This is a genomic window from Allobosea sp. P2_B12 (genome assembly GCF_056404835.1).
In genome coordinates this window covers 1-57,671 of sequence record NZ_JBFUDG010000004.1, presented here as the reverse complement: position 1 = coordinate 57,671, position 57,671 = coordinate 1, and the positions used below count along the sequence as shown (strand labels likewise).

The window sequence follows — 57,671 nt, the reverse complement described above, 5'->3', positions numbered from 1 at the left end:
GACCGGCGTGGCATAGGCGTTCATCGCCAGGATGAAGGTCAGGATCGTGCCCGCCAGGATGCCGGGCAAAGCGAGCGGCCAGAGCACGCGCCGAAACATCGCGGCAGGCCCGGCGCCGAGGCTGAAGGCGGCCTCCTCGACATTACGCGGAATGCCCTCGATCACGCTCTGCAGCGTCAGGACCATGAAGGGCAGGTTGACCGCGATGATGCCGATCAGCACGGCGTTCTCGGTGTACATGATCTCCAGTGGCTGATCGATGACGCCGAGGCCCATCAGCGAGGCGTTGAGCGCGCCCCTGCTGCCGAAGGCGGTCATCCAGCCGGCCGCGCGCACGGCGTTGCCGACGAAGAGCGGCAGCACCACCGAAATGATCAACAGGTTCTTGAAACGGCTCTGGGTGCGGGCCAGCACATAGGCCAGCGGGAAGCCCATCACCAGGCAGACGACGGTGCAGAACACGGCGACGCGGACCGTGCGGGCGAGCACGTTCAGGTAGTAGCCGTCGGTGAAGAACTTGACGTAATTCTCGATCGTCAGCCCATCGACCATGAACTGGCCGGGAATGAACTGGTTCAGCGAATAGCGGAACAGGATCGCGATCGGGCCAAGCAGCCCGATTGCGACGAAGAGCGTCGCCGGCATGACGAGCAGGCCGGCAAGGCCGGTGCGCGCGCCGGCGACGGGCTCGGGCGCGGTGCTCATGGCAGGGCTCCGCCGTCATGGTCGGCCTTGTGCCGACCATCCACGTCTTGAACGCCTGCCGGGGCAGGCAGCGAGATTTGGATCGGCCGAGCCCGACCGCCGGAAATGGTGCGCTTTCCATCCGCGTCGCAAGACGTGGATGGTCGGGACAAGCCCGACCATGACGGGAGAGGGAAAACGCTCATGACGGCAGGGTTCGGTCGCGATTGCATCAGGACTTGAAGACCTTGTCCCACCACTCCTTCATCGCCGAGTCGTTCTTGGCGAGGAAGCCGTAGTCGAGGTCGCGGAGCTTCTTCTCTTCCTCCGGCGTGAAGCCGATGCGCTTCTGCAGGTCGGGAGCCACATTCAGGCCGGTGACGGTGCCGTTATAGCCCATGTCGACCGCGAAGGCCTCCTGCGGCGCCTTTTCCAGCATTGCGTTCATATAGGCGTAGGCGTTGTCCTTGTTGGGCGCGTTCTTCTGGATCGCGAAGCCCGAGACATAGGCCGGGATGCCCTCGACCGGCGAGATCGCCTCGCAGGGGATGCCGGCGTTCTGCCACTGGACGACGCGGGCCTTCCAGATCGCGCTGATGCCGATCTCCTCGTTTTTCATCGCGGCAGCGAAGGCCTCGTTGGTCGGGTAGACGCGGGCGCCGGCCTTCTTCACGGCCATCAGGATCTCCTTGGCCTTGTCGAGGTCGTTCATGTCCTTGCCGCCGGTCGCCGCCATCGAGGCCGCGATCATGATCGACTGGTACTGGATGTCGATAAAGCCGATCTTGTTGCCGTGCTTGGGGTCGAGCCAGTCCTTGAAGCCGGTCGGGGCTGGGCTGATGATCTTGGGATTGTAGATCACCACATTGCCCGAATAGATGTGCCCGACGCCGTATGGGTATTTCATCGCCGGCAGCAGGTTCTTGGCGTTCGGGATCTTCGAATAGTCGAGCGCCTCGATGACGCCGGCCTCGTTCATCTCGAACATGTTGGCGGCCGAGAGGCCCTGGATGTCGACCGTGCCACGCGGCAGGCGACGCTCGGCGACCATCTTGGCGCGGCGCGGCGCGTCGCCGGCCTGATCCTGCACCACTTCCATGCCCTTGGGCTTGAGGATCGGGTCCTCGATGTTCTTGGTCAGCAGGCGGGCATAGTCGCCGCCCCAGGTGCCGACCACGACCTTGCCAGCCGCCTGGGCAAGCGCCGGGGTGCCGAGCGTCGAGGCGAGCGCGGCGGCGCCGGCGCCCTTGAGCAGATCGCGTCTGTCGAATGTGGTCATGGTGAAACTCCCCTGTTGGACGCCTGTCGAAGCCTGGATCAGGCCTCGCGCGGATAAACGAGCCCGGCGTCTTCGGCCCAGCCTATGGTGATGGTCTCGCCCGGCTTCGGCTCGGCGATGCCAGCCTTGTTCGGGATTTGCAGCAGCATCCGGTCACTTCCGGAGAGGCTGACATCGATGTCGAGGATCGCGCCGAGATAGGAGGCGTGCTCGACACGAGCCTGGAAGTGGTTGTGCAGGCCTTGCGCCTCGCCGGCGACCGCGATCCGCTCCGGCCGCAAGGCCAGCGTCGCAGCCCCGGTGCCGGTTGCGGCCGCGCAGCCGATCTCGACCCCGCCCTTGGTGCGGAAGCGGCCGGGCGCCGTGATCTCGCCGTCGAGGAAGGCGCTGCGGCCGATGAAGCCGGCGACGAAGCGGTCGGCTGGTTTCTCGTAGAGCTCGCGCTGGGTGCCGATCTGGCGGACCTTGCCCTTCTCCATCACCACCAGCCGGTCGGCCATGGTGAGCGCCTCTTCCTGATCATGCGTCACCATGATCGTGGTCAGGCCGAGCTTGCGCTGCAGGTCGCGGATCTCGACGCGGACCTCCTGGCGCAGCTTGGCGTCGAGGTTGGAGAGCGGCTCGTCGAGCAGGAGCACGTCCGGCTCCATGGCGAGCGCACGCGCCAGCGCGACACGCTGCTGCTGGCCGCCTGAGAGCTGGCGCGGATAGCGCTCGTCGAAGCCCGTGAGCTGGACGAGACGCAGCGCCTCGGCGACGCGTGGTGCCCGTTCGGTCGGCGAGATTTTGCGCATCTCCAGGCCGAAGGCGACGTTTTCGGCCACGGTCATGTGGGGGAACAGCGCATAGCTCTGGAAGACCAAGCCGCAATTGCGCTTCCAGGGCGGGAGGGTGGTGACGCTGCGCTCGCCGATGGCAATAGTGCCGGCGCTGGGGGCGATGAAGCCCGCGACCATGCGCAAGGTCGTGGTCTTGCCGCAGCCGGATGGGCCGAGCAGCACCAGGAACTCACCATCGGCGATGTCGATGGTGACGTCGTCGACGACGGTCAGGTCGCCATAGGTCTTGCGCAGATGTTCGATCGAAAGCCGTGCCATTGCGTCAGACCACCCGGCTCAATTTGACGTAGCGATCGGTGACGATCATCGCCACGGCGATCAGGACGATCTGGATCAGGGATGCGGCTGCCACGGTCGGATCGATCTTCCATTCGAGATATTGCAGGATGGCGATCGGCAGGGTGGTGCGCCCCGGCCCGACCAGGAACAGGCTCATCTCCAGATTGCCGAAGGAGGTGACGAAGCCGAAGAGGCCGGCCGCGACGATGCCGGGCCTGATGCTCGGCAGGGTCACCCGCCGGAAGGTGGTGAAGGGGCCGGCGCCGAGATTCTGCGCGGCCTCCTCGATGGTGCGATCGAAGCCGACGAGGCTCGCCGTGACCAGGCGTACGACCCAGGGAATGACGACGAGCGTATGCGCGCCGATCAATCCGCCCTGCGAGCCCATCACCGGCAGGCCGGTCGCGATCTCCGTCTCGATCTGGAAGACGTAGATCGCGGTGCCCAGCACGATGCCCGGCATCACCAGCGGCAGCAGCAGGAGTGTGTTGAAGAGGGGGCCGAGCACGATGCGGTGGCGCACCAACGCCAGGCTTGCGGGAACACCGACAAGGAGGCCGAGCAGCGTCGCGGCCACGCCGACCTGGAGGCTGAGCAGGAAGCCGTTGATGAAGGGCTGGTTGTTGGCGGCTGCCGTGAACCACTTCACCGAATAGCCCTCCGGCGGGAAGGAGGGGATCTCCTGCCGGAAGAAGGCGAGCCAGGTGACGAAGATCAGCGGCAGCAGGATGTAGAGCAGCGCGAGACCGGCGGCGCCGTTGAGCGCGAGGCGGCCCAGGCTCAGGCGGGAAGAGGCGCTCATGCCCGTTCCTCGCCAACGCCCGGAAACACGCTGTCATCCCGGCCGGTGCGAAGCGGAGCACGGGGATCCATCACAGGCTGTTGTCGAGCCCTACGATGGATCCCGGAGCTGCGCCTCTGCGCGGCTTGTCCAGGATGACGGTGTGGCTTCATACGCATTCAATCTGCTCTCACTGCAGCGTGTTCTTGTGGAACACGCCGCCCTTCATGATCAATGGCAGACGCGCGCCCTGGTCCTGCAGCAGGGCCAAATCTTCGAGCGGATTGCCATCGACCAGGATCATATCCGCGAACGCCCCAGCACGCAGCGTGCCAAGTTTGCCTTCCATGCGCAGGAGCTGGGCTCCGACGGTGGTCGCCGAGCGGATGATCTCGATCGGCGAGAGCACCTCGCGGCGCAACAGGAACTCGCGCGACTGGTCGATTTGGAGCTGGCCGAGCAGGTCCGAGCCATAGGCGACGGGTACGCCGGCGCGCTTGCAGATTTCGAGCGAGCGCAGGCCGCCATCGATGACGAGGTCGTTCTTGGCGAGCATGTCGCCATCCATGCCGAATTCGGCGGCACGTTCCTTCATCGCGTAATAGGCGACGAGATTGGCGGTCAGGAACATGCCCTTCTCGGCCATCAGCTTGGCCGAGGCGTCGTCGATCAGGTTGCCGTGCTCGATGGCGCGCACGCCGCAATTGGCGGCACGGGTGATCGCTTCGGGCGTATAGGCGTGGGCGCAGACATAGCGGCCGAAGGCGGCTGCCTCCTCGACGGCGGTGCGGACCTCGTCGAGGCTGAACTGGAGCGAATCGAGCGGGTCGTAGGGTGAAGCGACGCCGCCCGACATCATGATCTTGATGTGGTCGGCGCCGAGCCGCATCTGCTCGCGCACGGATTTCCGCACCGAGGAGACTCCGTCCGACTGGTTCATGGTATACGCCATGGCATTGCAGCACTGGCAGCGCGTGCCAAAATCGGTGCGCCGGCGCGGATCGCTGTGGCCGCCGGTCGGGCCGATCGCCTGGCCGGCGATGAACAGGCGCGGCGCCGCGACATGGTGCTTGTCGACCGCCTCCTTGATGCCCCAGTCGGCGCCGCCGGTGTCGCGCACCGTGGTGAAGCCGCGGTCGATCATGCCCTTCATCAGCCCGATGGCCCGCGCCGTCATCAGGGTGAGCGGCATGCTCTCCATGTTGCGGATCACGACCTCGGAGAGGAAGACATGGACATGGCTGTCGATCAGGCCGGGCATCAGCGTTCGCCCGCCGCAATCGATCACGTCGGCGTCGGCCACCTTGATCGGCTTGTCGGAAAGTTCGCGAATCGTCTCGCCTTCGACCAGCAATTCATAGCCGGCGCGGACCTCGCCATGGTCGGGCTCGAGCAGGACAAAATTCTTGAAATGCAGCGCGGTCATGGCAGGCGTCTCCTTAGCAGGGCGCGCAACCGCGCATTCCGTCTCCCGGTCGCTGATATACTGGAAAGAATATCCCGGCTTGTCCATCGCTCAGTCCCGAATGGGACGATCAGGAGCGTGGCGCCTAGCTGGTCACGGCCGCATTCTGCGCCAGCAGGCGGCCGCGGATCGGCATGGAGAGATCGTCGGCAAGCGCGCGGCTGATCGCCGGCAGGCCGTCGAGCAGGCTCGGCACGAAGGCTTGCGAGGGTGGCATGCGCCGGGGCAGGGCGTGCAGGGCTGCCGCCATGACCAGCGGGTCGCGCTCGCCCTCGCCGTTCTCCGAAGGGTCGTGCAGGACGTCGATCAGCTTGAGTTCGTCCGCTCGCTCGGCCCGGATCGCCTGTTCGAGCCTGGGCTTGACGCGTGGCACGATCAGCGCCGGTTTGTCGAAGGAGAGCACCTCGCAGAAGGTGTTGTAGCCGCCCATCGCCACGACGCAGTGGGCCCGGTTCATCAGCAATTCGAGGCGCGGTTCGAAACCGAGGCTCTCCAGCTTGGGGATGCGGGCGATGCGCTCGGCGAAGTCCTTGCGGCGTTCGCGTGACATGAACGGCCCGAACACGATCAGTGCCGGCAAGGCGATGCTCGGATCGGCCTCATAGGCCGAGATCACCCAGTCGATCACGCCGGCGCCGTCGCCGCCGCCGCCAGGGGTCACCAGGATGAAGGGACCCTTGGTGATGCGCGGATAGCGATTGGGCGGCATCGGGCTCGGGACCGCGCGCTTGAGATAGCCGGTGTAGCGGATCTTGTGGGCGAAGAGATGCTGGTTGGGCAGGCCGGCGAGCGGCTGGTAGATGCTCTCCAGCCCATAGACGAAGATGTCGTCATAGATCTGCTCGAGCGCTTCCAGGGCACCGCTGTGGCGCCATTCCTCGTGCAGCTTGACCGGCTCGTCGAGCACGTCACGCAGGCCAAGCACGATGCGGGCGCCGCGCCGGCGCAGGATGTCGAGCGCCGGTACGAGTTCGCCGCGCAGGCCGACCGGCTCCTTGTCGACGATGACGACGTCGGGATCGAAGGAGAGCACCACCTGCTTGATGATGTCGGTGCGCAGGCGGATCGTGTCGTTCAGGTCGAGATTGAGGTGATGCGGGCCGTAGCGGCCGTCGCTCTGCTTCTCGATGCCGGGGATGCGGACATAGTCGACGCCGTCGCCGAACTGGAAGCTCGAGATCACCGACGAACCGGATACGATGATCACTGATATATGAGGAAAGCTCGCGACCAGCGAGTTCGCGATGGCGCGGCAGCGCCGGATATGGCCGAGGCCGAAGGTGTCGTGGCTGTAGATCAGGACGCGCGGCGCATGGGGGCTGCGCGGCGCGCGCTCGGCACCTGCGAGATCGACGACATTGAAAGGCATATCCGCGTCGCCCCCCGCAGATAGGTCAGACGACCTCATGCCGAGGACGAACGCACCTGAGAATACGCGACAGGCTTATAGCGCGAGGCGTAGTCCGAACCAAGCCCGCTCACGCCGTGGTGACATCACGGGCAGACGTAGCCGCCACCGTCCGGCAGGCAGCGATTGCCGTTGGGCAGCACGAGCGCGCCGCGCGCGTCTCGCGTGACCTGCTCGCCATTGGGAAGCAGGAATCCGCCAGCGGCGTTCCGGGTCGAGCGCGAACCGTCGGGCAGGGTCACCTCATTGCCGACGATTGTGATGCGCTTGGCCGGCGAGGCGCGGGGTGTTTCGGGCGCGCGGGGCGCTTCCTCGATCCGCGTCAACCGGGAGGAGGTGCAGCCCGCCAGCATTGCAGCGACGGCGATGGTGGGGATCAGCGTTTTCATAGGCGGACAACGTCGCGGCATGGGGCTGGTTCCTTCGATCGTAGACCGGGCGGGTCAGGCGGCAAGAGGGATGAAGCGGGCTTCCTGATCTTGAGCAAGCCTTCCTAAACGAAACCGGCGGCCCGGGGGAAGCCACCAGACCACGGGGAGCTATACGGTGATGGCGATCTCGAACAGTAAGCGAGGATCGGTCGGGAGCACCGCGGGATGCCGGGTCGCGAGCGACAAGAAGGCATCGACGAAGGTCCAGGCGGTCGCGTCATGGTCGCGGTGGTGCATCAAGATACCGAAGGATTCGTCGTCCTGAAGCGGTTCCGCACGCCTCGCCGCGAGCAGCCGACAGGTTTCCGCGATCAGCTCGTCCGGCTGCCGGCCGGTCCGGCTGTCCCAATCCATGATGTCGAGATCGGTGTTGCCGAGCAGAGGGCCGCCTCCGGGTCCCAATCTGAAGCCGCGAAAGCACGAGAGGCCCGAGAAGCCCAGCTCCGGCAGCAGGGCGGCATGGCCTTGGTCGATCCGGTTCCAGGGTGGAACGAAGACGGGCAAAGCGGCCGCGCCGAAGAGGTCGTCGAAGCGGTTGCGGGCCTGGGCGATCTCAGCGCGGATCGCATCGGCTGGGCGCAGGGTGCCGAATTCGGACTTCTTCGTGCCTTCCAGAGCGTGGTTGTGGTGCCGGCAGCCATGCTGGCAGGGCAGCAGCGCGGGCATTTCCCGCAGCGCGCTCGCAAGGGCCGGTTCCGCCAGCATCGGGATGACCGCGAGCAGGACGGGCAGACCGAAGCGCTCGCCGAGACCTGCGAGCCGGTCGAGCGCAGGACTGGGCGCAATCGCGTCGTCGTCGCGCAGCCAGAGCCGGATCTGCCGGCCGGCCTCGCCCCAGCGGTCGAGCTCGGCCTGGAGGGGTTGCCAGATGTCGCCGTCCGTTGCGCCGCTCATCGCGCTTCCACCCGCGGGGATCGGGAGCGTGCGGCACGATTGGCGACCGCGACAGCCAGACCGCGCTCAAGGATCGTCGCGGCCTGTGCCGGGTTGCGCTCGCCGAGCGCGAAGCTGCGTGCGGCCGTGCCCATCGTACTCCGCAAGGCTACATCGTCGAGCAGGCGCCGCAGTGCTGCGGCGAGCGCTGCCTCGTCGCCCTCCGGTGCGAGTAGGGCCGTCTCGCCGCTCCGGACGGTGGCGGAGACGCCGCCGCTGTCGAAGGCGACGATCGGCAGGCCGACGGCCTGGGCCTCCAGATAGACCAGGCCGTAGGCCTCGCGGACGCCGGGCCAGATGAAGACGTCATGCGCTGCCAGTTCGGCGATGACGCCGTCATGAGGGATTGCGCCGCGCCAGTGAACGCGGCCCGACGGGAGAGCGGCGAAGGCCTGCTCGATTTCGGCGCGCTTGCGGCCGTCGCCGATGATGGTGAGGGTCCAGGGCCGGTCGGCGACGCGGCCGAGGACGCGGGCGAGCGACAGATAGCTGTTCTGCTTGGTGCCCTCGCGCATCATTGCGACGGTGACGAGACGCGGCACGGCCGCGTCGCCGGCATGCATCACGGGCTCGTTCCCGAAGGCGATGAAGGGCGGCAGTTCGAGCAGCGCGGTGTGGGCTGACCGCCAGGGCTCGAGGCCCTGGCGGTCGCGATCGGTGAAATGCAGATGCAGGTCGGCTGCGCTCAGACCTGCGCGAACGATCTTGGTATGAGCTGCCCACTCGCCGCTGGCTCGGCGCTCTGCATCGCTCGCTTCGGCCACGACATAGGGGATGCGGAGTTGCGCGACGATCGCCGGCCCGAGCAGGTCGGGCGCCTTGTAGTAGTTGTGATAGGTGAACCAGAGCTCGGGCGGCGGAGCGCCGTCCCGCCAGTGCGCCAGCATCGCTTCCGCGCGGGCTGTGGCCGCATGTTGATGCCGGGTGAGCCTGTCGGATTCGGCGGTCGGCATGAAGTCGCGTGCAGCCAGCACAGGTTCGACGACGTGGCCGAGCCCCTCCAGCACGGCGACGAGCTGGCGCGCCATGCGGCGGTCGCCCGAGATGGCGCCGTCGTCATAGACGTTGAGCGGGGTGTGGAAGGCGATGCGCAAGAGAGGTCAGGCTCGGATTGTCGGCCGCGTCCTCAGCGATACGGATCGGCCGCGTCGCGCAGGCCGTCGCCGAGGAAATTGAAGGCCAGGATGATCAGGATCACCGGCACGACCGGATAAAGCAGCCAGGGATAGAGCGCCACCACATTGATGTTCTGCGCCTCGTTCAGCATCACGCCCCAGCTGGTGATCGGCGGCCTCAGCCCCAGCCCCAGGAAGCTCAGCGCGGTCTCGCCGAGGATGGTCTTGGGGATGGTGATCGTCGCCGAGGCGATGAGATGGCTCATGAAGCCCGGGATCAGGTGCAGGCCGATGATGCGGGCCGGCCTCGCGCCCATCAATTGGGCGGCGACGACATAATCCTCCTCGCGCAACGACAGCAGCTTCGAGCGCACGGCGCGCGCCAGGCCGGTCCAGTCCATCAGCCCGAGGATGACGGTGATGCCGAAATAGACCAGCAGCGGGCTCCAGGAGGGCGGCATGATCGAGGCCAGCGCCAGCCAGAGCGGGATGTGCGGCAGCGACTGCACGATTTCGATCAGCCGCTGCACGACGAGATCGACCTTGCCGCCGTAATAGCCGGCGATCCCACCGATGATAACGCCGAGCACGAAGGAGACACCGACGCCGAGCAGGCCGATCGAGAGCGAAATGCGCCCGCCATAGAGAATGCGCGAGAGCATATCGCGGCCGAGACGGTCCGTGCCGAGCAGGAAGAGCGTGCCGTCCTTGGGCGGGCAGACGAAATGCAGGTTGCCGGGGATCATGCTCCAGAACACGTAATCGTCGCCGCGGCAGAAAAACCGCAGCGGCTGCGGTCGCGCCCGGTCGATATCGTATTCGCGCTTCAGGTTCTCCATGTTGAGGCGCTGAACGTAAGGATAGACGAAGGGACCGATGAAGCTGCCGTCGTGGAAAAGACGGATCTCCTGCCGGGGCGCGCGGATGAAGTCGGTGTTGCGCGTCGTGTAGTGATAGGGCGCGAGGAACTCGGCGAAGGCGGCCATGGCATAGATCACCAGGATGACGACGCCCGAGATCACCGCCAGCCTGTGGCGGCGGAACTTCCACCACATCAATTGCCATTGCGAGGCGAGATAGACGCGCTCCTGCTCGCGCGTCATCACCTCGACGGCGTTGGGCTCGAACGGAGCGGTCGAGGCCGTGTGCGGCAGGGGCGCGCCTTCCGGCGGCAATGCCGATGTCGGGAGGGTCGGTGCGGACGCCTGGCTCACTTGGTCGCCGCTCCCTGCAGGCGGATGCGCGGATCGAGGATCGCCAGCGCGATGTCCGAGATCAGCACGCCGATCACGGTCAGGAAGGAGAGGAACATCAGGAAGGAGCCGGCGAGATACATGTCCTGGCTCTGCAAAGCGCGGATCAAGAGCGGCCCGGTCGTCTGCAGCGAGAGCACGATCGCGACGATTTCGGCGCCGGAGACGATCGAGGGCAGGATGTCGCCGATGTCCGAGACGAAAAAGTTCAGCGACATCCGCAGCGGGTATTTGCGCAGCGCCTTGCCCGGGGGCAGGCCCTTGGCGCGGGCGGTGACGTAGTACTGTTTCTGGAGCTCGTCGAGCAGGTTGGCGCGGACCGAGCGGATCATGCCAGCCGTGCCGCCGGCGCCGATGATGATGACGGGTATCCAGAGATGCTCCAGCACGGAGGCAGCTTTGGCCCAGCTCATCGGCTGGTTGAGATATTGCGGATCGACCAGCCCGCCGATCGAGGTGCCGAACCAGACATTGGCGGCATACATGAAGACCAGCGCCAGCAGGAAATGCGGCACGGCAAGTCCGATCAGGCCGATGAAGGTCAGGCCGTAATCGCCCCAGCTATACTGGTGCGTCGCCGAATAGATCCCGATCGGGAAGGCAACGATCCAGGTGAAGATGATCGTGACGAAGGAGACGATCATGGTCAGCATCAACCGGTCGCCGACGATCTCCCGCACCGGGCGCTGATACTCGAAGGAGTAGCCCATATCGCCCTGGAGCAGGCCTGCAACCCACCAGAAGTAGCGCTCGGTCACCGGTCGGTCGAAGCCGTATTCCTTCTTCAGGAATTCGATGCGCGAGAGATCGGCCTTCTCGCCTTGGGCCTGCATCTCGGCCGACAGCGTCTCGAAATAGTCGCCCTCGGGCAGGTTGATCACGGTGAAGATCAGCGCGCTGGTGATCAGCAGCGTCGGGATCATCACCAGGATGCGCTTGAGAATGTATTTCAGCAGCACGGGTCAGCTCTTTGCCATAGGTCAGCTCTTGGCCTTGTCGAGGCTGGCGGTTTTCTGCGTGTCGAACCAGAAGGTATCGGGCATGTAGCGACCGAAGAAGGCCCCGGGCTCGAAGCTGTAGAGCCCTTTTTGCGGCACGTTGCGTAGATTGCGCGAGACGACGACAGGCTGCAGCGTGCCGTTGACGACGCCGATCGCGAAGATCTGCTCGGCGTTGATCTCGAGCATGCGCTGCCAGATCCGCTTGCGCTGATCCTGCGTCGCGCTGGCGCGCCAGTCATTATAGAGCGCGACCAGCTCGCGGACCTCGGGCACATCGGGCGCCTCGCCTTCACGACCACCGCTTTCGAGGAACTGGCCCCAGCGCGGCCAGTTGAACTGGGCCGAACTGGTCGGCGCCAGCGCATCCGGCTCCATGTCGGCCGAGACCAGCCCGTTGTCCATGCCGGCCCAGGCCGACATGATGGTCTGGCCGGCAACGATGCGGCGACGGAAGACGTCGCGCTGGGTCGATCGCGGATAGATCTTGATGCCGACGGCGTAGAGATCCTGCTTGATCAGGTCGAGGATGTCGGTCTCCTCGGTGCTCTCGCCTGCGGTCTCGATGGTGAATTCGAGCCTGCGCCCGTCCGGCAGCAGACGGATGCCGTCACCTGCGCGCTTGGTCAGGCCGGCCTCGTCGAGGAGGCGGGCGGCGAGCGCGGGATCGTGCTGCATCCACATCTGCGCGTAGCCGGCATTGTAGAGCGGGCTTTCGGGCAAGGCGGTGTTGCCGCTCTCCTGGGCGAGTCCGAAGAAGATGACCTTGTTGATGTCGTTGCGGTTGATCGCGACCGAGAGCGCACGGCGGTAGCGCACGTCGCGATTAAGGTCGCGCCAGACTGGGTCGATCGCGTTCATGTTGGGCATCAGCGCGAAATAGGAACCCTCCGCCCGCTTCCAGAGCCGGACGTCGAAGTTCATCCGCTTCGAGGCGTCCTTGAGGAAGGTGTAGTTGTCGAAGCGCAGATAGCGCGCCTGCAGATCGGCGTCGCCGGCGGCGGCCTTGGCGGGGATGAGCGAGTTCGTGCCGACCGTCAGCGTGACCTCGTCGACATAGGGCAACTGCCGGCCGTTCTGGTCGATGCGGTGAAAATAGGGGTTGCGCTGGAAGGTGAACTGCTCGGCCGGCAGCGGCGTGATGTTGCGCCAGGGGTCGAGCGTCGGGAGCTCGGGATTCTCGGGGCGGTACATCCGCGAGAGACGCTCATGCAGCGCACCCCAGTCACGCACGCGGGCCTGCTTGACGCGCGAATTCAGGATTGCCGCGTCGGCGTGGTCGATGTGGAACTGCTTCAGATAGCCTGCGGGCATGCAGATATAGGTCGATTGCGCGCCTGCGAGCGAGGGCAGGAAAATCGGGTTCGGCTTGGCCCAGCTGTAACGGACCTCGGTCGGGCTCAGCACCTCGAAGACCGGCGGCTCGCCGCCCGCCAGCAGCGCCTGCGGCAGGCCGCCCGGCGAGAGCCGCTTGTTGTTGGCGACATGCTTCCACCAGTAGCGGAAGTCCTCGGCGGTGAAGGGCGAGCCGTCCGACCAGCGATGACCCGGCCGCAGCCGCAGCGTGAAGATGCGGCCCTCCTGGACCTCGTAGCTCTCCAGAACGTCCGGGGCGATCTCGAGGTTCTCGTCGTAGCCGACGAGCCGCGTATAGCCGTAGAGCGTCATCATGCGGATGTCGCGCTGGTCGCCCATCAGCATGCGCATCGTGCCGCCATGGCGACCGGGCTCGCGACCTTCGCCGGAGATGTCGACGACACGCGGCGCTGAGGGCACGCGCTGCGCGACCGGCGGCAGCGTGCCGGCCGTGACCTGCGCCGCGAAGAAGGGGCTGTCGATCAGTTCGGCCGGCTTTCCGGTCGCGGCCCGGGCCAGCCGGGGCAGGCCCGCTGCGGCCAGGGCGGCCGAGCCGAGCAGCAGCGCACCACGGCGCGTCGGGCGATCAGGGCGTCGCGCGCTCATCAGGCCATCTCCCTGATATCGGCACCGGGGCGGGCAAGGACGAAATGCCCCTCGCCGAGCGCCAGATGGGTCAACGCCTCGCCCTCGGGATCGCGCCTGAAGGCAGCCGCCCAATGGGAGGCATCGGAGGCGCCGCCCGGGGCCGCGAGCTTGAAGTCGAGCTTGCGGTCGAGATCGGCGAAGGGCACGGATTTGAGCAGCGCCCGGGTGTAGGGGTGCATCGGCCGGGTGAACAGCGCATGGCGCGGCGCAATCTCGACGATGCGGCCATTGGCCATCACCGCGATCCGGTCGGCCATGTAGTTCACCACGGCGAGGTTGTGCGAGATGAACAGGAAGGTCAGGCCGCGCTCGGCCTGCAGATCCTTGAGCAGGTTGAGGATCTGCGCCTGCACCGATACATCAAGCGCCGAGACCGGCTCGTCGCAGATGATCAGGTCCGGGTCGAGCGCGAGCGCCCGGGCGATGCCGATGCGCTGACGCTGGCCACCGGAGAAGGAGTGCGGATAGCGGTTGAGGAAGCGGACATCGAGCCCGACATCCTCCATCAGCGCCTTTACCCGCGCGGTCTGCTCGCCGCCGCTGCCCTTGTCGTGGATCGCCAGCGGCTCGCGCAGGATGTTCATCACGGTCATGCGCGGCGAAAGCGAGGAAACCGGATCCTGGAAGATCATCTGGACACGCGGGCGGAAGGCACGCAGGTCCTCGCCCTCCAGACCAAGCACGTCGATCTGTGCGCGGCCGTCGTCGAAGCTGATCGTGCCGGCATCGGGCGTGACGGCGCGCATCACGATCTTGCTGACGGTGGTCTTGCCGCAGCCGCTTTCGCCGACCAGGCCGAGGCATTCGCCGCGCTGGATGTCGAAGCTGACATCGTCGACAGCGAGCACCGTGTGCTGCGTGCCCTTGCCAAAGAAGCTGCGCGAGCCCGTGGTGTAGGCCTTGCGCAGGCCGTGCACGCTGAGCAGCGGGGCGGCTTCGCCGGAGGGCTTAACGGTTTCGGCAGGACGCGCCGCTGCCGGCGGGCGCGGCCTGGCCTCACGCAGGGCGACCAGCCGCTCGCCCTCTTCCATGTCGAAATGCGGCGAGGCCTTGAGCAGGGCCTTGAGATAGGGGTGGCGCGGGCGGCGGAAGATGTCCTCGACCGGGCCGCTCTCCATGATCTCGCCATGGTAGATCACCACGACCTCGTCGGCCATGTTGGCGACGACGCCGAGGTCGTGGGTGATCAGCAGGATCGCCATGCCCATCTCGGCCTGGAGATCGCGCATCAGGTCGAGCACCTGGGCCTGGATGGTGACGTCGAGCGCGGTCGTCGGCTCATCGGCGATCAGCAGGGCCGGCTGGCAGATCAGGGCCATGGCGAGCATGGCGCGCTGGCGCAGGCCGCCCGAAAGCTCGAAGGAATAGAGCCCGAAGGCACGGGCCGGATCCTTGAAGCCGACGCGCTTGAGCATCGCCTCGATCAGTGCGCGCGCTTCCGGTTTGGGCGTCGGCCGGTGCAGCTGCAGCGCTTCCTCGATCTGGTTGCCGATGGTGTGGACCGGCGAGAGTGAAGACATCGGCTCCTGGAAGATCATGCCGATGCGCCCGCCACGCAGCGAACGGATCTCCTTGCCTTCGGCCGGCAGGCTGGCGATGTCGATCGCGTTTTCAGGCGCCAGCGGGTCGCGGAACAGGATCTCACCGCCTGTGATCGCGCCGGCGCGCGGCAGCAGACCCATGATCGCCTGCGAGATCACGGATTTGCCGGATCCGGACTCGCCGACGAGCGCGACGGTTTTGCCGGCGGGAACGCGCAGGCTCACGCCCTTCACGACATCGCGGGCGAGCCCGTGAATGGTGAAGCCAAGATGCAGGTCGCTGATCCGCAGGATGTCCATGAACCGATGTCGCCGGATGGCCTCGTGTACGCGTCTGGAGAAGACAACGTCACTAGACGTGGAAAGTGCCGTCTTGCCAATGGCTTTTGACCAGTTGCGTCACTCGGGCGGACATTGGCCGCCGAGGATGACATCGATGCAACGGGGCCCGCGCCGGAAATCGCCATAGCTGACGCTCCAGGGCCGATGGCCGGGGGCGCGATAGGGGCCGAACTTGAAATACTGGTTCCTGTCGAGGCCGGGCCCGCGATGGCCGATATGGCCCCTGACGGTCGTGATGCGGATGCCGTCGGCGATGAGCTCGACATGGCCGTCGCCGTCGGGGCCGGGCTGAGAGCGGATGACGAAATCGATCCAGCCCTGCTGGGCGGATGGCAGATCGGCATGGCGGGTCACCGTGATGCCGGGCGCGCAGCTGTCGAAATAGGCGGGATAGTTCGCTGGCGACGCGCCACTCTCGATCGCGACGAGGGCCCGCGTCTGGCCCACGGTCGGCCGGCTCAGCACCCGCGCCTCGCCCTCACGGCAACCCTCGGGCCGTTGCGGACCGCCGACGGGGAAGGATTCGATCAGGTCGGTCTCGACCGTGACGCCGAGCCGCCCGCCATAGAGACGCAGCGCCAGGAAGGGCGAATAGTCGCCATCCGCATCGGGCAGAATCTCGCGTTTCCACTGCGCCATGACGTAGCGCCCGTCATCCTGGGGCAGCGGATCCTCAAGATGCATTGAAAAGCCGTACCAGACCGGCTTGTCATAGGGTGCCAGCACGGTGGGGCGCTCCCAGACCTCGGCCCTTTCGCTACAGGTCTCGCCGGGCGAGCGGCAGGAGGGAACGACGGTGAGCGTCAAGGCGCTCCGCCCGTTCGCGACATGCTGTTGCTGGAAATCAAGCCGTCCGGCGCGCTGCTCGGGATTGTCCTTGTAGAAGAGGCCACCTCCCGGTGCGAACTGCCCACCCTGGAAGCTGTCCCGCAGCACGAGACGGGAGGGGTCGGCCGGAAGTTCGGCCCAGGCTGGCAGGAATGATGGCAGGCACAAGGCCAGGAGGGACAAGGCTGCCGTCGTGCGGACGCACCGCAGGAGCGTATGGAGCCGGGCCGAGAGGGGCTGTTCCATCACTGGATCCGGCGCCCCATCGCGCCCTCCATGGCCATGATCGAACCAGGGTTGCCGGGGCGGAACAAGCGCATCCTGCCGTCGTCCTTTTGCGATCCTTCGCCTGCGCCACGTTGCGCTTGGCGCGAAGCTGACACACATATGGTGACAGCAGGTCAAGAGACGGGCGCGCTCCCTGGCGCGCCGGACAGGATTCCCGTTGGAGACCAACCTCTTCCGTTATGTCTGGGAGAAGAGCCGCGGCGAGCAGATCATCGTCCTGCTGATCATCCTTGCCTCGATCCCGTTCTACTGGGCCTCGTTCGACGTACCGAAGCGGATCGTCAATGACGCGATCCAGGGCGGTGCGTTCAAGAACGGCAAGACCAGCGCCACGCTGCTGGATTTCACGCTGCATCTGCCGTCCTTCCTGGGCGGCGCCAGCTTCAAGCTGTTCGAGGGTTTCGAGGTCGGCCAGCTTGGCCTGCTGCTGGGCCTGAGCGGCTATTTCCTGTTCCTGGTGCTGATCAACGGCGCGTTCAAATACGTCATCAATGTCCAAAAGGGCATTCTCGGCGAGCGCATGCTCAGGCGCATGCGCTACGACCTGTTCAGCCAGTTGATGCGCTTCCGTCCGGAGGACATCCGTGCGGTCAAGCCGGCCGAAGTCGCCAGCATGATCAAGGACGAGGTCGAGCCGATCGGCGGCTTCGTCGGCGACGCCTTCATCCAGCCGGTCTTCCTGCTCAGCCAGGCCCTCACCGCGCTGGTCTTCATCATGGCCCAAAGCGTCTGGCTCGGCTCGATCGCGCTTCTGATCGTGCTAGCCCAGGCGATCATCATCCCGATCCTGCGCCGGGAGCAGCTCCGGCTCGGGCGCGAACGGCAGATCGCCTCGCGCCAGCTCGCCGGCCGCATCGGCGAGATCGTCGATGCCGGGCCGACGATCCAGGGCCATGGTGCGACGACCTATGTGCAGTCCGACATCGCCGGGCGGCTGGGGCGGCTCTTCGACATCCGTTATGCGCTCTACAAGCGGAAATTCGCGGTCAAGTTCCTCAACAACCTGCTGGCCCAGATCACGCCGTTCTTCTTCTATGCGATCGGCGGCTTCTTCGCCTTGCAGGGTCGGCTCGACATTGGCCAGCTTGTTGCCGTCATCGCCGCCTATCGCGACCTGCCGCCGCCGATCAAGGAACTGATCGACTGGGACCAGCAGCGCAACGACGTGACGATCAAATACGAGCAGGTGATCGCCCAGTTCAACGCCGACGAGACCGTGGAACTCGACGAGGCCGACGGTGTCATCCGCCTGCCCGAGACCGGCGAGATCAGGCTCGACGGCGTGCAGATGCTGGATAATCGCGGCCAGCCGCTGCTGACGCCGCTCTCGGTGCGGATTCCGCGGCCTGGCACAGTTGCCGTGATCGGCCCCCATGGCGGCGCGATCGATGTGTTCGGACGCATCCTGGGCCGGCAGACGATGAGCTATTCCGGCCGTGTCATCATCGACGGCGCGCCCTTGTCGCGCATGTCGGTCGAGCGGGCGAGCCATCTGATCGGCTATGCCGGCAGCGAGACCGAGATCATCGCCGGCACGATCCGCGACAACATCCTGCTGCCGCTGAAGCGGCGCAGGCCGAGCCTCAAGCCCACCGGCAAGGTGACGCCGAGCGAGCACCGCCGCTTCGTCGAGGCGATCCGCTCCGGCAATACGCCATTGCCGTTCGAGGCGGACTGGACCGACTACGAGGGCGCGGGCGTCGCCGACGAGGCTGCGCTGGCGGCCCGCGTCAGGGTCGTGCTCGATGTGCTCGGCTGTGCGGAGGACGTCTACGAACTCGGCCTCGACGGCAAGGTGACGGCATCGCTGCGGTCCGAGGCCAAGGCGCAGATCGTCGAGGCGCGGCGGGCCGTGGCCGAGGAACTCGGCCGCAGCAAGCTCGCGGGGCTGATCACGCCCTTCGACCCGGAGAGCTACAATGCCAATGCCACGATCGCCGAGAACCTGATCTTCGGCGCCCGCATCGGGCTGCGCTTCGCCAATGAGACGCTGCTGTTCGAGCCCTATGCGTATGCGATCCTCAAGGCGGAATCGCTGATCGAGCCGCTGGTCGATGTCGGCTCGCGCATCGCCGCGACCGTGGTCGAAATCTTCGCCGGTTTGCCGCAGGGGCACGCGCTGTTCGAGCGCTACTCCTTCGCGTCGGGCCTAGACCTGGACAGGCTCGGCGAACTCGCTGTGCTGCTCAACAAGCACGACATGCGCATGCCCCTCGACGCTGTGGCGGAGCGCGACTTGGTCGCGCTGGCGCTGGGCTATATCGAGCCCAAGCACCGGCTCAATCTGCTCGACGAGCGCCTGCAGCGGCGCATTCTGCGGGCGCGCCAGAGCTTCAAGGCGCATCTGCCGGCGGATGCCGTCGAGGATGTCCATTTCTACGACCCCGACACGGTGATGCTCGGCGCCAGCCTGCGCGACAACCTGATGTTCGGGCGCATCGGCCACGGCATAGCCGATGCCAATCGGAAGGTCGCGGCGATCGTGCGCAAGGCGCTGGCGCGGGCGGGACTCGATGGCGAGCTCTACCGGATAGGGCTCAACACCGATTGCGGCATCCGGGGGCGGTTCCTGCCGACCCGGCTGAAGCTTGCCGTGCCGCTGGCGCAGGCCCTGATCAAGGCGCCGCAGGTTGCCGTGCTGGATGTCGGCACCTTTCTGGCGACGTCGGCCGAGCCTGACCAGGTCCTTGCCCGGCTGCGCGAACATTGCGCCAGCATGACACTGTTCCTTCTTGTAGGGGATGCTAGTCTCGTCGATGGTATTCCGCTGCGGATCGTCTTCAACGGCCCTTCCGGGACGATCGAGAGCGAAGACGGCGAAAATGCTGGTGACGCCGCCATTGCCCCTTCGCGACGGCGCAACGGCGTCGAGCAGATGGAGGCGCGACCATGACACTCGAAGCAGACATCTCTTGCCTGGGCCGTCTTCCCCTGTTCAAGTCGCTGCCGCCGCCGCGGCTCAAGCTCGTCGCGCTGATGGGCGAGAAGCTTCGCTTCGAAGCCGGCGCCCAGATCGCCGCGGAAGGCGAGAAGCCCGAGGGCATCTATGTGGTCCTGCAAGGCGAGGTCGAGATCTCCAATGAGCGCTCCGATGGACAGGGCCCGCGGTTTCAGCTCAATTCGGGTAGCCTGATCGGCGACGTGCCGCTGCTGTCAGGGCAAAGCTACGTCGGCTCGATAACGGCCAAAAGCGCGGTCAGCGCGTTGCTGCTGCCGAAGGATCTGTTCTTCGAGCTGCTCGAGACGATCCCGGATTTCAGCCTGGCGCTGACGCGGGACCTGGCGTCGCGGCTATATCGGCTGGCGGATTTCACGCTTCACGCAGAGAAGGTTCACTGACGATGCAGGTGCCGGCATGAGCCTGCAGCAGACGGCCGGCGCGCGACGTCCCGGCATGGGTTCGGGCATGGGCTCCGGCATGGACCAGGTGTCGTCGTGGAGTCGCGACATCCGCTTCGCGTCGGGCATGGTGTTGCTGTTCTTCGCGACGACGCATTTCCTCAACCATGCCGCCGGCATCGCCGGTGTCGCAGCGATGGAACAGGCGCAGGAGTGGCGCTACTGGCTGTGGCATTCCTGGATCGGGACGGTCGCGCTCTATGGCTCGCTGATTGTGCATCCGTTCTTCGCGCTGGTGCGCGTCGCGCAGCGCCGCACCTTCAAGATGCCGGCGCGCGAGATGCTGCAGATCGCGCTCGGCCTGGCGATCCCGCTCTTCCTGATCGATCACATCGTCGGAACGCGGGTGATGGGCACCTTCTTCAATCTCGACGAGAGCTACCACGCCGTGCTGCGGCGGCTCTGGCCGGGTCTTGCCGTCACGCAATCTGTGCTGCTGCTGCTGGTCTGGGTGCATGGCATCATCGGCCTGCATTTCACGCTGCGCTCGCGCGACGGCTACCAGCGCTGGCGCGACCCCTTCCTGCTGGCCGCGATCCTGATCCCGGTCCTGGCGCTGATCGGCTTTGCCGTGGCGGGGCGCGAAGCCGGCCAGATGGCGATGGAGACGGAGGTCACAACCGACGCGCAGATCATCATGTTCAACCAGAACGTGACTTGGGCGAAGTCGGTGTTCTACGGTCTCGTCGGCTGTTTCGTCGGCTTTGTAGGCATCCGCGAGGTGAGGGTCCGCACCACCCGGCAGATCACGGTCCGCTTCGTCGGCCATGGCGTGCGCAAGCTCGCGCCGGGGCTGACGGTGCTCGAGATGTTCCGGCGCTTCGGCATTCCCCATGCCGCCCTCTGCGGCGGCCGGGCGCGCTGTGCCACCTGCCGCGTGCTGGTGCTGGACGGGGGCGATTCGCTGCCGGCGCCCGGCATGAACGAGGCCAAGCTGCTGCGCCGGATCTCGGCGCCGGAGCGGGTTCGCCTCGCCTGCCAGATCCGGCCGCGCAACGATTTGCAGGTCCAGATCTTGCTGGCGTCGCGCCTCAAGGCGGCGACACCCGGCGACTTCCAGCCTGATGCCAGCGTCGGCAAGCGCGGCCTGACGGTGGTGGTGGCCGATCTGCGCGCCTTTTCGGACCTGTCGGAGCGACAGCTCCCGCAGGAACTGATCGGACTGCTCAACCGCTTCTTCGACGAAATGGCGCAGGCGATCGCGGCCCATGGCGGTCGCATCGACGCCTTCTATGGCGACGGCTTCATGGCCGTGTTCGGGCTGGAAGGCACGCCGGCCAAGGCGGCCCAGACGGCGATCAGTTCGGCTGGCGACATCGTGCGCGCGGTTGAGGCGCTGAACCGCGAGTTCGGCGCGGCGCTGCCGTTGCCACTGCGCATCGGCATCGGCATCCATAGCGGCCAGGCGATCACGGGTGCCGTCGAGAACGACAGCATCGGCCGGCGCGAGATCACGGTGGGCGAGACTGTGGCGGTGGCAAGCCAGCTCGAATCCGCGACGCGCCGGGTGCTGGCCGATATTCTGGTGTCCGAAGAGACGATCCGGGCGAGCGGACGCAGCTATCGCGGCACGACTCTTCTCAAGATCGCGATCCGGGGCCGCGAGAAGCCGCTGAGCGCTTACGGCTTTGCCAGCGCGCCCGAAGTCGCCGCGCATGATGACGAGCCGGAAGCCGTGCCCGCGCCCGATGCAGCGGTGCCGGCAAGTGCGGCCGAAACGGATGTGGGGGTCGTCGAGGGCGCTGACGGCGTCGTGCTCGTCGCGGCACCGCCGGAAGCTGCCGCGGAGGTCGTGGCGGTTGAAGAGGCTGCCGTGCCGGACGAGCTGCCCGCTGCAAAGACCCGACGGTCACCGCGCCGGAAGGCAACGAAGACGTCCGGCATCCCCGACCGGGACGGGCCGTAAAACTCAGGCCGGGCCGAAGACGAGGAAGCGCCTGCGGTCGAAGCCCGCGGCGCGCAAGGCGTCGTCATTGATCGTGAGGGCGAGATCGATGGTCGGGGGCGCCGGCCGGGTCGCGGTCAGCGCGCCGATCTGCCCCTGCGCCCGCTCGAGATCGAGCGTGTAGTCGATGACCAGCACCTCGGCGCCGGCCGCGAGCGCGAGCAGTTCCGGTGGGGTCGCGCTGCGCCGGCCGAAGGGCTTGAGCGACAATCCCAGCAGCACCAGCGCATAGGGCGCGGATGGTGCGATCTCGACCTCCTGCAGCTTGGCGGCGAGATGGCGCACGCAGCAGGGCGCGTTGTTCAGCATCGTCGCGGAGAAGTCGGGAATCTTCGGGTCGATGACCGTGACCGTTTCCGGACGGTGGGTCAGGAAGCTCGTGATCGGCAGGCCGGCACCGCCGATCTCGACGATATGGGCGCAAGACCGGACCGCATGCGCTGCGAGGACTTGTCGGAGCGCGGCTGCGGGGCTGGAGAGATGCGGCAGGAGAGTGCCCGAAGGCGCCGCTGCTGCGTCGCTGGTCTTTGCTGCGGCGCTTGCATATGGTCCCGCCACTTTCATTCCACTTTCCCGCATCCCGCCATCCCGACACGGCATGACACGCGACACGCCTCCCGACGCCTTCTATGACATTCTGCGCGGCGTCGCAGCCCTCACCGGCAACAGCGTGGTGGCCGATCTCGCGCGCCTCGTCGCAGACGAGATGCCGCCCGATCTCTGGATCGCCTTCAACCACAAGCAGATCGGCTCGAAACGCTGGCTGGCCGATGCGCTGGCCGAGGTTTTGCCGCAACCTGAGGGGCCGGTCTGGGTGCTTGGCGCCTGGTACGGCGTGCTTGGCGCATTGCTGCTCGCCGATGAGCGATTGACGATCCCCGCGGTCGTCAGCGTCGATCTTGATCCGGGTTGCGCTGATGTCGCCGAGCGGCTGAATCGCCGCCATGTCGCGACAGGGCGCTTCCGGGCCGTGACCGCCGACATGATGGCGCTGGACTTCGTGGCCCAGAACCCCGCGCCTGGCCTCGTCATCAATACGAGCTGCGAGCATCTGGCCGATGTGCCGGGCTGGCTCGCGACATTGCCGCCTGGCCTGCCGCTGCTGCTGCAGTCGAACGATTATGTCCGCGAACCCGACCATCGCAGCTGCGTCGCCTCGCTCGACGCCTTCAAGGCGCAGGCCGGCTTGTCGGAGACGCTGTTCGCCGGGTCGCTGCCGACGAAGAACTACACCCGCTTCATGCTGATCGGCCGGCGATGAAGCCTCCCCGCATCGCGATCGCGATGAAGGGCTATCCGCGTCTGTCGGAGACCTTCATCGCGCAGGAACTGCTCGGGCTGCAGCAGCGCGACCTGCCCTTCGCGATCTGGTCGCTGCGCCGGCCGACCGATGTGGCGCGACATCTGATGCATAACCAGATCACGGCGCCGGTGAGCTATCTGCCGGAATATCTGCACGAGGAGCCCGGCCGGGTGTTGCGCGGCGTGCTGCGGGCGCTGCTGCGGCCAGGCTTCGCGCGCCTGCTCGCAGTCTTCCTGCGCGACCTCGCCCGCGACGCGACCCGCAACCGACTGCGCCGCTTCGGCCAGGCCTGCGTGATGGCGCGCGAGCTGCCGGCCGGGATCACGCATCTGCATGTGCATTACCTGCACACACCGGCCTCGGTGATCCGTTATGCGGCGCTGCTGCGGGGCCTGAGCTGGTCGTTCTCGGCCCATGCCAAGGACATCTGGACGACGCCGGACTGGGAGAAGCGCGAAAAGATTGCATCGGCCGATTGGGGTGTGACCTGCACCCGCGATGGCCACCGCGAACTCGCGCGCCTCGCCGACCGGGCCGACAAGGTCGATCTCGTCTATCACGGGCTTGATCTCAGCCGTTTTCCGTCGCCGCCCGCCCGCCCGGCGCGCGACGGCGGCGATGCAGGCGATCCGGTGCGCTTCGTCACCATCGGCCGGGCCGTCGAGAAGAAGGGTTTTGACGATTTGCTGTCGGCGCTGGCGAAGCTCCCTCCCAATCTGCACTGGCGTCTGACCCATATCGGCGGCGGCGAGAGGCTGAAGGCCTTGCAGGCGCAGGCCCAATCTCTGGGTCTGGCTGAGCGCGTCACCTGGGCGGGAGCGAAGGCGCAAACCGAGGTCATCGTCGCGTTGCGCGAAGCCGATCTGTTCGTGCTGCCGTCGAGGCAGGCCGGTGACGGCGACCGCGACGGGCTGCCCAATGTCGTGATGGAGGCGGCGAGCCAGGGCTTGCCGATCGTCGCCACTGATTTCGCCGGCATCCCCGAATTCGTGCGCGAGGGCGTCGAAGGGCTGCTGGTTCCGTCCGGCGATGTCGATGCGCTGGCGCTGGCGCTGGCCGATCTCACCCGTGCGCCGAAGCGACGCGCGGCGCTGGGGCATGCCGCCCATCAGCGGCTGACCGGGGCGTTCTCGGCGGCCGCCGGGCTCGACCTGATCGCTGCAAAACTGCGCGCGTCAGGCGAGATGCCATGAGCGGGACGGTCCTGATCGCGGTGACGCATCTGCTCGGCAGCGGGCATCTGGTGCGGGCGGGGCATCTTGCCCGGGCTTTGGCGGAGAGCGGATTTCGCGTCACGTTGGCTAGCGGAGGCATGCCCTTGCGGGCGATGGTGGCCGAGCCCTTCGACTTCGTGCAACTGCCGCCGGTCAAGGTCGAGGGTGTCGATTTCCGCAATCTGCTCGACGAGGAAGGCCGGCCGATCGAAGCGGGCCGCCTTGAAATCCGGCAAGCGCAGCTCACGGAGCTTGCCGCTACGCTCAAACCCGAGGTCGTCGTCACCGAGCATTTTCCGTTCGGGCGGCGGCAATTGGCAGACGAGTTCCTTGGCCTGATCGCGGCAGCAAAGGCGGCCAACCCGCGCGTTCTGGTGCTGTCCTCGGTACGCGACGTGCTGGTGACGCCTCGTCCCGACAGGATTGCGGAGGCGCATCGGCGCCTCGCCGAACATTTCGACGGCGTGCTGGTCCATGGCGATGCGGCATTCCTGCCGCTGGAAGCGTCCTGGCCGGTCGCGCCGGAGCTTGCAAAGCGATTGCACTATACGGGCTATTTGGCCGCGCCTGTGACGCAGGTTGTCGCGACAGGCGCGGGGAACCCTCTCCCGGAGGGAGAGGGCAGGGGGAGGGGTCGGCCGTTGGACGCCTCGGCTGAGACCTCACCGCAGTCGCCGTTGGGGCGTTGCCTCGCTGGTCCAGGGGCCGGTACCTCACCCCTGCCCCTCTCCTTACAGGAGAGGGGCTCCCCGCGCCCGGCCGGTATGGGTGATGCGTTAGACGAAATTCTCGTCTCCGGCGGTGGGTCTGGCGCGGCGTTGCCGCTCTTTCGGCTCTGCATCGAGGCCGCGCGCCTCGACACCTCCCAGCCCTGGCGCATTCTCGTCGGTCGCGGCCTGTCCGAGTCCGATTTCGCCGCCCTGCGGCAATCGGCCTCGCCCAACGTCACCGTCGAGCGGGCGCGTCCGGACTTCCCGGATCTGCTTGCGGCCTGCGCGCTGTCGATCAGTCAGGCCGGCTACAACACCGTGCTCGATCTGCTCGCGGCGGCGTGTCCCGCCATCGTCGTTCCATTCGACGACGGGGCGGAGACCGAGCAGGCGGTGCGCGCCGAGGCGATGGAACGGGCAGGCCTGGCGCGTTGCCTGCGGCTTTCCGGGGCAGATGCCGCCACGCCTGCCGCCTTTGCTGCCGCGGTCGAGTCGGCGCTGACCGGCGGCCGCCCCGGGACCCCGGCGATCGATCGCGACGGGGCCGGGAGGGTCGCGGGTATTGTGACGCGGCTGCTGGTGGAGCGGGGCTAGGCATGTCTCTTGCGAACAGCAGCCTTGGCGCTTTGCGAATTGCCGATGCCGGGCTTTGCCTCTAATTAGGATGGCATTGCCTCCCTCCTCGGTCGGCGTTGGGACAACCGGTCATTTCCCGGCCATGGTCCCACGCCCGGAGACTTGATGATGACAACGACGACTGCCGCCGGCCTGCCCGACATGAAGCTGTCGGTGCGCCAGACATTCGGGATCGATTCCGATCTGGAGGTGCCGGCCTATTCCAAGACCGAGGCGCATGTGCCGGATTTCGACCCGGATTACCGCTTCGACCGCGACACCACGATCGCGATCCTCGCCGGCTTCGCGCATAACCGTCGCGTCATGATCTCGGGCTATCACGGCACCGGCAAGTCGACCCATATCGAGCAGGTCGCTGCGCGTCTCAACTGGCCCTGCGTCCGCGTCAACCTCGACAGCCACGTCTCCCGCCTCGATCTCGTCGGCAAGGACGCGATCGTGCTGAAGGAAGGCAAGCAGATCACCGAGTTCCAGGATGGCATCCTGCCCTGGGCGCTGCAGAACAACATCGCGCTGGTCTTCGACGAGTACGATGCCGGCCGCCCCGATGTGATGTTCGTGATCCAGCGCGTGCTCGAGCAGTCCGGCAAGCTGACGCTGCTCGATCAGAAGCGCGTCATCCGCCCGCACCCCGCCTTCCGGTTGTTCGCCACCGCCAATACGGTCGGCCTCGGCGACACGTCCGGCCTCTATCACGGCACGCAGCAGATCAACCAGGGCCAGATGGACCGCTGGTCGATCGTGACCACGCTGAACTACCTGCCGCATGACAACGAGGTCGAGATCGTGCTGGCGAAGTCGAAGCACTTCCAGGGCACGCCCGAAGGCCGCAGCGTCATCGACAAGATGGTCCGCGTGGCCGATCTGACCCGCAACGCCTTCATGAACGGCGACCTCTCGACCGTGATGAGCCCGCGTACCGTCATCACCTGGGCCGAGAACGCCGCGATCTTCGGCGATATCGGTTTCGCTTTCCGGGTGACGTTCCTGAACAAATGCGACGAGATGGAGCGCACGCTGGTGGCCGAGTTCTTCCAGCGCTCCTTCGGCAAGGAACTGCCGGAGAGCGCGGCGAACGTGGTCCTGAGCTGACGGACATCCCGGCTATGGCGACCCTGCAGCGCGAGAGCGATGTCGCGGCGACGAGGGAAGCCGTGGTGGCCGGCCTCAGCGCTTACAACGCGGCCGTGGTCGGGGCGCGCAACAGCGCGCCTCTGGCGCTCAGCCTGCGCGACGATGCCGGCACGATCGTCGGCGGCTTGATCGGTGAGCTGAAATGGGAGTGGCTCCACATCGACCTGCTCTGGATCGATGAGGCTCATCGCGGCGCGGGACATGGCGAGGCCCTCGTCGCGATGGCCGAGAAGGCTGCGCGCGATCATGGCGCGCGTGGCGTCTATCTGAGTACGATGAGCCTTCAGGCGCCGGATTTCTATCCGAAGCTGGGCTATCGCCAGTATGGCGTGATGGAGGATTATCCCGTCGCAGGCCATCGGATCCACCATTTCGCGAAAGCGCTATGAGCATCTCAAACCGCAAGCCCGGCCAGTCCAAGGAAGCGCCAGCAGAGCCGCTGAAGCGCGCCATTTCGCAGACGATGAAGGCGATCGCCCGCAAGCCGGAGATGGAGATCGTCTTCGCGGCGGACAAACCCTCGCTCGTCGGCGATCGCGCCCGGCTGCCCGAGCCGCCGCGCAAGCTGACGCTCGAGGATGTCGCGATCCTGCGCGGCCATTCCGATTCGATGGCGCTGCGGCTCGCCTGCCATGATGCGAGCGTGCATCGCCGGGCCGCGCCCGAGGGCGATGCGGCCCGTGCCGTGTTCGACGCGGTCGAGCAGGCGCGGGTCGAATGCGTCGGCTCGCGGCGGATGGCGGGCATGGCCGGCAACATCACCGCCATGCTGGAAGACCGCTATCATCGCGGCGGGCGCTATGAGGAGATCACCGATCGGGCGGACGCCCCGCTGGAGGATGCGCTGGCGCTGATGGTGCGCGAGCGGCTGACCGGCCTGAAGCCGCCCAAGGCGGCGCAGAAGCTGGTCGATCTCTGGCGCGAGCAGATCGAGGACAAGGCCGGTGCCGATCTCGATCGTCTCTCGAAAGCTGTCGAGGACCAGCGCGCCTTCGCCCGCACGGTGCGCGACATGCTGGCATCGCTCGACATGGCCGAGCAGACCTCGCAGGGCGACGAGTCGGAGGAGGACGAGGACAACAAGGACCAGTCCTCCGACGAACAGCAGCAGCAGGACGGCGAGGCGGAACAGGACAGCGCCGGCGAGCGCTCCGAGGTCGAGGTCTCCGACGACGCCACCGAGGAATTGCAGGAGGGGGCGAGCGAGGCTTCCGATGCACCCTCGGGCGACTGGGACGACGAGGACGAGAATTCGGAGGCCGACGAGGCCGGCGAGGCGCCGCGTCCGCGCGAGGGCAAGCCGAACGACCGGCCGCAGACCGACTACAAGCCCTATACGGTGAAGTTCGACGAGACGATCACCGCCGAGGAGCTCTGCGACGCCGAGGAACTGACGCGGCTGCGCGCCTATCTCGACAAGCAGCTTGCGCATCTGCAGGGCGTCGTGGCGCGGCTGGCCAACCGGCTGCAGCGGCGCCTGATGGCGCAGCAGAACCGCTCCTGGCAGTTCGACCTGGAGGAGGGCGCGCTCGATCCGGCGCGGCTGCCGCGCATCATCATCGACCCCTACCAGCCGCTGTCGTTCCGGCAGGAATCGGACGTCAATTTCCGCGACACGGTGGTGACGCTGCTGATCGACAATTCCGGCTCGATGCGTGGCCGGCCGATCACGGTGGCCGCGACCTGCGCCGACATCCTGGCGCGGACGCTGGAACGCTGCGGCGTCAAGGTCGAGCTGCTCGGCTTCACGACGCGGGCCTGGAAGGGCGGTCTTTCGCGCGAATCCTGGCTGCAATCGGGCAAGCCGGCCAATCCCGGCCGACTCAACGATCTCAGGCACATCATCTACAAGGCGGCTGATGCTCCGTGGCGGCGGGCCCGGAAGAATCTCGGGCTGATGATGCGCGAAGGTCTGCTCAAGGAAAACATCGACGGCGAGGCGCTGGACTGGGCGCATAAGCGCATCCTGGCCCGGCCGGAGCAGCGCAAGATCCTGATGGTGATCTCGGATGGCGCACCGGTCGACGATTCGACGCTATCGGTGAATGCCGGGAACTATCTCGAGCGGCATCTGCGCCACATCATCGCCGAGATCGAGACGCGCTCGCCGGTCGAGCTGATCGCGATCGGCATCGGCCACGACGTGACGCGTTATTATCGCCGCGCCGTCACCATCGTCGATGCCGAGGAGCTCGGCGGCGTGATGACCGAAAAGCTCGCCGAGCTGTTCGAGGACGATCCGCGGTTGAACGCCAAGTCGTCGGGCGGGGCGCGACGTCGGCAGTGAAACTTGCCTGCCACATCCATGGGTCTGGCGCGGGGAACCCTCTCCCGGAGGGAGAGGGTAGGGTGAGGGGTCGGCCGTTGGACGTCTTGGCGGAAACCTCACCCCTGCCGCCGCTTAGGACTGGCAGGCCACTGGTCCAGGGGCCGACACCTCACCCCTGCCCCTCTCCTTACAGGAGAGGGGTTCCCCGCGCAGGCTTGGCAGCAGGCGCATTGTTCTGATGCGCCTGACTCGCCGCTCTACGTTGGCTGGACTTGGTGCGCTCGCCGTTGCATCGGAAGCCCGCGCCCAGGCGCTTGAAGGCGGTCCCGTCACCGTTTCGGCGCGGCCGATCGCTGCTTTCGAGCCGCGCAGCCCGGAGAAGACCCGCTTCGGCAAGCTTGCGTTCCGGAGCGGCCTCGTGCTCAGCGGCGATCATTCGCGCTTCGGCGGGTTCTCAGGGCTCTGGCGCGGTGGCGTAAGCGGCAGCGATCTCGTCGCCGTCACCGATAACGGCTTCTGGCTGACGGCCAGGGTTACCATGCGGGACGGCAGGCTGACCGGGTTCGACCGGGCGGAGCTCGCGCCAATCCTCGGCGTGTCGGGCAGGCCGCTGCACCGCTCGCGCTATTACGACACCGAGAGCCTCTGCATCGCCGATGGCGTCGCCTATCTCGGCGTCGAGCGGACGCATGACGTGCTGCGCTTCGACTGGGCCGCCGAGGGCGTCATGGCGCGGGCGCGGATCGTCGCTGTCCCGCGCGAGGTCAAGCGCCTGCCGGATAATCGCGGGCTGGAGGCGATCGGCGTCGTGCCGGCGGGTCAGCCGCTGGCGGGTTCGCTCGTCGCCATCGCCGAGCGTTCGGGTGGGGATGACGAGCCGACGCTGGGTGTCATCCTCGGTGGCCGGCAGCCTGGCCTGTTCCAGGTCGCCCGGCATGACGGCTTCGACATCACCGATCTCGCCTTCCTGCCCGATGGCGACATGCTGCTGCTGGAGCGCTGGTACCGGCCGCTGCGGGGCGTTGGCATGCGGATTCGTCGCGTGCCTGGGGCAAGCCTGAAAGTAGGAGCGATGCTGGACGGGCCTTACCTGATCACCGCCGATCTGGGTCAGGAGATCGACAACATGGAAGGTCTGACCGTCCATCAGGAGGGGGGCAAAACCATCCTCACGCTGATCTCGGACGACAACTTCTCGTTCCTGCAGCGGACTGTGATGCTGGAATTCGAACTGGTTTGAGCGCGACGCCTTCCCTTCTCCCGCGAGAGGAGAAGGCCAAGCCCAAACGAAAAAAGCGGCCTTTCGGCCGCTTCGTTCAATCGCAGGGAAGCGACACCGCTCAGGCGGTGGCGAGCTTCTTCTCGATGTCGCGCTTCAGCGTCAGCGCGCCGGTCGACAGGTCGCTGGCCGGAGCCTTGACCAGGAAGGCGTCGAGACCGCCGCGATGATCGACGGTGCGCAGAGCATTGGCCGAGATGCGCAGGCGCACGGAGCGGCCGAGGGCGTCGGACTGCAGCGTGACATTCACGAGGTTCGGACGGAAGACCGTCTTCGTCTTGTGGTTCGAGTGGCTGACGAGGTGGCCGGTCTGGGTGGCTTTCCCGGTCAGTTCGCAACGGCGCGCCATGGTATCGTTCCCTAAATCCAACCGGCTGGCTCAAATAAAAATGCCGACACGCGACGTGCCGGACATGAGCACCGGAAGTCAAATTGAAGTCGCGGTTCCATAGCCAAGCCCGGCGGGCGCGTCAAGGAAAAGTCATGCAAGCCCTGGTGATATCGCTCCCGGGACGGCGGCAGCGCAAGGCGGGGCGCTTTGCCGCTCGCCAAAACCGGCGAAAGAGGCCACGATTCAGACCGATTCGCAGTGCATGTCCCGATGATCGCGAAAGCCCGGAGGAAGTGGATGAAGCCCGCCATCGCATCGTCCATGGCCGGGTTCGTCCTTGCCCTTAGCATCGCGAGTTTGCCGGCCGCCGCCGCCTCGCTCGATGCGCGCTACGATGTCTCCCTGCTCGGGTTGACGCTGGGGACCGCCAGCCTCAGCGGCGGTATCGACGCATCGAGCTACAAGCTCGACGTTGCGGCCAAGCTGACCGGGTTGATCGGCGGTTTCACCGGCGGGCGGGGTTCGGGCGCAGCGTCCGGCGGCCTCAACGGCGCCAAGCTCTCGCCGACGAGCTTCGCGGTCAGTTCCGCCAGCTCCAGCGAAAGCCGCACCGTGCGGATGGCGCTCGACGGCAACAATGTCGCGGCCGTCGAGATCGAGCCGCCGATCGACGCCAAGCCCGACCGCGTGCCGCTGAACGACGGCCACCGGCGCAACATCGTCGATCCGCTCTCGGCCTTCCTGATGCCGGTCGTCGGCAAGAGCATGGCAACCGCCTGCAACCGCACGCTGCAGATATTCGACGGCGCGGCGCGCTACGACATCAAGCTGAGTGCCGGCGGCACGCGCGAGGTCAAGCTCGACGGCTATAGCGGGCCTGTCGCGGTCTGCCAGGTGCGCTATGTGCCGATCGCCGGCCATCGCGCGCTGCGACCCGCCACCAAATTCATGATCGAGAACAAGGACATCAGCACCTGGCTCGCGCCGGTCGCGGGCACCAACATGATGGTGCCCGTGCGGGTGTCGGTGAAGACGATGATCGGTACCGCCGTGCTCGAGGCGTCGAGCTTCAAGGTCGATCCCGGCGTGACGGCAAGCACCGCGCGGCAGAACTGAGTAGACGCAAAAGGCGTTCGTCTCCCGCGGCCCTCATCCTGAGGAGCGCTCGTAGAGCGCGTCTCGAAGGATGCTCCAGGAGGCTCCCGAACGATCTGGACCATCCTTCGAGACGCAGCCTTTGGCCGCTCCTCAGGATGAGGGCTTGGGGGAGGCTCAATGTGGGCTCGAGCGCGAGAACAGGTTGATCACCAGCACGCCGCCGACGATCATGGCCATGCCGATGATCGCCGGCGCGTCGAGCTTCTGGCCGAACAGCACCCGCGCGACCACGCTGATCAGGACGATGCCGACGCCCGACCAGATCGCGTAAGCGACTCCGACGGGAATCGTCCGCAGGGTCAGCGTCAGGAAGTAGAAGGCGCTCAGGAACGCCGCCATCATGATGACAGTCGGTACGAGCCGGGTGAACTCGTTCGACGCCTTCAGGGCGGACGTGCCGATGACTTCGCTGACGATGGCCGCTGCCAGATAGAGATAGCTCAGATTGCTGAAGCTCATGCCGCCAGGATTCCCGCCGCGAAGCTCATGCGGCCTTCGCACTCGCCAGGAACGTTCCCATCCGCTCCAGCGCGCGCTCGATGTTTTCAAGCGAATTGGCGTAGGAGAGGCGGATATAGCCCTCGCCATGGACGCCGAAATCCGGTCCGCCGATGGTGGCGATGCCGGCATCCTCCAGCAGGGCGGAAGCGAGCTTCTTGGCCTTCCAGCCGGTTTGCGAGACATTCGGGAAGGCATAGAACGCGCCCTTGGGCACGATGCAGGAGAGGCCGGGCAGGGCGTTGAGCCCCTTGACCACGGCCTGCCGGCGCCGGTCGAACTCGGCCAGCATCTGGCCGACCGCATCCTGCGGCCCGCTCAGCGCGGCGAGCCCCGCCCATTGCGCGGGTGCATTGACGCAGGAATGCGAGTTGACGGCGAGCTTGCGGGCATTGTCGTAGAGGGGCTTGGGCCAGATCGAATAACCCAGCCGCCAGCCGGTCATGGCATAGGTTTTCGACCAGCCATTGAGCAGGATCAGCCGGTCGCGGATCTCGGGGTAGCTCAGCAGGCAGACATGCTGCTCGCCATCATAGAGCATCTGGTCGTAGATCTCGTCGGACATGATTGCGACGTCTGGGAAGCGCGCCAGGCCGGCGACGAGCTTGTCGACCTCGGCCTTGGGCGTGACGCCGCCGGTCGGGTTCGCCGGGGAGTTGATGATCAGGAGCCGCGTCTTCGGGGTGATCAGGGCGAGCGTCTCCTCGGCCGAGAAGGCGAAGCCGTTCTCCTCGCGGATCGGGACGGGGATCGGCGTTGCGCCGGTGTATTCGATCATCGAGCGGTAGATCGGGAAGCCGGGGTCGGGATAGAGAATCTCGGCGCCGGGCTCGCCGAACATCAGGATCGCCATGAACATGGTGACCTTGCCGCCGGGCACGATCATCACACTTTCCGGCGAGACCTCGACATCGAAGCGCTTGTGCAGATCGGCCGAGACCGCCTCGCGCAGCGGCAGGATGCCGTTGGCCGGGGTGTAGCCATGATGTCCGTCGCGCAGGGCCTTCACCGCCGCCTCGACGATATGGTCGGGCGTCGGGAAATCGGGCTGTCCGATGCCGAGATTGATGATGTCCTTGCCCTGACGCTGCAACTCGGTGGCGCGCGCCAGCACGGCGAAGGCATTCTCCTCGCCGATGCGGGCGAAGGACGGGACGACATGAAGCGTCATGGCGGCGTTTCCTTGGGCAGGTCGTTTCAGGCGAGGCCCGCTCGTGCCGGGCTCTTGGCCTCTCTTCGCTCCAAACCATGCTGCCACGCAAGCCTGCGCCGATTGATTCGAAACGCCACCGTGAGGTGGGCTTGCATAAATAGTATGACTATCTCGCGTTTGTGGGCTTGCCCCCACAAAACTGATCGGCATGATGGCGCGATTACAATCGTTTGAAGCTGACCCGCCTTGGAAGAAAGACCGGTAAGCGGCCGTCAGCGCCGCGTCCGTGCGAGAGGAAGACCAGGATGGCCAAGAGCCCCGAGAGCAACGTGCCGCGCCAGGACCGGCCGGTGGCGACCACAAAGAAGAAGGCCGCTCGCCGCATCAAGCCCGAGCAGCTTCGCTCCAAGGCCTGGTTCGACAACCCCGCCAATGCGGACATGACCGCGCTCTATATCGAGCGCACCATGAATTTCGGTCTGTCGCGCGACGAGCTCCAGTCCGGCCGGCCGATCATCGGCATCGCCCAGACCGGCTCCGACATCGCGCCCTGCAACCGCCACCATATCGAGCTGGCGCACCGCGTCCGCGACGGCATCCGCGAGCGCGGCGGCGTGCCCTTCGAGTTCCCGATCCATCCGATCCAGGAAACCTGCAAGCGCCCGACCGCAAGCCTCGACCGCAACCTGCAATATCTCTCGCTCGTCGAGATCCTCTATGGCTACCCGCTCGACGGCGTCGTGCTGACGACAGGCTGCGACAAGACCACCCCGGCGCAGCTGATGGCTGCGGCGACCGTCGATATCCCGGCGATCGCGCTGCCCGGCGGGCCGATGCTGAACGGCAATTTCCGTGGCGAGCGCACCGGCTCGGGCACGATCGTCTGGAAGGCGCGCCAGATGATGGCCGCCGGCGAGATCGACTACAAAGGCTTCGTCGATCTGGTCGCCTCGTCGGCGCCCTCGGCCGGCCACTGCAACACCATGGGCACGGCGACGACGATGAACTCGATCGCCGAGGCGCTGGGCATGACCCTGCCGGGCGCGGCCGCGATCCCGGCGCCCTATCGCGACCGCTACGAGATGGCCTATCTCACCGGCCTGCGCATCGTCGACATGGTCTGGGAGAACCTGATCCCGTCGAAGATCATGACGCGCGAAGCCTTCGAGAACGCGATCGTGGTCAATTCCGCCATTGGCGGCTCGACCAATGCGCCAATCTCGGTCAACGCCATCGCCAAGCATATCGGCGTGCCGCTCGACAACGAGGACTGGACCGCCGTCGGCTACGACATTCCGCTGCTGGTCAATCTGCAGCCGGCCGGCGAGTATCTCGGCGAGGATTATTATCGCGCCGGCGGCGTGCCTGCCGTGGTGGCCGAGCTGGTCGCCAAGGGCAAGATCAAGCCGGCGATCACCGCCAATGGCCGGACGCTGGCGGAGAATTGCGAAGGCTTCTTCGCCGAGGACCGCAACGTCATCAAGGCCTACGACGCGCCGATGAAGGCACAGTCGGGCTTCCTCAACCTGCGCGGCAATCTGTTCGATTCCGCGATCATGAAGACCAGCGTGATCACGCCGGAATTCCGCAAGCGCTATCTCGAAAATCCGAAAGACCCCAACGCCTTCGAGGGCAAGGCGATCGTCTTCGACGGGCCGGAGGACTACCACCACCGTATCGACGATCCCGCGCTTGCCATCGACGAGCACTCGATCCTGTTCATCCGCGGCGTCGGCCCTGTCGGCTATCCCGGTGCCGCCGAGGTCGTGAACATGCGGCCGCCGGATTACCTGATCAAGAAGGGCGTCACAGCGCTCGCCTGCATCGGCGATGGGCGGCAATCGGGCACGTCCGGCTCGCCCTCGATCCTGAACGCCTCGCCGGAAGCGGCGACCGGCGGCAATCTCGCCATTCTGGTGACCGGCGACAAGGTCCGCATCGACCTGAACAAGCGCTCGGCCGACATCCTGATCTCCGACAAGGAGCTGGAGGAGCGGCGCGCGGCGCTGAAGGCGGCGGGGGGCTACAAATACCCGAAGAGCCAGACGCCGTGGCAGGAGATCCAGCGCAAGATCGTCGGCGAGCTGTCCGAGGGCATGGTGCTGAAGCCGGCGGTCAAGTACCAGAAGATCCACAAGAAGTTCGGCATACCGCGCGACAATCACTAGGGTTCGTCGCGCTCGTCGCCGCTGGCCGTTATTACGAGCGAAGCAATCCAGCTCTACGCACCCCTGGATTGCCTCGTCGGCCTCGCCTCCTCGCAATGACGGCAAAAGGTGCGGGAGCTCCTCATGCTGCTCACGCTCCGGCAGATTGAAGTCTTCCGCGCCGTCATGCGCGCCCGCAGCATGATCGGTGCGGCGCGGGAACTCGGTATTGCGCAGCCGACCGTGACCAAGACCGTGCGGCGGATCGAGGATGTCTGCGCCTTCGCGCTGTTCGACCGCCATGGAGGGCGCCTGACGCCGACCGCCGAGGCGCATCGCTTGCTCGGCGAGGTCGATCTCGCTTTCGACCAGCTCGAGGGTGCGCTGGCCCGGGCGCTGCGGCTGGCCCGGGCCGACACCGGTTCTCTCAGGCTGGGCGCTTCGCCCAGCGTCGGGCGCGTGCTGATCCCAAGAGCGGGAGCGGCGCTGCTGAAGCAGCATCCCGGCCTCAGCCTGCATCTGGACATCCTCTCGGTCAGCCAGGTGATGGACTACCTGCTGTCGGGGCAGGGTGAGAGCGCTGTCACGCTGTTCCCGATTCTGCATGCCGGCATCCGCAGCGTCGCGGTCGGCAGTGCGCCTGCCGTCGCGGTCTGCCTGCGCGATTGGCCGTTGGCGGCGCAGCCGCGCCTTGTGCCTGCGGCGCTGGCGGATGTGCCGCTGATCGTGTTCGAGCCGCAATCGGTCCACGGCCAGGTCGTCGACGCGGTCCTGCGCGATGGCGGCGTCGTACCCAACCGCACCCATGTCGCGCGCTTTGCCGAAACCGCGATCGGCCTGGCCGAGGCGGGCCTGGGGCTCGCCATCGTCGATCGCTTCAGCGCGCTTGCCGCTGATCGCGACCGCGTCGCGCTGCTGCCGCTCGATCACCCGGCCGGATACGAGGTCTTCCTGCATCGCCATGTCGAGCGGGCGCGCAGCCGCCTGCTCCAGCATTTCGAGATCGCCCTGCGGGCCGAGATCGCGGCGGTCGGGTCTGGTCTATAGCCTGACGCTATGGTTGAGCGCAGAATTCGCCGTTGCTGCGTCCCCAGATTGGTGGCCTTGTGCGGTGACAAGAACAATCCGGGAGGAACGACCATGCGCGCTTTTGGGGCAGACAACCCCTCGCAACCTGCCACGCTTAGCCGCCGTGATGTGGTGTCAAGCGCGCTTGCCCTGCTGGCCGCAACCGCTGCTGGCCCGGCGTCGGCGCAGGCCTATCCGGCGCGGGCGATGCAGATCATCGTGCCGTTCGCAGCCGGCGGTGGTGTCGATGTCGTGACCCGCGTCGTGGCGGAGGCCGCAGGCACGATCCTGAAGCAGCGTTTCGTCATCGAGAACCGGGGTGGGGCGGCGACCATGCTCGGCTCGCAGGCTGTCGCCAAGGCCGAGCCCGACGGTTACACGCTGCTCGCCGCGCCGACGACGATGGTGATCAACCCGGCTCTGAAGGCCGCTGTGCCGTTCGACTGGGAGAAGGATTTCGTGCCAGTCGCGATGATTGCGAAGCTGCCCTTCGTCGTCGTCGCGGGCAAGGCCTATCCGGCGAGCACGATGAAGGAGCTGGAAGCGGTCGGAAAGACAGCCAAGGACCCGATCACTTTCGGCTCGGGGGGCGCAGGCACGGTCGCCCATCTCGCCGGCGAGTTCTTCGGCATCGTTTCGGGCGCGAAAGTCCAGCATGTGGCCTATCGCGGCGAGGCTCCGGCCCTGACGGACGCGATCAGCGGCAATATCAGCGTGATGTTCTGCACGCTCGCGAGCGCGTCCGGGCACATCAAGGGCGGCACCATGAAGGCTCTCGGCGTTACCACCGCCAAGCGCGCGGCGCTGCTGCCGGAGGTGCCGACCGTCGCCGAGCAGGGTTATGCCGGCTACGATCTCTCGGCCTGGGTGGCGCTGGTCGCGCCACGGGGCACGCCTGCCGCCGTCGTCGACGTGCTGAACGCTGCGATCAACGCCGCGCTGGCCCAGCCCGAGATCAATGCGCGCCTGATCGAAATCGGCTCCGAGCCAGCGCCAGGCAGCGCCGCCGAACTCGGCGCCTTCATGGCGAAGGACGCGAAGATCTGGGCCGAGGTGGTCAAGACCGCGTCGATCAAGGTGGAATAACCGGGGCCGACCATGCTTGCGCTCCGCAAATTTGCGCCGGAACCCGGCATCCGCCTCGACGAGGTCGACGAGCCGGGAAAACCCGGCCCAGGCGAAGTGCTGCTCTCAGTCAGCGCGGCCGGGATCTGCGGGACGGACCTGCACATCGCCGACTGGACGGGGGGTTACGAGGCGATGGCGGCCACCATGCCGGTGACGCTGGGGCATGAGTTCGCCGGCCATGCCGTTCGCGTTGGAGCCGGCGTCGCGGCGCTGACGGTCGGAAGCCGCGTCGTCGTCCGCCCCTCCGTCGTCTGCGGGCGATGCGAGGACTGCCGGTCCGGCCGCAGCCAGGATTGCACCCACCGATCCGGCATCGGCATCGGCCGCGATGGCGGCTTCGCAGCGCGCGTGCTCGTGCCGGCCGAGAACTGCATCGCCTTGCCCGACGGGCTTGACGATGCGCTGGCTGCGCTGACGGAACCGATGACGGTTTCAGCCGAGGCCGTCGATACGGCCGAGGTCAAGCCGGGGGATACGGTTCTTGTCATCGGGCCAGGCACGATCGGCCAGGGCGCGGCCCTGTTCGCGCAGGCGGCCGGCGCGGCCCGCATCGTCGTGGCCGGGCGCGACGACGATGCGCGGCTGGCGACACTGGCCGCGCTGGGCTTCCCCGAGGGGGTCGACAGCGCCGGCACGACCCTGCGTTCGGCGCTGGAGCGGGCGGGCCTGCCGACCTCCTATGATGTCATCATCGAGGCTGCCGGCGTGCCGGCTGTGGTGCCGGAGGCACTGGATCTCCTGGCTTTGCGCGGCGTGCTGACGATCTGCGGCATCCATGCGAAGCCGGCCTCGATCGACCTCACCCGGCTGGTGCGCCGGCACCAGCAGATTCGCGGCAGCTACCGCGCGCCGCTGGAGACCTGGACGCGCGTGATCGCCTTCCTCGCCGCTGATCCGCAACGCATGAGGCGGCTGATCAGCGAGCAGGCCCCATTGTCGGACGCGGTCGCAGCCTTCGCGCGGGCCAAGAGCCGCGTGGCCTCGAAGATCATGCTGCTGCCATGACCAGCGCGGTGGCCACGCAGGGCGTCTGGCGTGGCGGGGCTTTCCTGACGGTCGCCAACGGCGTCGATCCCGCCCGTCTGCGGGCGTACGAGGCCTGGCACAGTTTCGAGCATGTGCCGGAACGGCTGACCATGCCGGGCTTCCTCGCGGGCAAGCGCTATGTCGCCGGGCGTGGCGCAGCGACCCGCTACCTCACCATCTATGATCTCGACGATTCCTCGGCCGTCGAGAGCACGGCTTACAAACATCTGCTCGCCCACCCGACGCCTGCCTCGCTGGCCATGCGGCCGGCCATGACCGATTTTCGACGTGGGCTCTATCGCCATGGCGGGCAGTCGGGCTCGGGTCTTGCCCGCCATCTTGGCTGGCTGACCTGGCGTGGTGCCCTGCCGGACGGGCTGCTTGGTCTCGCCGGTCGGGATCCGATCGTCTCGGTCAGGCTCGGGACCAGCATCGCCATGGCTCCGCACCCTGCCTTTCCCGCCAACCCCGGCGACGGCGGCGAGGCGCATCACATCGCTCTGCTCGGCGGTACCGAGCGCCGCGCGCTGGACCGCGCTCTCAAACGGATCGCCAGGGCGCCTGAGGTTGTCGGGAACGTCATCGAACAATCAGTGTTCGACCTCATCCTGGCCTATTGATAGGTCCTTCATACCGCGTGCGCATTGGCGTGGTGCAATCGCGCCGGCATTTCGGGGCTGACAAAAGCAAGTCGCGCGGACAGTATGGCGCCCCGTTGCAACCGGCTCATCTGAAACGATTTAAAATGGCCTCATCTCCTCAGGTCGATGCTTTCCGGGTGCTGCACGAGGCCGGCTGCTTCGTGATGCCGAATCCGTGGGATGTCGGTTCCGCGCGCTGGCTGCGCGGGCAGGGCTTCAAGGCGCTGGCCTCGACCAGCGCCGGCTTCGCCTTCACGCAGGCACGCGCCGACCAGGATGTGCCGCGTGACATGATGCTGGCGCATCTGGCCGATCTGGTGAAGGCGGTGCCGGATCTGCCCGTCAACGCCGATTTCGAGAACGGCTATGCCGATACCCCAGACGGCGTCGGCGCCAATGTGAAGCTGTGCATCGCGACAGGCGTAGCGGGGCTGTCGATCGAGGATGCGACGGGGCGTAGCGAGGAGCCGCTTTATCCGTTCGAACTGGCGGTCGAGCGCGTCAAGGCGGCGCGCAAGGCGATCGACGAGACCGGCTCCGGCGTCCTGCTGACGGCGCGGGCCGAGTGCTTCCTGACCGGTCATCCCGATGCGCTGAACGAATCGGCGCGGCGCATCGCCGCCTATGCCGAGGCTGGGGCGGACGTGCTCTATGCGCCGGGCCCGAAAACGCGCGAGCAGATCGCCACTATCGTCGCAGCGGCCGGCGGCAAGCCCGTCAACGCGCTGGTCTATGGCGATTTCGGGCTGACAGTGTCCGATATCGCTGCGCTCGGGGTGCGTCGGATCTCGATCGGCGGCGCGCTGGCGCGGGCGGCCTGGGCTGCCTTCATCGAGGCGACGCGGCTGATCGCCGAGGAGGGCAGCTTCCGCGGATTTGCCGGCAACGGCCCGTCATCGCCGCTGAACCCGTTCTTCACCGAAGACCTGAAGGCGCGCTCGTGAGCGGGACGCTGCTGATCGCGCCGGCATGGCTTGGCCTGAGCGGGCTGTGGACGCTCGATGCCAAGGGCCGGCGGAAAGCCGTCGACGCCGAGGATCTCGACCTTTCCGAAGACCTCGCCGACCGGCTGGAGGCCTGGATGGACGCGTTCGACGCGATCTACGAGGAAGAGCAGGAGGCGCGCTCGCGCTTTCCCAGCGAGGCGGAGCAGCGCGCCTGGGAGGCCGAGGGCCAGGCGATCGCCGCCGCCGTGGCGGCAGAACTTGGCCCGGACTGGACGGTTTCGACCGATCTGACGGGCTGGCAGGAGATGACCAAGCCATGACCTCCGTTTCGGCGGACACCGCCGCCAACCCGCTGCTCGAAGGCTGGACCGCACCGCCTTTTCCACCCGCACGCGTGCTCGAAGGGCGCTACTGCCGGCTGGAGCCGATCGACCCGGCCCGGCATCTCGACGATATCTGGGCGGTGAATGCCGGCCATGACCAGATCTGGCAGTGGATGCCGGCCCATCCGCCGCAGACACGCGAGGCCTATGGCGAATTGCTGGCGATGATGGCGGCCAAGGCCGGCATCGTGCCCTTCGCGATCATCGACAAGGCCGACGGCAAGGCCAAGGGGCATCTCTGGCTGATGGAAATCCGGCCCGAGCATGGCGTCTTCGAGGTCGGCTACATCACCTATTCGCCGGTGCTGCAGAGGACGCGGGTGGCAACCGAAGCGATCTATCTGTGCGGCGATTACGGCTTCTCGCTCGGCTATCGCCGCTTTGAGTGGAAGTGCAACAATCTCAACGAGCCGTCCAAGCGCGCCGCTCAGCGCTTCGGCTTCCAGTTTGAAGGCCTGTTCCGCCAGCATCAGGTGGTGAAGGGCCGCAACCGCGACACGGCCTGGTTCTCGATCCTCGATAGCGAATGGCCGGCACGTGCGGAGGCGTTCCGCACTTGGCTCGCGCCCGAGAATTTCGATGCGGAGGGCCGGCAGAAGACCGCGCTCGCGGCGCAAGCCGGAGTGGCTTGAGGTGGATCTCCGGCGCGCGACGCTTGCAGATGTTCCAGCGATCGTCGCGCTGACCGAGGCCGCCTATCGACCCAATGAGTCGATCATCGGCGTGCCCTCGCTGCCGCGCCTGGCCGATTATGCGCAGGTGTTGGCCGAGCACGAGGTCTGGCTCGCCGAGGCCGAGGGCAGCCTCGAAGCGGCGCTCGTCCTTGAAACCAAGGACGGCCAGTTCATCCTCTGGAGCATTGCGGTTGCGCCCGACGCCGCAGGCAAGCGCCTCGGCACAGGGCTGATGAGCTTCGCCGAGGAGCGCGCGTCCGGCCTTGGCCATGACGCCATCCATCTCTACACGCACGCCAAGCTCGTCGACCGCATCGGCTGGTATGAACGCCTCGGCTACCAGATCACGCATCATGAGGATCTGCCGGACCGCCGGCTCGCCCATATGCGCAAATCACTTCAGACCAACAAGACACTCCAGAAACCGACATAGGGTAAGGCAAGGCATCATGGCAGGACGTTTGAAGGGCAAGGTTGCGGTCGTCACCGCGGCCGGACAGGGCATCGGCCGCGCGATCGCGGAGGCTTTCGTCGCCGAGGGCGCCACCGTCTGGGCGACCGACAAGGATGTCGCGCTGCTGGAAGGCATTCCCAAGGCGAAGAAGCGCAAGCTCGATGTGCTCTCGAACAAGGCGGTCGAGGCCTTCGCGGCGAAGGTCGGCCAGATCGACATCCTCGTTAACGCCGCCGGCTTCGTCCATCACGGCACGGTGCTCGATACCGACGACAAGGCCTGGGACTTCTCCTTCGACCTCAACGTCACCTCGATGCACCGCACGATCAAGGCGTTCCTGCCGGGTATGCTGGCCAAGGGCGCGGGCTCGATCGTCAACATCGCCTCGGGCGCCGGCTCAGTGCGCGGCATCCCGAACCGCTACGCCTATGGCACGACCAAGGCCGCGGTGATCGGCCTGACCAAGGCCGTCGCGGCCGACTTCATCAAGAAGGGCGTCCGCGCCAACGCGATCTGCCCCGGCACGATCCAGTCGCCCTCGCTCGACCAGCGCATCAAGGACCTCGCCACGGCGACGAAGACGACCGAAGCCGCCGCGCGGCAGGCCTTCATCGACCGCCAGCCGATGGGCCGGCTCGGCACGGCCGAGGAAATCGCCTGGCTCGCCGTCTATCTGGGTTCCGACGAAGCCAGCTACACCACCGGCCAGATCCATCTCGCCGATGGCGGTTTTGCTCTCTGAGCACAAGAAAAATGGGAGGAAGCCCAATGCATATTCTCGTTCTCGGCGGCGCCGGCATGGCCGGCCGCAAATTCATCGAGCGGCTGGCGCGTGATGGCCATCTCGGCGGCAAAACCATCGCCAAGGTCACGGCGCAGGACGTGGTCGCAGCGCAGGCGCCGGCCGGTGCGCCCTTCGCCTTCGACACCGTCGTGTCGGATGTCTCGATGCCAGGCCAGGCCGAGGCGCTGATCGCCTCGCGGCCGGACCTGATCGTGCATCTCGCCGCGGTCGTCTCGGGTGAGGCGGAAGCTGATTTCGAGAAGGGCTACAAGATCAATCTTGACGGCACGCGCTATCTCTTCGAGGCGATCCGGCTGGCGGGCGATTCATACAAGCCGCGCCTCGTCTTCACCTCCTCGGTCGCGGTGTTCGGCGCGCCGTTCCACGAGAAGATCGAGGACGAGTTCTTCACGACGCCACTGACCAGCTACGGCACGCAGAAGGCGATCTGCGAATTGCTGCTCTCCGACTATACGCGGCGCGGCTTCTTCGACGGCATCAGCATCCGCTTCCCGACGATCTGCGTGCGGCCCGGCACGCCGAACAAGGCAGCCTCGGGCTTCTTCTCCAACATCATCCGCGAGCCGCTGAATGGCATCGACGCCGTGCTGCCGGTGTCCGAGCAGGTGCGCCACTGGCACGCTTCGCCGCGCTCGGCGGTGAATTTCCTGATCCGGGCATCGACCATGGATCTCAATGAGGTCGGTCCGCGCCGCGCGCTGACCATGCCGGGCTATTCCTGCACGGTCGCCGAGCAGATCGAGGCGTTGCGGAAGGTCGCGGGCGAGGGCGTCGTCGCCCGGATCAAGCGCGTGCCCGATCCGGTGATCGACAGGATCGTCGCGGGCTGGCCGCAGAACTTCAACGCGGCGCGCGCGACGGCGCTCGGCTTTACCTCGGAGGCAAGCTTCGAAGAGATCATCCGCGTCCATATCGAGGATGAACTGGGCGGCAACTTCGTGAAGTGAGACGCCTGCGCCCTATCGTCATGGTCGGGCTTGTCCCGACCATCCACCTATTCGACCGTCGCGCGCTACGACCAAGACGTGGATGCTCGCCACAAGGGCGAGCATGACGGTGAGGGACGCGGTTCTGACGTCACGCCGGGCAGGGTTCGCCCGGCGTGTCCATCAGATCGGCGGCCTCGATCTCGGGGTCGACATCAGGCGCATGCGTCCAGCCGCTGGCGCCCCAGTGCTTCAGCGCCGCCCAGGTCGAGCGGTCGAGCCGGAACTGCTCGCAGGGGAACAGCCCGCCGCGCGCCGGCAGCGACTTGAGGAACGAGCCCTCGGCGCGGAAGCCGGACTTCTCCAGCACCCGCCGCGAAGCCGGGTTGATCACGCGCGTATCCGCTTCGATCGCCGGCATCTCGACAAGCGAGAACAGCGTGTCGATCAGGGCCTGCACAGCTTCCGTGGCATAGCCCTTGTTCCAGTGTGGCGTGCCGAGCCAGTAGCCGATGAAGGGAATGCCTGTCGCCTGCCTGTGCGCGCCGACCATGCCGATCAGCTCGTTGGGCTTCGACCGCGGCGTAATCGCCAGCACCAGATGCTCGCCCAGCGCATTGCCCTTGCGCATCGCGAAGATGAAGGGCTCGACCGCATCCACCGGATAGGGATGCGGAATCGAGGCCGTCATCTCGGCCACGGCTTTCTCCCCGGCCTGGCGCAGGATGGCGGAAGCGTCCGCCATGCGGGGCCAGCGCAGCCAGAGACGGCGGGTCTCGAGCCGGAAGACATCGTCGCGGGTCAATTCGGGGAACATGGGTCTCTCCGTCGGCGCAAACGAAAAAAGGGAGGCGGGATCTTGTCCCATCTCCCTTTCGCTGACCTTGGGTGACCCTGTAGAGGGCTGGACCCCTGATCCGTTCCGGTTCGATGGAACCGGCGGATCAGGAAATTCCCTATCCGCCGTTTACTCTGCGGCCTGTTGGGCCGGGACTACGTTCACGAAAGCTCGGCCGAGTTTCGTCGTGAATCGGACGCGGCCGGCCGTCGTCGCAAAGAGGGTATGGTCTTTGCCCATGCCGACATTGGCGCCGGGATGCCAAGTGGTCCCACGCTGCCGAATGATGATGTTGCCCGGAATCACGGCCTGGTCGCCGAACTTCTTGACCCCGAGGCGCCTGCCTGCGGAGTCACGACCGTTGCGGGATGAACCGCCTGCCTTTTTGTGAGCCATAACGCCCTACCTCAAAACTGATGTGTGTTCTCTAACCCGAATCGGTGGCAAAAGCCAGCCGGTCCGGGCGCGAAAGACGAAGACGGACTGACGGGGTGCGTCAGTAGTCCTCGCCGGAAGCCTGCTCGGCCTGGTCGGCCTTCGCCCGCGGGGGCTTGCCGGCCAGGAGTTCCTTGGCCTGCTCGACCCATTCCTCACGGGTGGCGCGGCCGCGAAGCTTGAGCTCCTCGTCCCACTTGGCGATGTCGGCCTCGCTCCAGGACGCGATGTCGTTCCAGGAGGTGATGCCGGCGGCGCGCAGCTTCTTCTCGATGGTCGGGCCGACGCCCGAGATCAGCGAGAGGTTGGAGGCGTCGAGTGCCTCGGCGGTCGATGCAGCCTTGGCAGCCTTCGGAGCAGCCTTCGCGGTGGCCTTGCCCTTGGTCTCGGTGGAGGCGGCCTTCAGCGCGACCGGGGAGGCCTCGCCCTTCTTCATCTCCGGCTTCTTGCCGCCGGTGAGGATGTCGGTGATGCGAATGACGGTTAGCTCGGCGCGGAAGCCGCGCTTGCGCTTGGAGTTCTGGCGGCGACGCTTCTTGAAGGCGATGACCTTGTCGCCGCGGGCCTGCTCGACGATCTCGGCGGCAACCGTGATCTCGGAGAGGGCCTTGGCGTCCAGCGTGGTCTTGTCGCCATCGGTCAGCATCAGCACGGTGCCGAAAGCGACGGTGTCGCCCGGGTTGCCTTCGATCTTGGCGGTGGTGATGCGGTCGTTGGCAGTAACGCGGAATTGCTTTCCGCCGGTCTTGATGACTGCGAACATTTTATCCTCCATGTTCGGCCCTGCCCTGTCATGGCCTCCGGGGAGGGCATGCGGGACAGCTTTTTGGCAGTCGTTGCGGGTCGGGTTCGCTCTTGCCGGCCCCCGCTCGCGAAACCGCGAAACCATGAGGCCAAAAGAGATCAGGCGCGGGTTTCCCCACGCCGGATGAGGCTCGATAGTCGCATGACCGGTCGAGGTCAAGGGAAAGCGTGCGTACCCGCCCGAAATATGACGGGTGCAAGACGTGTTGCGAGACTTGTTGCGACCGGAGACTTGTTTTGGCCGGACGCCGCGTGTAGTACCAGCCCGCTTCGACCGAAGGCGACCGCGGACAGGTGGCAGAGTGGTTGAATGCACCGCACTCGAAATGCGGCATACCCGCAAGGGTATCGGGGGTTCAAATCCCTCCCTGTCCGCCATCATCCCGCTAAGGGTTTGATCCAAAAAGAGTTCTGAAAAATCAGTGGCTTGCAGCCGCCCGAGTGGTACACACGGGTGGTACACAATGGCTCTCGCAATGTCGCGCCCCTGGAAGCATCCCAAGACCGGCATCTACTGGTTTCGCAAGCGCGTACCCGAGGAGCTCCGCGCCCTGCTCGGCAAGACCGAGGAGAAGCAGAGCCTTGGAACGCGCGATCCGTCCGAGGCCAAGCTCAAGCAGGCCGAGGTTCTCGTCGCGGTCGAAAAGCGCTGGGCCAACCTGAAAGTTGGCCCGCGTTCGCTGAGCGAGCGCGAGGCGCAGGAGTTCGCCCGATCCGCTCACGACACCTGGCTCGCTCGCTATCGCGACAATCCAAGCGAGCAGCCCTGGCCGGTCGCGCTCGGCGACAAGCTGTTTCCTCCTCAACCTTCGATCTGGGCCGATCGTCCGCCGATCGACCTGACCGCGCTGGATGCCGATGGCGGCAAGATCCAGGAGCTTGAAGCCTGGTGCCTGCGCGAGGCCGATACCGGCCTTGCCGAGCGTGGCCTCAAGGTCGATGAGGCCAGCCGAGTAAAATACGCCAAGGCCATCGCAGGCGCCGTCCAGCGCGCCAGCCTAACGCTCGCCGAGCTCGCGAAGGGCTATCCGAGCCACGGACCGTCCGCCGGCCTTAGCAACGGCGCGGCGCCAATGCAGGCTGTCACGGCGAAGAAGGCGGTCCGCCTCGATGATATTCTCAAGGGCTGGGCGGCGGAGAAACGGCCGGGGCAGCGGACCCTCTACAATTGGACCCGCATCATCCGGAAACTGGAGAAGACGCTCAAGCACGATGACGCCGCCCGGATCACGCCGGACGAACTCCTGCTTTGGAAGAAATCCCTGATCGCGGCCGGCTTCCAGCCCAAGACGATCCGCGACTCCAATCTCGCTCCGGTCCGGGCCATCCTGCAATGGGCCGTGGACAACCGCCTGCTGTCGAGCAACCCGGCCGAGCGCCTGACCATGGACGTGAAGACCAAGGCAGCGGAATCGCGGCGTGGCTATACCGACGACGAGGCCAAGATCGTGCTCAAGGCGGCGCAGGCCGAAAAGGATATGGTGCTCCGCTGGGTGCCCTGGCTATGCGCCTATTCCGGCGCCCGCGTCGCCGAGATCTGCCAGCTCCGGGCTGAGGACATCGTCGAGATCGACGGCATCTGGTGCCTGAAGATCGATCCGGAAGCCGGCTCGATCAAGACCGCGGGCTCGGAACGGGCAGTGCCCCTTCACCCCGCCCTGATCGACACCGGGTTTCTGACGTTCGCAGGCTCGATCAAGAAGGGGCCGCTATTCGCCAAGCTGCCGGCCGACCGCTTCGGCAGCCGAGGCGGCAATGGAACCCGGATCATCGGTAAATGGGTGCGCTTGCTCGGCATCGAGGATAAGCGCCTGGCGCCAAGCCATTCCTGGCGGCATCGCCTCAAAACCCTCGGTCGCCGCCATGGCCTCGTCCCCGACATCGTCGATGCCATGACCGGCCACCGGGGCAGAACTGTCGCCGATGGCTATGGCGAGTTCCCGATGGAGGCGCTCCACCGAGAGATCTCCAAAATCCCGACACTCAAGCTGTCGTAGGAGCACGTTAAGTTCGAATAGATGAAACGCTGTGGCACTGTTGCTTCAATCATTCGGCGACGGCTGTGCCTCGGCTGCACTCCGATCGATATTCGAAATACCCCCTCCACACATCAGCCGGACCCCTCTGCCTCCGGCGGTACCACTGCCGGCAGACACACTCCCTGCACCCATCTACCTCACTCTGGCCCACCGTTGCATGCCACCACATCCCCCGCCGATACAGGAAACCTAACCGGGCCGTAGGACCTCAATCTCCAAGCACCATCTTCCTTCGTGCCAAGGTAATGAAACTGGAGTCTAATGTTGAATCGATATCGCTAATCGTCGCCCTATTCCAGAATGTTTGCCTTTAGCTTCCAGAATTGAATTCCGACTGCTCAGCGCTCTGGAAGATATCGTTCCCTTGTGACTGCTGGCTGGAGTTAGTAATTTGAGGCGCGCCGCTCGATAAATATCCCGCCGGGGGACACCGGCGTAAATCATGCAAGCGTTGCTACGATGGAATGCGGCTGAGCTTGACTGCAGATAGCTGCACCATCACGTCAGACGGATGTCGATCAAACGCACGTAATTGATGCGCGCCTATCGAGCTTTGTCATATCAGCGCCCTTACGTCGCGCTTTCGGGAGTATTTGCATTCTGCTAAGGAAGATGCTTCGATTAAGTAACTGACAACGTCAGTGATAAGAAATTGCCGGATTTGGGCGGGTGGGCATGGTCTTTGTTGATTGACCGGCGGGCGCGTGGCGGGCGCGTCCCGGGAGGTGAATCCCGAAGATCCGCTTCAGGTATAAACCGTGCGCGCCCCATAGCAATCGAATGAGGGTAGCATGCGTACCAGTGCGGAAGGTCTTGTCGCGATCATGGCGCATGAGGCGCTATGGCTTGAAGCCTACGATGACGGGGTCGGCGTCTGGACCATCGGCGTGGGGCACACCGCCGCAGCGGGCGAACCAAAGCCCCACAAGGGCCTAACGATCTCCTTCGAGCGCGCCATTGAGATTTTCCTAGATGACATCGCCGGGGCGGAGGACGCGGTCGAGCGCGCCGTCACGGTTGAACTCAGCCAAAATCAGTTCGATGCACTGGTCAGCTGGGAGCTCAATCTGGGCAGGATCGGCGACGCGTCGGTCACGATGATCACGCTGCTCAACAAGGGCGACTTCGCCGGCGCGGCAGACCAGCTGCTCGTCTGGAACAAAGCCGGAGGCAAAGTTAGCAGGGGGCTGCAGAAACGACGCGCCGCCGAGCTCGCAATGTTCCTGAACGGCGACTACGGTACCGACCCCATCACTTTCAAGGAGGCGGGCCGACCCAAGCGCGCACTGCCCCGCGCTGAGATATTGGCCATGGTCGAGGCGGAGTTGGGGATGCAGGCGCACTTAAAGTCAGCAGCAAGACCTGGAACCAACAGCGGCGTGTCGGGGCCAGCGGGCAAAGCCGCGCTCCAGGATTACCCAGCCAATCCACAATCGGCGATACTGCCGCGCATGCGGCCGCGCCAAAGCGTTGCTGACTCCCGCGCCGTCTTGGAAGCCTACAAAAACCTGCTCCCGCCCGGGCGGCATGACGACGCCGTCGTCCTGCTCGCGGTGCGCGGATACTATGATGACAGTTTCGGTATGCCCGACGTCAACGACCGGGGATTCTACGACGACGCCATCTTCGTGATCGAGCCTGACCACGTCCATAATTTCAATGGTAACACCGATCCTTCGATCCGCCGCAATGGCATTGCCACGCTGGTTGCTCCGCAGGCAGTGCTCTATAAGCCCGGCTATCACGGTTATCAGAGCGCCTACGGACATCAGGCGTTCCGACAGGCGAGCGCGGTGACTGTCTCTCGCGACGGTGGCAGCGAAGAAAGCGATCGAGGCCGCAGTCCGTTCTGGATCAACCTGCACAGGGGCGGCAACACGCGCACATCGAGCGAAGGCTGCCAGACGGTGCCGCCGTCGCAGTGGCCCGAGTTCAAGCCACTCGTTGATGGGCTTTTGCGGCAATACCGTCAGGATGACGTCTGCTATCTTCTGATCACAGAGGAGCAGCGCGCCAAAGCTCTTGAGTATCCCCGTGCGCCGATGGGGCAAGTTATCGGGCGGATTGGGGTGAACAAACCGCCAGGGGGCGCGCCCGTCCAGCCGCCTGCGGGAGAACTTGTCCTCCGGCGGGACGATATGGCAGCACCCAGCGCGCGCGTTAGCGCGCTGCAGACGGCTCTAAGAGCATTGGGTTACGAGCTCGGCAAGATCGACGGACGTTTTGGCAGCCTCACTGAGGGCGCGATTCTCGCCTTCCAGGCCGACAACAAAGTACCCACCACGGGCGAATTCGATGCAGCCACCCAAGCCATGCTCGACAAAGGACCGATGCGCCCGCTCGGGCGCGACCGAACGGGGGCGTCCGAGGCCGATGTCATCGCCGCCGGCTCGAGCACCGTCAGGAACGCAGCCAATAGCCGTATCCTGAGCTGGATCACGACCGGGTTCGGCGCACTTGGCGTCGGCAACAGCGCCGTGATCAACGCCGCGGTGCCGACGTCTCAGCCGACGAGCGCGGTTCTGGCGTTGCTTGAGGATGTGTCGCAGCTTGGCGTAGGGACGCAGAGTACGGAGACGCTGAGGCGGCTAGCAGAGAGCGCTAGGGCGATCAAGGACGGCGCGGCCTCGAGCGCACCGGAATTGCTCCAGGCGCTCGTCAAGCTGCGGGGTGCGCTTCCGGCGGACGCGCTGGCCGGTGCGCCGGAGATCGACCGCGCCATCGGGATTATGACACGCGCCGGCGGCCTGAAGCCGCAGGGCATGGGCACCATCTTTGACATCCTGCCCGGCTTCTTTGCCGACGGGACGGTGCTTCAGTCGGTCATGAAGGGCGTAGCGCTTACCGCCTCGAGTACACTGCCCGGCTTCGCCGGCTCGGCCGCGCTCGTCGCGGCTGGGCTCGCGGGACGCATTTTGGCTAATCGCATAGCCGAGGCGCGCGTCAAGGACCACCGAGAGGGCAAGAACCTTGGCAACTGAGGAGGAGGCTGGACCGGACGAGGGGGGCAATAGCGCAGGTGGCAGTAACACGGGCGGCCAGCTTCCGGCATATGCTCAAACAGACAGCGTGGTCTGGCTCGTCCACGGCACCTTCGCGGGGATCCCGAGCTCGAACGGCGAGCCGAAGGCATGGTGGGAGGAAGCCAGCGATTGGTCGGAGGAGCTGAAGGATCGGCTTCGCGGGTTGGCCAATGGACCAAGAGTTGAGATCCGCTCCTTTCAGTGGCCTGATCCCGCGATTGGACCCGGCCCCAATCGGGAGACGGCTCGCCGCGACGGCGGCGAAAAGCTCGCGCGGCTGCTCGAGGAGTTTGAGGACAAAGACCGGCGCCCCTATCACTTGATCGGCCACAGCCATGGAGGAAGCGTGATATGGCACGCCCTAGTGGAGTCGGCCAAGCGAATGCGCGAGGACCCCAACAAGGGCCTGCGCGGACTCCGGACCTGGACCACTATAGGGACACCGTTCATCGAGTTCAGGACGGCGTGGAACGAGCTGCGCGGACCGGCACTGGCACTCTTCTTCGCGTTCGTCTTGCTAGCAGGCTGGCTAGCGACCTACTGGGGCGAACTCCCCGGCGACATCGCAGAACTACGACAGATATGGAACCATCCTCAGTCTGTTGTCGACCGCGCGCCGTCGAAACTGTGGGAACAAGCGACTAGTTTGATTTCGGCGCGGACCGCCGTGCGGGTGACGGTATTCATGCTTGCGTTCTTCCTAGTCCGCTATGTCGTGAACCTCACCCTGCTCCACATCGGACTTTTGTTGAGCGGCTGGAACCTATTCCGCAACCTGACGAGCTTGGCGTTGGCCACCTTTGGCATGAGCGTAGTGTCCGCCTACGTCCTTGGTGGCAGTGGGCTCACCGAGCGACGCGCGCTGATGGCTTTGGGCTTCATCGCCGCGGCCGCACTTGCGGCTATTCTGGTGTGGGTTGGTTACAATATCTACCGGCTTTTGCTGCTGCATAGGGACGATGCGCGGCGGGCGCGCCATGAAGCGCTGGCTGCGAAGGAGTATGGTCGAAAATGGCTCGGGCTGTCGCATCCGGATGACGAGGCGATCGCCCTATTGAGCGCTGCATTGTTGGAAGCGCCGAGCCTGCGCCCGCAACAGGTCAGCGGGGCTTCGCGTAGGGTTCCTTGGCTTGAGACGATCGTCCGCCCTATCTTCGACGAGGCAACCTGGCGCACCCTGACGCAGTTCGCCCTTGGAGATGATCGCGAAGGTCTGACCGTTGCACGAATTGGCCGAGCGCCCAAAGCTCTGCAGGCGTATAATAGAGTGCTGGAGCCCGGCGCCATCGCAGGCATCAGCCAATCGGCTGACAAAGCTGTCGGGGAAATGTTTGCAAAGATGCGCGCTAGGCTGCGTGTCTTCAACAACGCATCTGCCAAGGGCGACATAGAGGCGCTCGTGCGAGAGATCTCGTTCAATGGCGTAATCCACACCTCGTATTTCCTGGGATCCGCTAACAACGGCTTAAGCGGCACTTCCCGCGACTTCCCGCTCATGGGGTTCATGGTGCAATGGATTGCGCGCTTACCCGAGCATGCGGCGTTGAAACTCAAGTTCGTCCGATTACCTCCAGTCGCAAGCCCTAGTCAGCTGAGGGACACTGAGGTAACAGCCAACCGGGGTCGTTTTGCGAGACTTAACGGCTTAACGGTCGCTGTTTGGGTGGGCGTCGTCACGGCAGCCGCAGCAACGACGGCAACGTTGGTGTCTGTTGCTGTGCTGCCCTACACCCACGCCAGCCAGTACCATGCTGCTGAACGAGCGACAGAGCAGGACCCGTTCCTACTGAACATGTCCGACGCTCCCTTAGCAGGTGCATACGCCGTGCATCTGGCGGCGCTAGGCCGACTAAGTGACGAGGACTCGATCTGGCGGCTGCTGCGTCGAATCTCACAGGCCAACACCAACTCAGTCGTCAGCCAACGCCTGGCTTTTGCCTATCGTCTCGCTGGAAATGACCATCTCGCCGACGTGGTCCAAAAATATGCTGTCGGAAACTATCCGCATCATGTGCGCAGAGCGCACATAATCACGCTCGCAGGTCTCTATGGGAAACTGATGGGCGGACGTCCGTTGACCGAACAGGACCGCAGAGCTGCCAATCTCGCTTGGATAGACGAACGGAACGGCCGACGCTTCATCGCTTGTGGCGACACAGACCAACTTGCAATGTTGGCGATCTACATTCCGCTCCACGCCGACGGCGCCCGGGACTTCCCTAAACTAGCCAAGGACCTGAAGTCGGAGGCCGCTGCTTGGATACAGAATTGCGGTCAAAGTCTGGAGCAACAGAATCACGACTCCGAGAGTCAGGCCCGCGATCTGGTGGCAGCACTCGCACTATCATCGGCGCGGGACGTTTTCTCATGGGGGCGGGCCTCGACAGCGCAAGATCTAGTCCGGCTTGCCAGTGCTGCATTACAATACACTAGCTCCACCGCTGCCAATACGGATAGCATGAAGGGCGTATTTGAACGACAGGAACAGCGCGCCCAGACCAGCTGCAAGGCCGGCTTGCTAATGATGTCGCAACGTCTACAAACAGACGATCAAACGAATAAATGGTCTGAAGATGTACCTTGCGTTGAAGCAAGAAAAAGGATGAGCAAATATCTAATTAATTCCTGCAATTTGAATAAAAACGAACCAATCTCGCGCGATTGCCTCGCAATATTCGATTTTGGGGACACTCCTCTGCGAGATGTCAAGGCCCTGTGCCGTTCCGAGCGGCAGCTACTCCTCGGCGGCTTTCGGTTGCTTGCGAACCACGCCGGAAAGGAGTGCAAATCGGTTGGCGACGCTTCGGCGGCAGCTGTCGTCGCAGCCTTCACGTTAACGGCTATCGGGCTACCGCGCGACAGCACGGCGGACCTTCTTGCCCTGAAGCCGCCCAGTCAGCTCGCGGACAAGATTGCGTCAGCTGTCCCCAATCCGGCTTACGGTTCAAGGGAGTTCGAGAGCCTTGAGCCGTCATTTCGAAAGCTGATTGCCTGCATAGCGGACGCTAAATGCAAGGACGAACAGGCGGCGATTCCGTCATCGGCGCGAGACTACGAAACCCATCAACGGTCAGCGCTAGGTCGTGGGGTGGCGTGGGTGCGGTTCCTGGCAAATTTCGACGCAGAGCGAGCTGCGGAAGCGGCTGACGAGATGTACCGCGGCCTTCGCGCTCGTCCCGATGGTCACGTCACAGCCGACATGATCGTGCTGGTTGTCGACGGTCTCATGAATTCGCACAGGCCGGAGCATCGGCGTAAGGCCGCTGACCTCATCGACGCCGCACTGGGCGCGGCGCCCGCCACTCAGGCGCCGCCCGTGGTCAACCAACGGACCACTAACGATCAGCAGCTGATTAGTGAGCTTCTTGCGCGCCGGCTGGCCGTCAACCAGGCAGGGCCCCCGCTCGACGCAGTTCGCCGCAAAATCGACGAAAGGCTTGTCCTTGAGTATGGTCAAGAGGCACGCTCAGCTATCGTTGGGATGCTGACTTTTTCACACGTTGTCGCGGGAGAGCTGCACGCCGCGCGCGAAACTGCGGCACGAGCGGGCCAGCGCGACCAGATAATCAGCAGCCATTGCCGCATTCTCGAGCATAAGCTTGGCAGAAATCCTGAAGCGCGGAAGCGCTTCGGACTCGAGCCCAGCCGCCACTGGCCTCAGCCCGCTCCGACACTGTTCGACGTCGCCGCGCCCTTCACCTTCGATCGATCGCCTGCCGGCCCGATTTCCTGCGCGGCGACACGCAATTACGACATCGACTGATCGCGCTGGGGAGTGGCATGACGGTGAACGCAAGTCGGCTTCGGGAGCAAACGCCGGCACTTCGTATCGTTGTCTTCGCCGATGGTACGGGCAATGCGTTTAGCCACCAGGAATCCAATGTCTGGCGGCTCTACCAAGCCGTCCGCCAGACGTGCAGCGACACCGCGGTGCGCTACATTCCCGGCGTCGGCACGCAGAGCATCCGACCCTTGGCGGCGATCGACGGCGCGATCGGCCTCGGCGTCCCCGCCAACGTGCGCGAGCTCTACCGCTTCATCTGCTGGCATTGGGAGCCGGGCGCTGAGATCTGGATGTTCGGCTTCAGCCGCGGCGCCTTCTCCATCCGCACGCTGGCGGGGCTGATCCACCATGAAGGCTTGATGCCGCGCAAGATCGGTGGATCGCCGGTCAGCGAAGCGATCATGATCTCCAACAGCGATTATGCTTGGCGCAGCTACCGCCGCAAGACAGCGCCCACGCCCTTCTGGACCCATCCGACCATAGCAGTCGTCAGGGCAGCGCTTGGCGTCCGCTGGCGGCTGAGCAAGGGCCGCGCGGCCTTTCTCGCGGCGCAAAAGACCATGGATGACCCCGCCAATGGCGATCGCAGGCGTCCGCCGATCAAGTTCATGGGCCTGTTCGACACGGTTGAGGCCTTCGGCATGCCGGTCGAGGAGTTGCGGCCGGTGGTCAACAGGTTGATATGGCCGGTCAGCTTCCGCAATGAGCGCTGCTCGGAGCTGGTGCAGACCGTGCGCCATGTGCTTGCCATCGACGACGAGCGCACGACTTTCCACCCCGTCCGCTTCGACCAAAGCCAAAGTTCGCCGGGACAGTCGGTCCAAGAGGTCTGGTTTCCAGGGATGCACTCGGATGTCGGGGGGGGCTACCCGGATGACGCGCTCTCCATGGTGCCGCTGATGTGGATCGCGGGCGAGGCCGCCAAACTCGGCTTGCCCCTCAACCGGGACGCGATGGCTTCGTGGGCGCTGCGCGCCTCGCCGACGGCGCCGCTGCACGACTCCCGCGCAGGCGCGGCAACGCTCTACCGCTATGATCCACGACCGGTTGGCGATCTGGCGCAGACCGGCGGGCCGCCGGTGCTGCACCATTCCGTCGCGATGCGCGTGGCGCATGAACCGAGCTGCTACGGGCCCGTAAACCTGCCGGACAGCTTCATTTTCCTGCCTAAGGAGGGGGAGAGGCAGGCTGCCGACCAGACTGCGCCTCAGCGCGCCATACAGGCGATCAGCAAGCCCACCCGCGCCATTCTCGAACATGCGCGCGATGTCGTCTGGTGGCGGCGGCTGCACTATTTCGTAATGCTTGGAACGCTGATCTGGCTTGCCTGCCTGCCATGGCTAAGCCCGATGACCGCGGCGCAAATCCACGAAACCGTCCAGGCGCCGCCTTGGCGGCCGCTTGGTGTCGCCTCGGACTTGACGGCCGGCGTGTGGGCATGGCTCGTCGATCTGGCCGGGGCCATCGCCCCAGCCTTTGCCAAGCCTTGGCTGGACGCTTTGAAGGCGAACGCTTTGCAGTCAGCGCTCCTGATCGCGCTGTTCATTTGGATGTATTCGCGCAGCGCCAAGCTGCAGCGCCAGATTAAGGACATCTCGCGCATCGCCTGGCGAAAACCCGCAGATGGCGTGCCGCCAGCCTACACGCCCTTACCCTCGATGGCATTCGCTCGCAGACTGCGCTCTAGCACGGCGATGGCCGGCGTCTATCGCTTCGTTACGCGGAGGGCAATTCCCTTTCTTTTGGGCGTGGCGCTGGTCTGCGCCGCCCTCATCCTCATTAGCCGGGTCCCGGTCAGCGCCGCGACATCGGCCAGCAGGATGGAGGCGCGGCTCGAGACGAGTACATCAAGGATTGCACGCTCCTGCGAGGCGAATGGTCGGCGGCGCAACGGCGCCACATGAGGTCTCGCAGCAAGATTTCGCGAAAAGGCTGAGCCTCGACTGCACTTGAATATCGCTCTCACTGACGGCAGCAACAGCGCCACATTGACTATTGATTACCGGGTCTGCCGAAGCGCAACGACAGCGAACACGTCACGGCCAGTTTCACCGATTGGGGCGAATTGCTCGACATCGGCATAGAGAGCTAGCAAGTCGCGGTCGAGCGTCTGCAGTGGTTCGAGCCAGACGTAAAGGCTGATCCAAAATATATGTCCGGTTTCGGGTAAAGCTCCCACATCTGCTCTTGGCGCGAACCGGGATCAGTGATGCGCGCACGTTGGAAGTGAGACATTGCCCGACAACTTGAATCGCTCTGGGAGTGCCGCTTGGAATGCTGTCGGCACGCTATGAGAAGGCTGTGACAAACACTTTATTACCTACCCCCCCCTCCATACAACACCCGCAGACCTCTGCCTCCGGCAGTACCACTGCCGGCAGCCACTCTCCACCGGCTTACACACCTACCTACCCCATCACCCCCAACCACCAACACCAACACCAACAGCCACAACCATCACCACCACCAACCTTCCCACCCCGAACACCACCAGACACCTAACCCCAACCTCCAATACTTCCCTCGACCACCATTTCCTTTCTTCATCCGGCAGGACCCCCTTTCCGGGACAAGTCCAGAGCGCGCCGACCGCCCGGTAATCTAATTCATCCGTAACCGACTGAAATTTCTGACCTTTCCGAAGCCAATTTCCAGTTCATCGGACTTACGTTTCCAGAAATGCAAATCGGAACCCAGACTGCACTACGGCCTGCACACGCACGAACTGGCCTTCATCCCGCCCGAGAAGGGGCAGGCGTTCGAGATCTGGGCGCTGACGTGCTCCCCGATTTTGGGCCAGCGCGAGCTGGAATCTTCCGGGGTTTTGACGTGCTCCCCGATTTTGGGCCAGCGCGAGCTGGAATCTTCCGGGGTTATGACGTGCTCCCCGATTTTGGGCCAGCGCGAGCTGGAATCTTCCGGGGTTAGGGCTCATGCCGGCGGGGGCGCCGGAGAGCCGTTCATCAGCGATATCGGCGGCTTGTTGCCGATGGCGCTGTGTGGCCGGACCTCGTTGTAGTCTCTACGCCAAGCCTCCATTTTTGCCCGGGCG

Annotated in this window: 48 protein-coding genes and 1 tRNA gene (1 of these 49 running past the window's edge); 27 read left to right on the top strand and 22 right to left on the bottom strand. The window is 65.5% G+C overall.

What is annotated here, in order from left to right; translation table 11 throughout:
- From AC1DYU_RS11835 to AC1DYU_RS11770, 14 genes are all read right to left on the bottom strand, one after another.
- Positions 1 to 705, bottom strand: the 5' portion of a protein-coding gene (locus AC1DYU_RS11835; RefSeq protein ID WP_476791798.1) for an ABC transporter permease. It extends 165 nt beyond the left edge of the window; only the first 705 of its 870 coding nucleotides appear in the window; its start codon is at positions 703 to 705; its stop codon lies beyond the left edge, outside the window.
- A gap of 211 nt (positions 706 to 916) precedes the next feature.
- Positions 917 to 1,963: an ABC transporter substrate-binding protein gene (locus AC1DYU_RS11830; RefSeq protein WP_476791797.1), complete on the bottom strand. Its 1,047-nt coding sequence runs from the start codon at positions 1,961 to 1,963 to the stop codon at positions 917 to 919.
- Between the two features lie 38 nt (positions 1,964 to 2,001).
- Positions 2,002 to 3,060 (bottom strand): ABC transporter ATP-binding protein, encoded by a 1,059-nt coding sequence (locus tag AC1DYU_RS11825; RefSeq protein WP_476791796.1) that lies wholly within the window; start codon positions 3,058 to 3,060, stop codon positions 2,002 to 2,004.
- A gap of 4 nt (positions 3,061 to 3,064) precedes the next feature.
- Positions 3,065 to 3,883: an ABC transporter permease gene (locus AC1DYU_RS11820; protein WP_476791795.1), complete on the bottom strand. Its 819-nt coding sequence runs from the start codon at positions 3,881 to 3,883 to the stop codon at positions 3,065 to 3,067.
- A 169-nt stretch (positions 3,884 to 4,052) separates the two neighbouring features.
- Positions 4,053 to 5,288: an amidohydrolase family protein gene (locus tag AC1DYU_RS11815; RefSeq protein ID WP_158483431.1), complete on the bottom strand. Its 1,236-nt coding sequence runs from the start codon at positions 5,286 to 5,288 to the stop codon at positions 4,053 to 4,055.
- 124 nt (positions 5,289 to 5,412) lie between these two features.
- Positions 5,413 to 6,696 (bottom strand): glycosyltransferase family protein, encoded by a 1,284-nt coding sequence (locus AC1DYU_RS11810; RefSeq protein ID WP_476791794.1) that lies wholly within the window; start codon positions 6,694 to 6,696, stop codon positions 5,413 to 5,415.
- A gap of 125 nt (positions 6,697 to 6,821) precedes the next feature.
- The gene (locus tag AC1DYU_RS11805) at positions 6,822 to 7,124 is read right to left on the bottom strand and encodes a hypothetical protein (RefSeq protein WP_476791793.1); all 303 of its coding nucleotides are present in this window, start codon (positions 7,122 to 7,124) and stop codon (positions 6,822 to 6,824) included.
- A 150-nt stretch (positions 7,125 to 7,274) separates the two neighbouring features.
- Positions 7,275 to 8,060: a polysaccharide deacetylase family protein gene (locus AC1DYU_RS11800; protein WP_476791792.1), complete on the bottom strand. Its 786-nt coding sequence runs from the start codon at positions 8,058 to 8,060 to the stop codon at positions 7,275 to 7,277.
- Positions 8,057 to 9,193, bottom strand: a complete 1,137-nt coding sequence (locus AC1DYU_RS11795) for a glycosyltransferase family 4 protein (RefSeq protein WP_476791791.1) — start codon at positions 9,191 to 9,193, stop codon at positions 8,057 to 8,059. The genes AC1DYU_RS11800 and AC1DYU_RS11795 overlap by 4 nt, the downstream gene beginning before the upstream one ends.
- 32 nt (positions 9,194 to 9,225) lie before the next feature.
- Entirely contained in the window at positions 9,226 to 10,428 is a 1,203-nt protein-coding gene (locus tag AC1DYU_RS11790; protein WP_476791790.1) for an ABC transporter permease, read from the bottom strand.
- Complete coding sequence (locus AC1DYU_RS11785; protein WP_158483564.1) at positions 10,425 to 11,423, bottom strand: ABC transporter permease; 999 nt, start codon at positions 11,421 to 11,423, stop codon at positions 10,425 to 10,427. Before AC1DYU_RS11785 ends, AC1DYU_RS11790 begins: the two co-directional genes overlap by 4 nt.
- A gap of 24 nt (positions 11,424 to 11,447) precedes the next feature.
- On the bottom strand, positions 11,448 to 13,427 hold the full coding sequence (locus AC1DYU_RS11780) for an ABC transporter substrate-binding protein (protein ID WP_476791789.1): 1,980 nt from the start codon (positions 13,425 to 13,427) through the stop codon (positions 11,448 to 11,450).
- A complete protein-coding gene (locus AC1DYU_RS11775) occupies positions 13,427 to 15,310 on the bottom strand; it encodes an ABC transporter ATP-binding protein (RefSeq protein ID WP_476791788.1) in 1,884 nt (627 codons plus the stop codon). The genes AC1DYU_RS11780 and AC1DYU_RS11775 overlap by 1 nt, the downstream gene beginning before the upstream one ends.
- Before the next feature lie 99 nt (positions 15,311 to 15,409).
- A complete protein-coding gene (locus AC1DYU_RS11770; RefSeq protein ID WP_476791787.1) occupies positions 15,410 to 16,426 on the bottom strand; it encodes a polysaccharide lyase family 20 protein in 1,017 nt (338 codons plus the stop codon).
- A 199-nt stretch (positions 16,427 to 16,625) separates the two neighbouring features.
- On the opposite strand from AC1DYU_RS11770, the gene AC1DYU_RS11765 reads away from it, so the two are divergent.
- The 3 genes from AC1DYU_RS11765 to AC1DYU_RS11755 all read left to right on the top strand — a co-directional run bounded on the left by AC1DYU_RS11765 (position 16,626) and on the right by AC1DYU_RS11755 (position 21,773).
- Positions 16,626 to 19,361 carry an ABC transporter transmembrane domain-containing protein gene (locus AC1DYU_RS11765; RefSeq protein ID WP_476791786.1) on the top strand — a complete coding sequence of 912 codons (2,736 nt, stop codon included), beginning with the start codon at positions 16,626 to 16,628 and terminating at the stop codon, positions 19,359 to 19,361.
- A gap of 83 nt (positions 19,362 to 19,444) precedes the next feature.
- The gene (locus tag AC1DYU_RS11760; protein WP_476791785.1) at positions 19,445 to 19,807 is read left to right on the top strand and encodes a Crp/Fnr family transcriptional regulator; all 363 of its coding nucleotides are present in this window, start codon (positions 19,445 to 19,447) and stop codon (positions 19,805 to 19,807) included.
- A 16-nt stretch (positions 19,808 to 19,823) separates the two neighbouring features.
- The gene (locus tag AC1DYU_RS11755; RefSeq protein WP_476791784.1) at positions 19,824 to 21,773 is read left to right on the top strand and encodes an adenylate/guanylate cyclase domain-containing protein; all 1,950 of its coding nucleotides are present in this window, start codon (positions 19,824 to 19,826) and stop codon (positions 21,771 to 21,773) included.
- A gap of 3 nt (positions 21,774 to 21,776) precedes the next feature.
- Here AC1DYU_RS11755 and AC1DYU_RS11750 read toward each other — a convergent pair whose 3' ends face one another.
- Positions 21,777 to 22,370: a hypothetical protein gene (locus AC1DYU_RS11750; RefSeq protein ID WP_476791783.1), complete on the bottom strand. Its 594-nt coding sequence runs from the start codon at positions 22,368 to 22,370 to the stop codon at positions 21,777 to 21,779.
- Positions 22,371 to 22,410: 40 nt separating this feature from the next.
- Between AC1DYU_RS11750 and AC1DYU_RS11745 the strand changes: the two genes are divergently transcribed.
- The 7 genes from AC1DYU_RS11745 (at position 22,411) to AC1DYU_RS11715 (ending at position 30,318) form a co-directional block, all read left to right on the top strand.
- Entirely contained in the window at positions 22,411 to 23,073 is a 663-nt protein-coding gene (locus AC1DYU_RS11745; protein WP_158483419.1) for a class I SAM-dependent methyltransferase, read from the top strand.
- Complete coding sequence (locus tag AC1DYU_RS11740; protein WP_476791782.1) at positions 23,070 to 24,308, top strand: glycosyltransferase; 1,239 nt, start codon at positions 23,070 to 23,072, stop codon at positions 24,306 to 24,308. Before AC1DYU_RS11745 ends, AC1DYU_RS11740 begins: the two co-directional genes overlap by 4 nt.
- Entirely contained in the window at positions 24,305 to 25,633 is a 1,329-nt protein-coding gene (locus AC1DYU_RS11735; RefSeq protein WP_476791781.1) for a glycosyltransferase family protein, read from the top strand. The genes AC1DYU_RS11740 and AC1DYU_RS11735 overlap by 4 nt, the downstream gene beginning before the upstream one ends.
- Before the next feature lie 147 nt (positions 25,634 to 25,780).
- Positions 25,781 to 26,767: a cobaltochelatase subunit CobS gene (gene cobS, locus AC1DYU_RS11730; protein WP_476791780.1), complete on the top strand. Its 987-nt coding sequence runs from the start codon at positions 25,781 to 25,783 to the stop codon at positions 26,765 to 26,767.
- Positions 26,768 to 26,781: 14 nt separating this feature from the next.
- On the top strand, positions 26,782 to 27,198 hold the full coding sequence (locus AC1DYU_RS11725; protein ID WP_476791779.1) for a GNAT family N-acetyltransferase: 417 nt from the start codon (positions 26,782 to 26,784) through the stop codon (positions 27,196 to 27,198).
- Positions 27,195 to 29,096 carry a cobaltochelatase subunit CobT gene (gene cobT / locus AC1DYU_RS11720; RefSeq protein ID WP_476791778.1) on the top strand — a complete coding sequence of 634 codons (1,902 nt, stop codon included), beginning with the start codon at positions 27,195 to 27,197 and terminating at the stop codon, positions 29,094 to 29,096. The genes AC1DYU_RS11725 and cobT overlap by 4 nt, the downstream gene beginning before the upstream one ends.
- 220 nt (positions 29,097 to 29,316) lie before the next feature.
- Complete coding sequence (locus AC1DYU_RS11715) at positions 29,317 to 30,318, top strand: esterase-like activity of phytase family protein (protein ID WP_476791777.1); 1,002 nt, start codon at positions 29,317 to 29,319, stop codon at positions 30,316 to 30,318.
- 100 nt (positions 30,319 to 30,418) lie between these two features.
- Here the strand turns inward: AC1DYU_RS11715 and rpmB are convergent, their stop codons facing one another.
- Complete coding sequence (rpmB, locus tag AC1DYU_RS11710) at positions 30,419 to 30,706, bottom strand: 50S ribosomal protein L28 (RefSeq protein WP_326909933.1); 288 nt, start codon at positions 30,704 to 30,706, stop codon at positions 30,419 to 30,421.
- Positions 30,707 to 30,985: 279 nt separating this feature from the next.
- On the opposite strand from rpmB, the gene AC1DYU_RS11705 reads away from it, so the two are divergent.
- On the top strand, positions 30,986 to 31,804 hold the full coding sequence (locus AC1DYU_RS11705) for a DUF3108 domain-containing protein (RefSeq protein ID WP_476791776.1): 819 nt from the start codon (positions 30,986 to 30,988) through the stop codon (positions 31,802 to 31,804).
- A 156-nt stretch (positions 31,805 to 31,960) separates the two neighbouring features.
- On the opposite strand, the gene AC1DYU_RS11700 is transcribed toward AC1DYU_RS11705, so the two are convergent.
- Both AC1DYU_RS11700 and AC1DYU_RS11695 read right to left on the bottom strand, forming a co-directional pair.
- Positions 31,961 to 32,305 (bottom strand): DMT family transporter, encoded by a 345-nt coding sequence (locus tag AC1DYU_RS11700; RefSeq protein WP_476791775.1) that lies wholly within the window; start codon positions 32,303 to 32,305, stop codon positions 31,961 to 31,963.
- Between the two features lie 25 nt (positions 32,306 to 32,330).
- On the bottom strand, positions 32,331 to 33,515 hold the full coding sequence (locus AC1DYU_RS11695) for a pyridoxal phosphate-dependent aminotransferase (protein ID WP_476791774.1): 1,185 nt from the start codon (positions 33,513 to 33,515) through the stop codon (positions 32,331 to 32,333).
- 287 nt (positions 33,516 to 33,802) lie between these two features.
- Here AC1DYU_RS11695 and AC1DYU_RS11690 point away from each other — a divergent pair, with 287 nt between their 5' ends.
- The 11 genes from AC1DYU_RS11690 to denD all read left to right on the top strand — a co-directional run bounded on the left by AC1DYU_RS11690 (position 33,803) and on the right by denD (position 43,717).
- Positions 33,803 to 35,665, top strand: a complete 1,863-nt coding sequence (locus tag AC1DYU_RS11690) for an IlvD/Edd family dehydratase (protein WP_476791773.1) — start codon at positions 33,803 to 33,805, stop codon at positions 35,663 to 35,665.
- A gap of 123 nt (positions 35,666 to 35,788) precedes the next feature.
- Complete coding sequence (locus tag AC1DYU_RS11685) at positions 35,789 to 36,691, top strand: LysR family transcriptional regulator (RefSeq protein ID WP_476791772.1); 903 nt, start codon at positions 35,789 to 35,791, stop codon at positions 36,689 to 36,691.
- Between the two features lie 153 nt (positions 36,692 to 36,844).
- Complete coding sequence (locus AC1DYU_RS11680) at positions 36,845 to 37,798, top strand: tripartite tricarboxylate transporter substrate-binding protein (RefSeq protein ID WP_476791771.1); 954 nt, start codon at positions 36,845 to 36,847, stop codon at positions 37,796 to 37,798.
- Positions 37,799 to 37,810: 12 nt separating this feature from the next.
- Positions 37,811 to 38,845, top strand: a complete 1,035-nt coding sequence (locus AC1DYU_RS11675) for a zinc-dependent alcohol dehydrogenase (protein ID WP_476791770.1) — start codon at positions 37,811 to 37,813, stop codon at positions 38,843 to 38,845.
- Entirely contained in the window at positions 38,842 to 39,486 is a 645-nt protein-coding gene (locus AC1DYU_RS11670) for a hypothetical protein (protein WP_476791769.1), read from the top strand. The genes AC1DYU_RS11675 and AC1DYU_RS11670 overlap by 4 nt, the downstream gene beginning before the upstream one ends.
- Before the next feature lie 125 nt (positions 39,487 to 39,611).
- Positions 39,612 to 40,451, top strand: coding sequence for an isocitrate lyase/PEP mutase family protein (locus tag AC1DYU_RS11665; RefSeq protein ID WP_476791768.1), 840 nt, complete (start codon positions 39,612 to 39,614; stop codon positions 40,449 to 40,451).
- Positions 40,448 to 40,774 carry a hypothetical protein gene (locus tag AC1DYU_RS11660; protein WP_476791767.1) on the top strand — a complete coding sequence of 109 codons (327 nt, stop codon included), beginning with the start codon at positions 40,448 to 40,450 and terminating at the stop codon, positions 40,772 to 40,774. The genes AC1DYU_RS11665 and AC1DYU_RS11660 overlap by 4 nt, the downstream gene beginning before the upstream one ends.
- The gene (locus AC1DYU_RS11655) at positions 40,771 to 41,469 is read left to right on the top strand and encodes a GNAT family N-acetyltransferase (RefSeq protein WP_476791766.1); all 699 of its coding nucleotides are present in this window, start codon (positions 40,771 to 40,773) and stop codon (positions 41,467 to 41,469) included. The genes AC1DYU_RS11660 and AC1DYU_RS11655 overlap by 4 nt, the downstream gene beginning before the upstream one ends.
- A 1-nt stretch (position 41,470) precedes the next feature.
- A complete protein-coding gene (locus AC1DYU_RS11650; RefSeq protein ID WP_476791765.1) occupies positions 41,471 to 41,944 on the top strand; it encodes a GNAT family N-acetyltransferase in 474 nt (157 codons plus the stop codon).
- A 16-nt stretch (positions 41,945 to 41,960) separates the two neighbouring features.
- Positions 41,961 to 42,707, top strand: coding sequence for an SDR family oxidoreductase (locus tag AC1DYU_RS11645; RefSeq protein ID WP_158483399.1), 747 nt, complete (start codon positions 41,961 to 41,963; stop codon positions 42,705 to 42,707).
- A gap of 26 nt (positions 42,708 to 42,733) precedes the next feature.
- Positions 42,734 to 43,717 carry a D-erythronate dehydrogenase gene (denD, locus tag AC1DYU_RS11640; RefSeq protein WP_476791764.1) on the top strand — a complete coding sequence of 328 codons (984 nt, stop codon included), beginning with the start codon at positions 42,734 to 42,736 and terminating at the stop codon, positions 43,715 to 43,717.
- Between the two features lie 130 nt (positions 43,718 to 43,847).
- Here the strand turns inward: denD and AC1DYU_RS11635 are convergent, their stop codons facing one another.
- The 3 genes from AC1DYU_RS11635 to rplU all read right to left on the bottom strand — a co-directional run bounded on the left by AC1DYU_RS11635 (position 43,848) and on the right by rplU (position 45,732).
- Entirely contained in the window at positions 43,848 to 44,513 is a 666-nt protein-coding gene (locus AC1DYU_RS11635) for a GNAT family N-acetyltransferase (protein WP_476791763.1), read from the bottom strand.
- Between the two features lie 150 nt (positions 44,514 to 44,663).
- On the bottom strand, positions 44,664 to 44,930 hold the full coding sequence (rpmA, locus tag AC1DYU_RS11630) for a 50S ribosomal protein L27 (RefSeq protein WP_158483396.1): 267 nt from the start codon (positions 44,928 to 44,930) through the stop codon (positions 44,664 to 44,666).
- 100 nt (positions 44,931 to 45,030) lie between these two features.
- Positions 45,031 to 45,732, bottom strand: coding sequence for a 50S ribosomal protein L21 (gene rplU, locus AC1DYU_RS11625; protein ID WP_476791762.1), 702 nt, complete (start codon positions 45,730 to 45,732; stop codon positions 45,031 to 45,033).
- Positions 45,733 to 46,061: 329 nt separating this feature from the next.
- On the opposite strand from rplU, the gene AC1DYU_RS11620 reads away from it, so the two are divergent.
- The 5 genes from AC1DYU_RS11620 to AC1DYU_RS11600 all read left to right on the top strand — a co-directional run bounded on the left by AC1DYU_RS11620 (position 46,062) and on the right by AC1DYU_RS11600 (position 56,523).
- A tRNA-Ser gene (locus AC1DYU_RS11620) sits at positions 46,062 to 46,151 on the top strand.
- A gap of 86 nt (positions 46,152 to 46,237) precedes the next feature.
- Complete coding sequence (locus AC1DYU_RS11615) at positions 46,238 to 47,770, top strand: DUF6538 domain-containing protein (RefSeq protein WP_476791761.1); 1,533 nt, start codon at positions 46,238 to 46,240, stop codon at positions 47,768 to 47,770.
- An 833-nt stretch (positions 47,771 to 48,603) separates the two neighbouring features.
- Positions 48,604 to 50,793, top strand: coding sequence for a glycoside hydrolase family protein (locus AC1DYU_RS11610; protein ID WP_476791760.1), 2,190 nt, complete (start codon positions 48,604 to 48,606; stop codon positions 50,791 to 50,793).
- Positions 50,794 to 50,881: 88 nt separating this feature from the next.
- Positions 50,882 to 54,598: a lipase family protein gene (locus tag AC1DYU_RS11605; protein ID WP_476791759.1), complete on the top strand. Its 3,717-nt coding sequence runs from the start codon at positions 50,882 to 50,884 to the stop codon at positions 54,596 to 54,598.
- Positions 54,599 to 54,615: 17 nt separating this feature from the next.
- Positions 54,616 to 56,523, top strand: a complete 1,908-nt coding sequence (locus AC1DYU_RS11600) for a DUF2235 domain-containing protein (RefSeq protein WP_476791758.1) — start codon at positions 54,616 to 54,618, stop codon at positions 56,521 to 56,523.
- A 1,027-nt stretch (positions 56,524 to 57,550) separates the two neighbouring features.
- Here AC1DYU_RS11600 and AC1DYU_RS11595 read toward each other — a convergent pair.
- Positions 57,551 to 57,671, bottom strand: a 121-nt coding sequence (locus AC1DYU_RS11595) for an integrase core domain-containing protein (RefSeq protein WP_476792097.1), incomplete at its 5' end; no start/stop codon positions are given.

Excerpts from the sequence above, each read along its gene's own strand:
- AC1DYU_RS11830 (WP_476791797.1), bottom strand. The coding sequence starts at position 1,963 with ATGACCACATTCGACAGACGCGATCTGCTCAAGGGCGCCGGCGCCGCC.
- AC1DYU_RS11825 (WP_476791796.1), bottom strand. The coding sequence starts at position 3,060 with ATGGCACGGCTTTCGATCGAACATCTGCGCAAGACCTATGGCGACCTG.
- AC1DYU_RS11820 (WP_476791795.1), bottom strand. The coding sequence starts at position 3,883 with ATGAGCGCCTCTTCCCGCCTGAGCCTGGGCCGCCTCGCGCTCAACGGC.
- AC1DYU_RS11815 (WP_158483431.1), bottom strand. The coding sequence starts at position 5,288 with ATGACCGCGCTGCATTTCAAGAATTTTGTCCTGCTCGAGCCCGACCAT.
- AC1DYU_RS11810 (WP_476791794.1), bottom strand. The coding sequence starts at position 6,696 with ATGCCTTTCAATGTCGTCGATCTCGCAGGTGCCGAGCGCGCGCCGCGC.
- AC1DYU_RS11805 (WP_476791793.1), bottom strand. The coding sequence starts at position 7,124 with ATGAAAACGCTGATCCCCACCATCGCCGTCGCTGCAATGCTGGCGGGC.
- AC1DYU_RS11800 (WP_476791792.1), bottom strand. The coding sequence starts at position 8,060 with ATGAGCGGCGCAACGGACGGCGACATCTGGCAACCCCTCCAGGCCGAG.
- AC1DYU_RS11780 (WP_476791789.1), bottom strand. The coding sequence starts at position 13,427 with ATGAGCGCGCGACGCCCTGATCGCCCGACGCGCCGTGGTGCGCTGCTG.
- AC1DYU_RS11775 (WP_476791788.1), bottom strand. The coding sequence starts at position 15,310 with ATGGACATCCTGCGGATCAGCGACCTGCATCTTGGCTTCACCATTCAC.
- AC1DYU_RS11770 (WP_476791787.1), bottom strand. The coding sequence starts at position 16,426 with ATGGAACAGCCCCTCTCGGCCCGGCTCCATACGCTCCTGCGGTGCGTC.
- AC1DYU_RS11760 (WP_476791785.1), top strand. The coding sequence starts at position 19,445 with ATGGGCGAGAAGCTTCGCTTCGAAGCCGGCGCCCAGATCGCCGCGGAA.
- AC1DYU_RS11755 (WP_476791784.1), top strand. The coding sequence starts at position 19,824 with ATGAGCCTGCAGCAGACGGCCGGCGCGCGACGTCCCGGCATGGGTTCG.
- AC1DYU_RS11745 (WP_158483419.1), top strand. The coding sequence starts at position 22,411 with ATGACACGCGACACGCCTCCCGACGCCTTCTATGACATTCTGCGCGGC.
- AC1DYU_RS11740 (WP_476791782.1), top strand. The coding sequence starts at position 23,070 with ATGAAGCCTCCCCGCATCGCGATCGCGATGAAGGGCTATCCGCGTCTG.
- AC1DYU_RS11735 (WP_476791781.1), top strand. The coding sequence starts at position 24,305 with ATGAGCGGGACGGTCCTGATCGCGGTGACGCATCTGCTCGGCAGCGGG.
- cobS (WP_476791780.1), top strand. The coding sequence starts at position 25,781 with ATGATGACAACGACGACTGCCGCCGGCCTGCCCGACATGAAGCTGTCG.
- AC1DYU_RS11725 (WP_476791779.1), top strand. The coding sequence starts at position 26,782 with ATGGCGACCCTGCAGCGCGAGAGCGATGTCGCGGCGACGAGGGAAGCC.
- cobT (WP_476791778.1), top strand. The coding sequence starts at position 27,195 with ATGAGCATCTCAAACCGCAAGCCCGGCCAGTCCAAGGAAGCGCCAGCA.
- AC1DYU_RS11715 (WP_476791777.1), top strand. The coding sequence starts at position 29,317 with ATGCGCCTGACTCGCCGCTCTACGTTGGCTGGACTTGGTGCGCTCGCC.
- rpmB (WP_326909933.1), bottom strand. The coding sequence starts at position 30,706 with ATGGCGCGCCGTTGCGAACTGACCGGGAAAGCCACCCAGACCGGCCAC.
- AC1DYU_RS11705 (WP_476791776.1), top strand. The coding sequence starts at position 30,986 with ATGAAGCCCGCCATCGCATCGTCCATGGCCGGGTTCGTCCTTGCCCTT.
- AC1DYU_RS11700 (WP_476791775.1), bottom strand. The coding sequence starts at position 32,305 with ATGAGCTTCAGCAATCTGAGCTATCTCTATCTGGCAGCGGCCATCGTC.
- AC1DYU_RS11695 (WP_476791774.1), bottom strand. The coding sequence starts at position 33,515 with ATGACGCTTCATGTCGTCCCGTCCTTCGCCCGCATCGGCGAGGAGAAT.
- AC1DYU_RS11690 (WP_476791773.1), top strand. The coding sequence starts at position 33,803 with ATGGCCAAGAGCCCCGAGAGCAACGTGCCGCGCCAGGACCGGCCGGTG.
- AC1DYU_RS11685 (WP_476791772.1), top strand. The coding sequence starts at position 35,789 with ATGCTGCTCACGCTCCGGCAGATTGAAGTCTTCCGCGCCGTCATGCGC.
- AC1DYU_RS11675 (WP_476791770.1), top strand. The coding sequence starts at position 37,811 with ATGCTTGCGCTCCGCAAATTTGCGCCGGAACCCGGCATCCGCCTCGAC.
- AC1DYU_RS11670 (WP_476791769.1), top strand. The coding sequence starts at position 38,842 with ATGACCAGCGCGGTGGCCACGCAGGGCGTCTGGCGTGGCGGGGCTTTC.
- AC1DYU_RS11665 (WP_476791768.1), top strand. The coding sequence starts at position 39,612 with ATGGCCTCATCTCCTCAGGTCGATGCTTTCCGGGTGCTGCACGAGGCC.
- AC1DYU_RS11655 (WP_476791766.1), top strand. The coding sequence starts at position 40,771 with ATGACCTCCGTTTCGGCGGACACCGCCGCCAACCCGCTGCTCGAAGGC.
- AC1DYU_RS11645 (WP_158483399.1), top strand. The coding sequence starts at position 41,961 with ATGGCAGGACGTTTGAAGGGCAAGGTTGCGGTCGTCACCGCGGCCGGA.
- denD (WP_476791764.1), top strand. The coding sequence starts at position 42,734 with ATGCATATTCTCGTTCTCGGCGGCGCCGGCATGGCCGGCCGCAAATTC.
- AC1DYU_RS11635 (WP_476791763.1), bottom strand. The coding sequence starts at position 44,513 with ATGTTCCCCGAATTGACCCGCGACGATGTCTTCCGGCTCGAGACCCGC.
- rpmA (WP_158483396.1), bottom strand. The coding sequence starts at position 44,930 with ATGGCTCACAAAAAGGCAGGCGGTTCATCCCGCAACGGTCGTGACTCC.
- rplU (WP_476791762.1), bottom strand. The coding sequence starts at position 45,732 with ATGTTCGCAGTCATCAAGACCGGCGGAAAGCAATTCCGCGTTACTGCC.
- AC1DYU_RS11615 (WP_476791761.1), top strand. The coding sequence starts at position 46,238 with ATGGCTCTCGCAATGTCGCGCCCCTGGAAGCATCCCAAGACCGGCATC.
- AC1DYU_RS11610 (WP_476791760.1), top strand. The coding sequence starts at position 48,604 with ATGCGTACCAGTGCGGAAGGTCTTGTCGCGATCATGGCGCATGAGGCG.
- AC1DYU_RS11600 (WP_476791758.1), top strand. The coding sequence starts at position 54,616 with ATGACGGTGAACGCAAGTCGGCTTCGGGAGCAAACGCCGGCACTTCGT.